This is a genomic window from Variovorax atrisoli 110B (assembly GCF_000382045.1).
In the GTDB taxonomy this organism is placed as follows: Bacteria; Pseudomonadota; Gammaproteobacteria; order Burkholderiales; family Burkholderiaceae_C; genus Variovorax; species Variovorax atrisoli.
On the sequence record NZ_KB907457.1, the window covers coordinates 279,203 to 335,307 of the forward strand.

51 protein-coding genes and 1 riboswitch (2 of these 52 running past the window's edge) are annotated in these 56,105 nt (G+C 68.8%); of the genes, 28 read left to right on the forward strand and 23 right to left on the reverse strand.

Annotated elements, in window-relative coordinates:
• The 7 genes in view from G369_RS0122710 to G369_RS0122740 are tightly spaced (at most 35 nt apart) and all read left to right on the forward strand, a layout consistent with a single transcriptional unit that may run on beyond the window.
• On the forward strand, positions 1-260 hold the 3' end of the coding sequence (locus G369_RS0122710; RefSeq protein ID WP_020723221.1) for a porin. The gene continues 805 nt to the left of window position 1, outside the view; only the last 260 of its 1,065 coding nucleotides appear in the window; its start codon lies beyond the left edge, outside the window; the stop codon is at positions 258-260.
• A gap of 23 nt (positions 261-283) precedes the next feature.
• Complete coding sequence (locus G369_RS0122715) at positions 284-2,395, forward strand: acetate--CoA ligase family protein (RefSeq protein ID WP_019656341.1); 2,112 nt, start codon at positions 284-286, stop codon at positions 2,393-2,395.
• Between the two features lie 22 nt (positions 2,396-2,417).
• A complete protein-coding gene (locus G369_RS0122720; RefSeq protein ID WP_026346554.1) occupies positions 2,418-3,401 on the forward strand; it encodes a Bug family tripartite tricarboxylate transporter substrate binding protein in 984 nt (327 codons plus the stop codon).
• 35 nt (positions 3,402-3,436) lie between these two features.
• Positions 3,437-4,825: a DUF1254 domain-containing protein gene (locus G369_RS0122725; protein WP_019656343.1), complete on the forward strand. Its 1,389-nt coding sequence runs from the start codon at positions 3,437-3,439 to the stop codon at positions 4,823-4,825.
• Between the two features lie 2 nt (positions 4,826-4,827).
• A complete protein-coding gene (locus G369_RS0122730) occupies positions 4,828-6,171 on the forward strand; it encodes a DUF1254 domain-containing protein (protein WP_019656344.1) in 1,344 nt (447 codons plus the stop codon).
• Positions 6,168-7,445, forward strand: a complete 1,278-nt coding sequence (locus G369_RS0122735) for an alkyl sulfatase dimerization domain-containing protein (protein ID WP_019656345.1) — start codon at positions 6,168-6,170, stop codon at positions 7,443-7,445. Before G369_RS0122730 ends, G369_RS0122735 begins: the two co-directional genes overlap by 4 nt.
• 24 nt (positions 7,446-7,469) lie before the next feature.
• Positions 7,470-8,468, forward strand: coding sequence for a Bug family tripartite tricarboxylate transporter substrate binding protein (locus tag G369_RS0122740; protein WP_019656346.1), 999 nt, complete (start codon positions 7,470-7,472; stop codon positions 8,466-8,468).
• 24 nt (positions 8,469-8,492) lie between these two features.
• On the opposite strand, the gene ruvA is transcribed toward G369_RS0122740, so the two are convergent.
• Entirely contained in the window at positions 8,493-9,065 is a 573-nt protein-coding gene (ruvA, locus tag G369_RS0122745) for a Holliday junction branch migration protein RuvA (RefSeq protein WP_019656347.1), read from the reverse strand.
• A 168-nt stretch (positions 9,066-9,233) separates the two neighbouring features.
• On the opposite strand from ruvA, the gene G369_RS0122750 reads away from it, so the two are divergent.
• On the forward strand, positions 9,234-10,181 hold the full coding sequence (locus G369_RS0122750) for a PhoH family protein (RefSeq protein WP_019656348.1): 948 nt from the start codon (positions 9,234-9,236) through the stop codon (positions 10,179-10,181).
• A gap of 1 nt (position 10,182) precedes the next feature.
• Positions 10,183-10,650, forward strand: a complete 468-nt coding sequence (gene ybeY / locus G369_RS0122755) for an rRNA maturation RNase YbeY (RefSeq protein ID WP_019656349.1) — start codon at positions 10,183-10,185, stop codon at positions 10,648-10,650.
• 18 nt (positions 10,651-10,668) lie between these two features.
• On the opposite strand, the gene dtd is transcribed toward ybeY, so the two are convergent.
• Positions 10,669-11,112 carry a D-aminoacyl-tRNA deacylase gene (dtd, locus tag G369_RS0122760; protein WP_019656350.1) on the reverse strand — a complete coding sequence of 148 codons (444 nt, stop codon included), beginning with the start codon at positions 11,110-11,112 and terminating at the stop codon, positions 10,669-10,671.
• Positions 11,109-12,026 carry a cation diffusion facilitator family transporter gene (locus G369_RS0122765; protein WP_019656351.1) on the reverse strand — a complete coding sequence of 306 codons (918 nt, stop codon included), beginning with the start codon at positions 12,024-12,026 and terminating at the stop codon, positions 11,109-11,111. The genes dtd and G369_RS0122765 overlap by 4 nt, the downstream gene beginning before the upstream one ends.
• Positions 12,027-12,181: 155 nt before the next feature.
• Here G369_RS0122765 and G369_RS0122770 point away from each other — a divergent pair, with 155 nt between their 5' ends.
• On the forward strand, positions 12,182-12,724 hold the full coding sequence (locus G369_RS0122770) for a FecR family protein (protein WP_240650067.1): 543 nt from the start codon (positions 12,182-12,184) through the stop codon (positions 12,722-12,724).
• Between the two features lie 5 nt (positions 12,725-12,729).
• A complete protein-coding gene (locus G369_RS0122775; protein ID WP_051127628.1) occupies positions 12,730-13,353 on the forward strand; it encodes an OmpA family protein in 624 nt (207 codons plus the stop codon).
• A 43-nt stretch (positions 13,354-13,396) separates the two neighbouring features.
• Here the strand turns inward: G369_RS0122775 and tyrS are convergent, their stop codons facing one another.
• Positions 13,397-14,605: a tyrosine--tRNA ligase gene (tyrS, locus tag G369_RS0122780; RefSeq protein WP_019656354.1), complete on the reverse strand. Its 1,209-nt coding sequence runs from the start codon at positions 14,603-14,605 to the stop codon at positions 13,397-13,399.
• Between the two features lie 185 nt (positions 14,606-14,790).
• On the opposite strand from tyrS, the gene G369_RS0122785 reads away from it, so the two are divergent.
• Positions 14,791-16,137 carry a M23 family metallopeptidase gene (locus G369_RS0122785; RefSeq protein WP_019656355.1) on the forward strand — a complete coding sequence of 449 codons (1,347 nt, stop codon included), beginning with the start codon at positions 14,791-14,793 and terminating at the stop codon, positions 16,135-16,137.
• A 10-nt stretch (positions 16,138-16,147) separates the two neighbouring features.
• Positions 16,148-17,275: an anhydro-N-acetylmuramic acid kinase gene (locus G369_RS0122790; protein WP_019656356.1), complete on the forward strand. Its 1,128-nt coding sequence runs from the start codon at positions 16,148-16,150 to the stop codon at positions 17,273-17,275.
• A 7-nt stretch (positions 17,276-17,282) separates the two neighbouring features.
• Here G369_RS0122790 and mdtD read toward each other — a convergent pair whose 3' ends face one another.
• The 4 genes from mdtD to rplM form a co-directional block, all read right to left on the reverse strand.
• Complete coding sequence (gene mdtD / locus G369_RS0122795) at positions 17,283-18,707, reverse strand: multidrug transporter subunit MdtD (protein ID WP_019656357.1); 1,425 nt, start codon at positions 18,705-18,707, stop codon at positions 17,283-17,285.
• A 100-nt stretch (positions 18,708-18,807) separates the two neighbouring features.
• The gene (gene erpA, locus G369_RS0122800) at positions 18,808-19,173 is read right to left on the reverse strand and encodes an iron-sulfur cluster insertion protein ErpA (RefSeq protein WP_019656358.1); all 366 of its coding nucleotides are present in this window, start codon (positions 19,171-19,173) and stop codon (positions 18,808-18,810) included.
• Positions 19,174-19,362: 189 nt separating this feature from the next.
• Complete coding sequence (gene rpsI / locus G369_RS0122805) at positions 19,363-19,755, reverse strand: 30S ribosomal protein S9 (protein WP_019656359.1); 393 nt, start codon at positions 19,753-19,755, stop codon at positions 19,363-19,365.
• Positions 19,756-19,767: 12 nt separating this feature from the next.
• Positions 19,768-20,199: a 50S ribosomal protein L13 gene (rplM, locus tag G369_RS0122810; RefSeq protein ID WP_019656360.1), complete on the reverse strand. Its 432-nt coding sequence runs from the start codon at positions 20,197-20,199 to the stop codon at positions 19,768-19,770.
• Positions 20,200-20,396: 197 nt separating this feature from the next.
• Here rplM and G369_RS0122815 point away from each other — a divergent pair, with 197 nt between their 5' ends.
• Positions 20,397-21,350 carry a 23S rRNA (adenine(2030)-N(6))-methyltransferase RlmJ gene (locus G369_RS0122815; RefSeq protein ID WP_019656361.1) on the forward strand — a complete coding sequence of 318 codons (954 nt, stop codon included), beginning with the start codon at positions 20,397-20,399 and terminating at the stop codon, positions 21,348-21,350.
• A 28-nt stretch (positions 21,351-21,378) separates the two neighbouring features.
• On the opposite strand, the gene G369_RS0122820 is transcribed toward G369_RS0122815, so the two are convergent.
• The 4 genes from G369_RS0122820 to ahcY all read right to left on the reverse strand — a co-directional run bounded on the left by G369_RS0122820 (position 21,379) and on the right by ahcY (position 25,153).
• On the reverse strand, positions 21,379-21,999 hold the full coding sequence (locus G369_RS0122820) for a septal ring lytic transglycosylase RlpA family protein (RefSeq protein ID WP_019656362.1): 621 nt from the start codon (positions 21,997-21,999) through the stop codon (positions 21,379-21,381).
• 62 nt (positions 22,000-22,061) lie between these two features.
• Positions 22,062-22,886 (reverse strand): methylenetetrahydrofolate reductase [NAD(P)H], encoded by an 825-nt coding sequence (gene metF, locus G369_RS0122825; RefSeq protein WP_019656363.1) that lies wholly within the window; start codon positions 22,884-22,886, stop codon positions 22,062-22,064.
• Between the two features lie 10 nt (positions 22,887-22,896).
• Positions 22,897-23,682 (reverse strand): TlyA family RNA methyltransferase, encoded by a 786-nt coding sequence (locus tag G369_RS0122830; protein ID WP_019656364.1) that lies wholly within the window; start codon positions 23,680-23,682, stop codon positions 22,897-22,899.
• Between the two features lie 31 nt (positions 23,683-23,713).
• Positions 23,714-25,153: an adenosylhomocysteinase gene (gene ahcY / locus G369_RS0122835; protein WP_019656365.1), complete on the reverse strand. Its 1,440-nt coding sequence runs from the start codon at positions 25,151-25,153 to the stop codon at positions 23,714-23,716.
• 66 nt (positions 25,154-25,219) lie between these two features.
• Positions 25,220-25,288: riboswitch (S-adenosyl-L-homocysteine riboswitch) on the reverse strand.
• 187 nt (positions 25,289-25,475) lie between these two features.
• Between ahcY and G369_RS0122840 the strand changes: the two genes are divergently transcribed.
• The 9 genes from G369_RS0122840 to G369_RS0122880 all read left to right on the forward strand — a co-directional run bounded on the left by G369_RS0122840 (position 25,476) and on the right by G369_RS0122880 (position 34,569).
• Complete coding sequence (locus G369_RS0122840; protein ID WP_167333973.1) at positions 25,476-27,554, forward strand: hypothetical protein; 2,079 nt, start codon at positions 25,476-25,478, stop codon at positions 27,552-27,554.
• Positions 27,555-27,709: 155 nt separating this feature from the next.
• Positions 27,710-28,360 (forward strand): single stranded DNA-binding domain-containing protein, encoded by a 651-nt coding sequence (locus G369_RS0122845; protein WP_019656367.1) that lies wholly within the window; start codon positions 27,710-27,712, stop codon positions 28,358-28,360.
• Positions 28,361-28,541: 181 nt separating this feature from the next.
• Complete coding sequence (gene phaP, locus G369_RS0122850; RefSeq protein WP_019656368.1) at positions 28,542-29,036, forward strand: TIGR01841 family phasin; 495 nt, start codon at positions 28,542-28,544, stop codon at positions 29,034-29,036.
• A gap of 43 nt (positions 29,037-29,079) precedes the next feature.
• Positions 29,080-30,000 carry an alpha/beta fold hydrolase gene (locus G369_RS0122855; protein WP_019656369.1) on the forward strand — a complete coding sequence of 307 codons (921 nt, stop codon included), beginning with the start codon at positions 29,080-29,082 and terminating at the stop codon, positions 29,998-30,000.
• 51 nt (positions 30,001-30,051) lie between these two features.
• Positions 30,052-30,495 (forward strand): hypothetical protein, encoded by a 444-nt coding sequence (locus G369_RS0122860; RefSeq protein ID WP_019656370.1) that lies wholly within the window; start codon positions 30,052-30,054, stop codon positions 30,493-30,495.
• On the forward strand, positions 30,492-31,580 hold the full coding sequence (locus tag G369_RS0122865) for an alpha/beta fold hydrolase (protein WP_019656371.1): 1,089 nt from the start codon (positions 30,492-30,494) through the stop codon (positions 31,578-31,580). The genes G369_RS0122860 and G369_RS0122865 overlap by 4 nt, the downstream gene beginning before the upstream one ends.
• Positions 31,577-32,191, forward strand: a complete 615-nt coding sequence (locus tag G369_RS0122870) for a GNAT family N-acetyltransferase (protein WP_019656372.1) — start codon at positions 31,577-31,579, stop codon at positions 32,189-32,191. Before G369_RS0122865 ends, G369_RS0122870 begins: the two co-directional genes overlap by 4 nt.
• A gap of 80 nt (positions 32,192-32,271) precedes the next feature.
• A complete protein-coding gene (locus tag G369_RS0122875) occupies positions 32,272-33,900 on the forward strand; it encodes a peptide chain release factor 3 (RefSeq protein WP_019656373.1) in 1,629 nt (542 codons plus the stop codon).
• 9 nt (positions 33,901-33,909) lie between these two features.
• Entirely contained in the window at positions 33,910-34,569 is a 660-nt protein-coding gene (locus G369_RS0122880) for an SIMPL domain-containing protein (RefSeq protein WP_080647885.1), read from the forward strand.
• 6 nt (positions 34,570-34,575) lie between these two features.
• On the opposite strand, the gene G369_RS0122885 is transcribed toward G369_RS0122880, so the two are convergent.
• From G369_RS0122885 to G369_RS0122895, 3 genes are read right to left on the reverse strand one after another with little or no spacing between them, the layout of a single operon-like run.
• Entirely contained in the window at positions 34,576-35,379 is an 804-nt protein-coding gene (locus G369_RS0122885; RefSeq protein WP_019656375.1) for an ABC transporter permease, read from the reverse strand.
• A gap of 5 nt (positions 35,380-35,384) precedes the next feature.
• The gene (locus G369_RS0122890) at positions 35,385-36,236 is read right to left on the reverse strand and encodes an ABC transporter permease (RefSeq protein WP_019656376.1); all 852 of its coding nucleotides are present in this window, start codon (positions 36,234-36,236) and stop codon (positions 35,385-35,387) included.
• On the reverse strand, positions 36,233-37,228 hold the full coding sequence (locus G369_RS0122895; protein WP_026346558.1) for an ABC transporter ATP-binding protein: 996 nt from the start codon (positions 37,226-37,228) through the stop codon (positions 36,233-36,235). The genes G369_RS0122890 and G369_RS0122895 overlap by 4 nt, the downstream gene beginning before the upstream one ends.
• A 95-nt stretch (positions 37,229-37,323) precedes the next feature.
• Here G369_RS0122895 and G369_RS0122900 point away from each other — a divergent pair, with 95 nt between their 5' ends.
• Positions 37,324-38,154: an HAD-IIB family hydrolase gene (locus tag G369_RS0122900; protein ID WP_019656378.1), complete on the forward strand. Its 831-nt coding sequence runs from the start codon at positions 37,324-37,326 to the stop codon at positions 38,152-38,154.
• 190 nt (positions 38,155-38,344) lie between these two features.
• Here G369_RS0122900 and G369_RS0122905 read toward each other — a convergent pair whose 3' ends face one another.
• Positions 38,345-39,610 (reverse strand): MFS transporter, encoded by a 1,266-nt coding sequence (locus G369_RS0122905; protein ID WP_019656380.1) that lies wholly within the window; start codon positions 39,608-39,610, stop codon positions 38,345-38,347.
• A 90-nt stretch (positions 39,611-39,700) separates the two neighbouring features.
• On the opposite strand from G369_RS0122905, the gene G369_RS0122910 reads away from it, so the two are divergent.
• Together G369_RS0122910 and G369_RS0122915 are read left to right on the forward strand one after the other, a co-directional pair.
• Positions 39,701-40,273: a TetR/AcrR family transcriptional regulator gene (locus G369_RS0122910; protein ID WP_019656381.1), complete on the forward strand. Its 573-nt coding sequence runs from the start codon at positions 39,701-39,703 to the stop codon at positions 40,271-40,273.
• A 106-nt stretch (positions 40,274-40,379) separates the two neighbouring features.
• A complete protein-coding gene (locus tag G369_RS0122915) occupies positions 40,380-41,444 on the forward strand; it encodes a Fic family protein (protein ID WP_026346559.1) in 1,065 nt (354 codons plus the stop codon).
• Positions 41,445-41,458: 14 nt separating this feature from the next.
• Here G369_RS0122915 and G369_RS0122920 read toward each other — a convergent pair whose 3' ends face one another.
• The 4 genes from G369_RS0122920 to uvrA all read right to left on the reverse strand — a co-directional run bounded on the left by G369_RS0122920 (position 41,459) and on the right by uvrA (position 50,735).
• Positions 41,459-42,436: a tripartite tricarboxylate transporter substrate binding protein gene (locus G369_RS0122920; protein WP_019656383.1), complete on the reverse strand. Its 978-nt coding sequence runs from the start codon at positions 42,434-42,436 to the stop codon at positions 41,459-41,461.
• A gap of 125 nt (positions 42,437-42,561) precedes the next feature.
• Positions 42,562-43,608: a histone deacetylase family protein gene (locus G369_RS0122925; protein WP_019656384.1), complete on the reverse strand. Its 1,047-nt coding sequence runs from the start codon at positions 43,606-43,608 to the stop codon at positions 42,562-42,564.
• A gap of 33 nt (positions 43,609-43,641) precedes the next feature.
• Entirely contained in the window at positions 43,642-44,691 is a 1,050-nt protein-coding gene (gene ocd / locus G369_RS0122930; protein WP_019656385.1) for an ornithine cyclodeaminase, read from the reverse strand.
• Between the two features lie 203 nt (positions 44,692-44,894).
• Positions 44,895-50,735 (reverse strand): excinuclease ABC subunit UvrA, encoded by a 5,841-nt coding sequence (uvrA, locus tag G369_RS0122935; RefSeq protein ID WP_019656386.1) that lies wholly within the window; start codon positions 50,733-50,735, stop codon positions 44,895-44,897.
• A gap of 186 nt (positions 50,736-50,921) precedes the next feature.
• Here uvrA and G369_RS0122940 point away from each other — a divergent pair, with 186 nt between their 5' ends.
• Positions 50,922-52,034, forward strand: coding sequence for an ABC transporter substrate-binding protein (locus G369_RS0122940; RefSeq protein ID WP_019656387.1), 1,113 nt, complete (start codon positions 50,922-50,924; stop codon positions 52,032-52,034).
• A 177-nt stretch (positions 52,035-52,211) separates the two neighbouring features.
• The gene (locus tag G369_RS0122945) at positions 52,212-53,324 is read left to right on the forward strand and encodes an ABC transporter substrate-binding protein (protein WP_019656388.1); all 1,113 of its coding nucleotides are present in this window, start codon (positions 52,212-52,214) and stop codon (positions 53,322-53,324) included.
• A gap of 114 nt (positions 53,325-53,438) precedes the next feature.
• Here G369_RS0122945 and G369_RS39140 read toward each other — a convergent pair whose 3' ends face one another.
• The 3 genes from G369_RS39140 to G369_RS0122960 all read right to left on the reverse strand — a co-directional run.
• Positions 53,439-53,588 (reverse strand): hypothetical protein, encoded by a 150-nt coding sequence (locus tag G369_RS39140; RefSeq protein WP_019656389.1) that lies wholly within the window; start codon positions 53,586-53,588, stop codon positions 53,439-53,441.
• 195 nt (positions 53,589-53,783) lie between these two features.
• Complete coding sequence (locus G369_RS0122955) at positions 53,784-55,478, reverse strand: MFS transporter (RefSeq protein ID WP_019656390.1); 1,695 nt, start codon at positions 55,476-55,478, stop codon at positions 53,784-53,786.
• Between the two features lie 189 nt (positions 55,479-55,667).
• Positions 55,668-56,105 carry the 3' portion of a 2-hydroxychromene-2-carboxylate isomerase gene (locus G369_RS0122960; RefSeq protein WP_019656391.1) on the reverse strand. The gene runs 210 nt beyond the window's last position, so 438 of the gene's 648 nt are visible here — the last part of the coding sequence; the start codon falls outside the window, past its right edge; it ends in the stop codon at positions 55,668-55,670.

Sequence of the window (56,105 nt, forward strand, 5' to 3'; positions counted from 1 at the left end):
GCGTCACCTACAACGTGACGCCCGCCTCGAACCTGATGTTCGAGGCCATGCAGCGCAAGGTGGACGACTCCAGCCGCTCGCAGCTGGCCTGGACGCTGGGCTACGACTACTACCTGAGCAAGCGCACCGTGCTCTACGCGCGCTGGCTGCGCCTGCTCAACCGCAACGGCGCCTCGGCCTCGCTCGCGACCATCACCGTCGCGCCCGACAGCGGCAACGGCGTGCGCGTGCTCGCCGCCGGCATCCGCCACAACTTCTGAACCCGCTCTTCCCGCATCGACCCATGGATTTCTTCAGCTCCCAGGCCGAATCGCTCTCGGCCCTGTTCGCGCCGCGCTCCATCGCGGTGGTCGGCGCCTCTTCCAGCCCGCAGAAGATCGGCGGCATACCGGTCGACTACCAGCGCCGCTTCGGCTTCGACGGCGCGCTCTATCCGGTCAACCCCAAGGCCGACCGCATCCAGGACCTGCAGGCCTGGCCCACCCTGAGCGCCATCGGCCGAGCGGTGGACCTGGCCATCCTCGCCGTGCCGGCCGCGCTGGTCGACGGCGCGCTCGACGATGCCATCGCCGCGAAGGTGAAGGGCGTGGTGCTGTTCTCTTCTGGCTTCGCCGAGACCGGCGCCGATGGCATGGCCGCGCAGGCCCGGCTCGGCGACAAGGCGCGCGCGGCCGGCGTGCGGCTCGTCGGCCCGAACTGCCTGGGCTTCATGAACATCGCGCGCAATGTCTACGCGACCTTCTCGCCGGCGCCCGGCGTGGGCCGCGTGAGCGCGGGGCGCATCGGGCTGGTGAGCCAGTCGGGCGCGTTCGGCGCGTACGCCTACTCGATGGCGCGGGCGCGCGGCGTGGGCCTGTCGCTGTGGGCCACCACCGGCAACGAGGCCGACGTGCAGTTCGCCGACTGCCTGGCCTGGCTCGCGCAGGACCCGGCCACCGACGTGATCATGGGCTACATGGAAGGCTGCCGCGACGGTCCGCGGCTGCGCGCCGCGCTGGCCCTCGCGCAGGCGAACGGCAAGCCGGTGGTGATGGTCAAGGTCGGCAGCACTGCGCTGGGCGCGCAGGCCGCGGCCTCGCACACCGCGGCACTGGCCGGCGACGACGCGGTGTACGACGCGGTGTTCCGGCAGTACGGCGTGCTGCGCGCGCGCAACCTCACCGAGTTCTTCGACCTGGCCCACAGCGCGGCCGTGGCCGGCCGCCCGCGCGACCGCACGATCGGCCTGTTCACGCTCTCGGGCGGCGTGGGCGCGCTGATGGCCGACGAGGCCTCGGCGCAGGGCCTGGACGTGCAGCCGCTGAGCGATGCCGCGCAGGACACGCTGCGCAGCTGGGTGCCTTTCGCGGCGCCGCGCAATCCGGTCGACATCACCGGCCAGGTCACGAACGACATGAGCCTGCTGGAGCGCAGCGCGCGCGTGATGCTCGACGACCGCGGCTTCGCGTCGTGGATGGGCTTCCTTGCGGCTGCCGGCGCGTCGGATGCGTTCTGGCCCGTGCTGCGCGAACTGGTGGGCTCGCTGCGCGCGGCCTATCCCGACACGCTGATCGCCATCAGCACGCTGCTGGCGCCGGAGCGCCGCGCCGAGCTGGAAGCGATGCGCTGCCTGGTGTTCGCCGATCCGTCGGACGGCATCCGCACCATCGCCGCGCTGGCCGGATTGAAGACCGGTGCGCCGCTTTCGACGGTCCCGGCTCTCGCCTCGAATCCGCTGCAGCTGTCCCCCGGCACCATGTCCGAGCCCGACGCGCTGGCGCTGCTCGCCGAAGCCGGCGTGCCTGTCGTCGAGCACCGCGTGGTGCGCAGCGCCGACGAGGCGGCAGCCGCCGCCGAGGCCATCGGCGACGCGGTGGTGGTGAAGATCGTGAGCGCGGACATCCCGCACAAGTCGGACGTCGGCGGGGTGGCGCTCGGGCTGCGCGGCGCGGCGCAGGCAAAGGCGGCCTTCGAGCGCACGCGCGATCGGGCACTCACCGCACGGCCCGACGCACGGCTCGACGGCGCACTGGTGGCGCGCATGCTGGCAGGCGGCGTCGAATGCATCGCGGGCGTGCACCGCGACCCGGTGTTCGGCCCGGTGCTGATGTTCGGCCTGGGCGGCATCCACGTCGAGACGCTGCGCGACGTGTCGCTGCGCGCGCTGCCGATCACGCGCGGCGACGCGCTGGCCATGGTGCGCGAGCTGCGCGCCTTCGCGATCCTCGACGGCGCGCGCGGCCGTGCTCCGGTGGATCTCGATTCGATCGCCGATGCGCTGTGCGCGCTGGCCGGCTTCGCGCTGCGCGCCGGCGACTCGCTCGACAGCGCCGAGATCAACCCGCTGATCGCGCGGCCGCGGGCCGATGGCGGCTGCGTGGCGGTCGATGCGCTGGTGGTCGGGCGCGCCGCATGAACAACAACGGGAGACACACCGCATGACGACATCGAAGAGACAACTTGCCATGCTCGGCGCAGCCATCGCGCTCGCGGCCGGCGGTGCGCAGGCCGAGGCGCCCTTTCCGTCGAAGCCGCTGCGCATCGTGGTGCAGTACCAGGCGGGCGGCTCCACCGACATCCTCGCGCGCATCGTGGCAGAGGGGCTGTCGAAGCGGCTGGGCCAGCCGGTGGTGGTCGAGAACCGTAGCGGCGCGGGCGGGATCATCGGCACCGACTACGTCGCCAAGAGCGCGCCCGACGGCTACACGCTGCTGCTGACGGTGCCGGGCCCCGTCACCGCGAACATGGTGCTCTACAGCAAGCTGCCCTACGACCCGCGCACCGACCTGCGCATGGTCTCGGACATCGCCACCACGCGCACCGTGCTGGCCGTGCACCCCTCGGTGCCGGCGAAGGACTTCAAGAGCCTGATCGCCGCGGTGAAGGCCGCGCCCGGCAAGTACACGATGGGCTCGTGGGGCCCGGGCACGCAGCCGCACCAGATCCAGGTCTACATGGACAAGACCTACGGCCTGCAGACGCTGCACGTGCCCTACAAGGGCGAGAGCCCGATGGCAGTGGACCTGATCAGCGGCGTCATCAACATGACCGTGGGCTCGGTCACCACGCTGCAGCCGTACATCGCGGCCGGCAAGCTGCGCGCACTGGCCGTTGCCGGACCGCGCCGCGCCAAGGCGCTGCCCGACGTGCCGACCTTCGCCGAGCAGGGCTACGCCGACGAGGTCTATGCGCTCACCGGCCCGACCTCGCTGATGGCGCCCGCGAAGACGCCCGATGCGATCGTCGAACGGCTGGGACGCGAAGTCAGCGCGGTGATCCGCCAGCCCGAGGTCAGCCGCCGCATCGAGGAGCTGGGCGCCGAACCGGTGGGCAACCTGCCGACCGAGGCCACCGCTACCTACAAGGCATTCCTCCCCGTGACGCTGCGCCTGACGCAGGCCACGGGCGTGAAGCTCGATTGAACCGATCCATGAACTGCAGCAAAGAGACATCCGACATGAACGCTCCCGATCCCAATCTCGCCGTTGTCCTCGCGCGCAAGGCGCTGGCCCGCTCCATCGGCCTGGCCGCCTTCGTCTACGGCTACCCGCTCACCGAGACCTACCGCACCTGCGCCATGCAGACCGCGCCCCGGGCCGAGCGCCGCGCCGGCGCCTCGCACGGCTCGGACGTGCGTGCGCCGCTGAACACGCTGCATCACGCGCCGCGCCCCTCCACCCATGAAGACCGCGACGTGGTGACGCCGGCCAACGACCTGCTCTACACCATCGCGTGGGTGCACCTGGCCCATGGGCCGATGCTGCTGACGGTGCCCGCATCGTCGCGCCATCCGGGCCGCTACTTCGTGCTGCCGCTGTACGACGCCTACACCGAGAACTTCGAGAACCTGGGGCCGCGCAACTGCAACCCGGAGGGCGAGACGGTGGTGCTCGTCGGGCCGCGCGGCACTGTGCCGGAATCGCTCGCGGGCCACCGCGTGGTGCGTTGCCCGACCGATCTCGTCTGGCTGATCGGCCGCATCCTCGTGGGCGACGAGAGCGACTGGCCCGCCGCACGCACGCTGCAGTCCGAGATCAGGCTGGCGCCCGCGCCCGGCACCGTGCTGCAGGGTCGGCCATCCGCAGTCGAGCACTGGGACGGCCCTGCGGTAGACGCGATGGCCGCGGCCTTCGAGAACAGCGAGCCGGCCGCGCAGGTGGCGCCGCGCTTCTTCACCAACATGTGCCGGGAGCTCGCCGAGGCGCCGGGCCGCGTGGAAGACCGCGCGCTGGTCGCGTGGTTCGGCCAGGCCGGGCTGCGGCCGGACGCCGCGTTCTCATGGGACACGCTGGACGAGCCCACGCGCGAAGGCCTGATCGAGGGCTTCGCCGAAGGCGTGCAGCTGGTCGGCGCCGTGGGCCGCAACCGGCGGCCCAAGCCCTGGTCGATGACGCCTTCCACCGGCCGCTACGGCAACGAGTTTCTCGGCCGCGCCCGCACCGCCTACCTGGGCCTGGGTGCGCTGGCCACCAGCGAGGCGGTGTACGCCGCCGCGCACTACGACGAGAGGCAGGAGCCGCTGGACGGCCAGCGCAGCTACACGATGCGCTTCGAGGCCGACGACATGCCGCCCGCGGACGCCTTCTGGTCGGTAACGCTCTACGACGCCGACCGCTTCCTCTATCCCAACGAGATCAGGCGCCACGCCATCGGCGACCGCACGCCCGGCCTGAAGCGCGCAGCCGACGGCAGCCTGGAGATCGAGTTCGGCCATGTGCGCCCGGCCGACGCGTCCAACTGGCTGCCCGCGCCGGCCGGCCGCTTCTATCTGATCCTTCGCATGTACTACCCGCGCGAGGGCGTGCAGAGCTGGCGCATTCCCGCCCTGCGGGCACGGGAGGCCTGAGGATGCAGGCCACGACCATCGACGACGGACTGCGCACGCTGGCCGAGGAGGCCGTCGTCTACGCCTTCCCGCTCTACGAGATGAGCCGCATGCGCGCGGCCACCTCGCCGCAGCGCACCGATACCGCGGGAGAAGCACCCAGGCCGCATCGCTGGTGCAACGTGTTCACGCACGCACGCCAGCTGCTGGGCGCAGGCAAGAGCCGCGTGGTGACGCCGAACAATGACACGCTCTACACCAACGCCTGGCTCGACCTGGGCGAAGGCCCGCTGGTGATCGACGTGCCCGACACGGCCGGGCGCTACTACGTGCTGGGCCTGCTGGACTTCTACACGAACCCCTTCGCGCACATCGGCCAGCGGCTCACCGGAACGGCAGCGCGCTCCTTCCTCGTCACGCCGCCGGGCTGGCGCGGGGAAGTGCCGGCCGCATTCGCGCAGCCCGGCTCGCACATCGAGGCGCCGACGCGCTGGCTGTGGGTGATCGGCCGCATCCTGGTCGACGGACCCGGCGACGTGCCGGCCGTGAATGCGCTGCAGGACGGCTTCGTCGTGCGCACGCTCGGCGACTGGCAGGCCGGCAAGGCCTCGTCGATGCCGAAGCATTTCGACCCGGCCTGCGATCCGAAGGCGCCGCTGAGCGCCGAACACTTCGCGGCGCAGGTGAACCGCGCGCTCCGCGAGAACCCGCCGCCGGCGCGCGATGCCGGGCTGCTGGCACGCTTCGCGCGGCTCGGGCTGGGCCTCGGTACCGGCGAACCCGACGAGGCGCAGCTCGCCGTTCTGCAGGACGCGCTCGATGCCGTGCTGCCGCGCCTGCGCCATGCGCAGTCGGGCGCCACCTCTTCCACCGGCTGGGTGCAGATGCCGCTGGTCGAAGGCAGCTTCGGCGACGACCACCCGGCGCGCGCGCTGGTGGCGCTCAAGTACATCGGCATGCTCGAGAGCCGCGAGGCGACCTACCCGCTGGCGTGGCACGACGCATCCGGGCGCAAGCTCGACGGCAGCGGCCGCTACACGCTGCGCTTCGCGCCCGGCGCGCTGCCGCCGGTCGATGCCTTCTGGTCGCTCACGATGTACGACAGCCGCGACTACATGCTGGTGGACAACCCCATCGACCGCTACGCCATCGGCGACCGCACGCCCGGGCTGCGCCGCGACCCGGACGGCGGGCTCACGCTGCACATCCAGCATGCGCGCCCGGACGACGAAGCCGCGCAGGCGAACTGGCTGCCGGCGCCCGCGGGCGACTTCTATCTGTGCCTGCGCGCCTACGTGCCGCGCGAGGAAATGCTGGACGGCCGCTATGCGCTGCCGGCGCTGGTGCGTACCGGGGAGGCCGCATGAACACGAACGACACGAACGACACGAACGGCGCCGGACAGGAGAAGCCTTTCCTCATCGTCGGCACCGGCACCGAGACGGTGGCGCCGGGCCTGCACATCCTGCGCGGCCAGGGGCAGTCCTTCGTGGCCGAAACGGACGCCGGCCTCGTGGTGATCGATGCCGGGCCTGGCGGCCCGGTGACGCAGGGAATGATCGACGCGGTGCGCAAGCTCAGCAACGCGCCGCTGCATGCGCTTTGCTACAGCCACGGGCACGTGGGCTACAACTCCGGCGTGCCGATGTGGCTCGCGCATGCCGAGCAGCGCGGTGATGCGCCGCCGCGCGTGATCGCGCACCGCAACGTGCTGCGGCGCCAGGCCCGCTACCGCGAGACCGAGGCGCTGCAGCACCGCATGGCGGAGATCCAGTTCAACCGGCCGGCGGGCTTCTTCGACCGCCGGCTCGCCATGCACGCGCCCACGGAGACCTTCGACGACCGGCTGCAGATCGGCCAGGGCGACAGCCATGTCGAGCTGCGCTGGGCGCCATCGGAAACCGACGACGCGATCGCGCTGTGGAGCCCGTCGCAGCGCGTGCTTTACGGCGGCGCGGCGCTGATCGATTCGATTCCCAACATCGGCACGCCCTTTCGCACGATGCGCGACACGGTGCGCTGGGCCGACACGCTCGAAGCGCTCGCGGCGCTCGGCGCGCGCAAGGCGGTGCGCGAGTTCGGCGCCACGCTCGAAGGCGAGGAGCAGGTGCGGCACGTGCTCACCCACACCGCGCGTGCGCTGCGCTGGCTGCGCGCCGAGGTCGTGCGGCTGATGAACGAGGGGCACAACGAGCGCGGCGTGCTCGCGCGCATCCGCTTTCCCGACGAGCTGTTCGGCGTCGAGTGGATGAAGCCGACGTACGGCGACCCCGGCTACATCGTGCGCGACATCTACCGCTCGGAGAACGGCTGGTGGGACCGCAACCCGACCTCGCTGCATCCCGAGGCGCCCGAGGCCGTCGGCCGGGCCGTGGCCGAGGCCATCACCGACAAGCGCGGCGTGATCGCGCGTGCATGCGCCCTCGCAAAGGAAGGCCGCTGGCAGCTCGCGCTGCACGTCATCGACCTGCTGGCCATCGCCGAGGGCGACGCGCCCGAGATCGTGGAGGCGCGCTCGCTGAAGGCCGAATGGCTGCGCGAGCGTGCACGGCAGGTGCCGAGTTACGTCTCGCGCAACCTGTATCGCGTGGGCGCGGACATGATCGAGCAGGGAACGCAGGCGCGCTTCGGCATCCACTGAAAAACAGACGACAGGAGACAACACATGACAACCACACTCCTCCGGCACCGCCTGCGCTCGCTGGCCGTGGGCGCGCTCGCGGCCTGGGCGGCGATGGCCGTCCATGCACAGGGCAATGCCGATGCCTATCCCGACAAGCCGGTGACACTGATCGTTCCCACGGCGGCGGCAGGCGGCACCGACACCATCTCGCGGCTGATCGCCGACGCGCTCTCCAAATCGATGAAGCAGCCCTTCATCATCGACAACCGCCCGGGCGCCAACGGCATCCTCGGCACCGAGCTCGCGGCGCGCGCCGCGCCCGACGGCTACAAGCTGCTGTTCACCTACGCCGCGGCGATGGTGGTGAACCCCAGCCTCTACAGGAAGCTGCCCTACGACCCGGTGAAGGACTTCGCGCCCGTGGCGCAGATCGGGCGCGGCGGCAACCTGCTGCTGGTGCGGCCGGACCTGCCGGTGAAGACGCTCAAGGAATTCGTCGCCTACGCCAAGGCGCGCCCCGGCAAGCTCAACTACTGCTCGTGGGGCAACGGCTCGGGCGGCCACCTCGCGATGGAGAGCCTCAGGAAGCAGGCGGGCCTGTCGATGACGCACGTGCCCTACAAGGGCAGCGGTCCGTGCGTGCAGGACCTGATGGGCGGGCAGGTGGATGCGGCCTTCGCCGACATGTCGTCCACGGTGGAGCTGGTGCGCGCGGGCCGGCTGAAGGCGCTGGCCAACAGCGGCCCCTCGCGCATCCCGATGCTGCCCGACGTGCCGACGATGACGGAGGCCGGCTACCCCTTCGCGAACTATTCGTGGTACGGCCTGCTGGCGCCCGCGAAGACGCCACCGGCCATCGTCAAGAAGCTCAACCTCGCCGTGAACCAGCTGCTGAAGGACCCGGCGGTGGTGCAGCGCCTGCGCGAACTCAACTTCACCGACCTGCCGCAGAACACGCCCGAGCAGTTCGCCGCCACCATCCAGAAGGACCTGCACGACTGGAACGTGCTGGTGAAGGACATCGGACTGACGCTGGAGTGAAGAGAAGCGCCGGCGCCGCCGGCCTCACTTGGCCAGCGACTTCAGCGCCAGCTTGATGCCTTCGCTCACCGCCACGTCCTTGGGCAGCGCCTTGAGCGCGAGCGCGGCTTCCTTGTCGCTGTAGCCCAGGGCGACCAGCGCCTGCAGGATGTCGGCCTGCGCGTCGGAGGCGGCGTGCGCCGGCAGGCCGATGTCGGCGCCGAGCTTGCCCTTGAGCTCCAGCAGCAGCCGCTCGGCCGTCTTCTTGCCGATGCCGGGGATCTTCACCAGCCGGCCCAGCTCCTGCGTGGTGATCGCCTGCGAGAGCTCGCCCACGCTCATGCCCGAAAGCAGGCCCAGCGCGGTGCGCGGACCCACGCCGGTGATCTTGATGAGCTGGCGGAAGGCCGCGCGCTCCTCGGCAGTGCCGAAGCCGTAGAGAATCTGCGCGTCCTCGCGCACGACGAAGTGCGTGAGCAGCGACACCTTGGTGCCGACGTTCGGCAGGTTGTAGAACGTGCTCATCGGCACGTCGACCTCGTAGCCAACGCCGTTGCAGTCGACAACGACCTGCGGCGGATTGCGCTCGGCCAGGGTGCCGGTCAGTTTGCCTATCATTGGCTTCCCCCCGTTGCTTGCTCACTCCGTGTAGCCGCTTTCCCCCTCAAGAGGGCAACACCGGCGGACCGGCAAAGCCGGTTCCGCGGTGTTTCCCGCCCTGGATTGCGTTTTTTCGAGCGTGGCTGGTCTTGCATGGGCTGCCGATTAGATGGAAATGGATACCGCGTGATTCTGCGACACACCTTCACCCCACTGAACAACTCGCGCCTGAGCCACCTGTGCGGCCCGCTGGACGCCCACCTGCGCCGCATCGAGGAGGCGCTGGACGTGAAGATCGCGCACCGCCACGAGCAGTTCAAGGTCGAGGGCCACAAGGCCCCCGCGCAGCGCGCCATGGACGTTCTGCAGGCGCTCTACGAGATCGCGCAGCGGCCGATCGACGCGGCCGTGGTGCAGCTCACGCTGGCCGGCGACGGCGGGATGCTCGACGGCGACGACGATGCGGCGATGCTCGTCACCCGCCGCGGCGACCTGCGGCCGCGCACGCCCACGCAGGCGATCTATCTCGACAACATCGCGAAGCACGACATCACCTTCGGCATCGGCCCGGCCGGCACCGGCAAGACGTATCTGGCAGTGGCCTGCGCGGTAGACGCGCTGGAGCGCGCCGCGGTGCAGCGCATCGTGCTGACGCGCCCGGCGGTGGAAGCAGGCGAGCGGCTGGGCTTCCTGCCCGGCGACCTGACGCAGAAGGTCGACCCGTACCTGCGCCCGCTGTACGACGCGCTCTACGACCTGATGGGCTTCGAGAAGGTGCAGAAGGCCTTCGAGCGCAACGCGCTGGAGATCGCGCCGCTGGCCTTCATGCGCGGGCGCACGCTGAACAACGCCTTCGTGATCCTCGACGAGGCGCAGAACACCACGCCGGAGCAGATGAAGATGTTCCTCACGCGCATCGGCTTCGGCGCGCGCGCGGTGGTGACGGGCGACGTGAGCCAGATCGACCTGCCCAAGAACCAGCTGAGCGGCCTGATCGACGCCGAGCGCGTGCTCAAGCGCGTGAACGGCATCGCCATGACGCACTTCACGAGCGCGGACGTGGTGCGCCACCCGCTGGTGGCGAAGATCGTCGATGCCTACGACGGCCAGCGCAAGCGCGCGGGGAGCCACTGAGATGGCGGCATCGAAGCTCCCGGCGCTTTCGCTGTCGCTGCAGTTCGGCCGCTTCAAGGGCGTGGAGCGCCACCGCGCCGCGCTGCCGCGCCACAGCGTGACGCGCTGGATACGCCATGCGCTCGACATCGACGGCGAGATCACGGTGCGCATCGTCGATGCCGACGAAGGCCAGCGCCTGAACCGCGAGTTCCGCGGCAAGGACTATGCGACCAACGTGCTCACCTTCGACTATGCGCAGGGCCCCGTCGTGATGGCCGACCTGGTGCTGTGCGCGCCGGTGGTCGCGCGCGAGGCGAAGGAAAACCGCAAGACGCTGGCCGACCACTACGCGCACCTGCTGGTGCACGGCACGCTGCACGCCCAGGGCTGGGACCACGAGACCAGCGAGGCCGACGCCGACGAGATGGAGGCGTACGAGATAGAGATCCTCGCGGGGCTGGGCGTGCGCAACCCCTACGGCAAATAGCCGGGTGGCCGGCCGCCGCTACGCCGTCATCTGCAGCGGGATCGTGACCGGCCCGTCGTTGAGCAGGTGCACCTGCATGTCGGCGCCGAACTCGCCGGTGGCCACCACCGGATGCGCGGCGCGGGCCTGCGCCACGAAGTATTCGTAGAGGCGCCGCCCTTCGTCGGGCGGCGCGGCCTGGGTGAAGCTGGGGCGGTTGCCTGCGCTCGCATCGGCCGCCAGCGTGAACTGGCTCACCACGAGCAGGCCGCCGCCGATGTCCTGCACGCTGCGGTTCATCTTGCCGGCATCGTCGGCGAAGATGCGCAGCTTGAGGATCTTGGCGAGCATGCGGTCGGCGAGCGCGTCGACGTCGCCGCGCTCGGCGCACAGCAGCACGAGCAGGCCTGCATCGATGGCGCCGACGGTGCGGCCGGAAATGTCGACGCGGGCATTCGCGACGCGCTGGAGAACGGCTTTCATAGGGGGTGATGTTCGCCGGCCTGGGTGGCGCGGGCTTCCATGGTCAAGGGCAACAGCTGGATGGTGACGCGCAGGCCGGGCACGGCGTCCATGAGCGCCTGCTCGAGCTCGTCGCGCATGCCGGCGGCGTGCTGCAGCGTCCAGTCGCCGGGCACGTGCATGTGCAGGTCGGCGAAGCGGCGCTGGCCGGCGCTGCGCGTGACCATGTCGTCGAAGCGCAGCCGCCGGCCTTCAGGCACGCGGGCGGCGAAGGCATCGATGGTGGCGCGCACGGTGCCGAGGGTTTCGGAGTCGACCGCCTCGTCCATCAGCCCCTGCGAGGAGCGCCACACCAGCTTGACGCCCTCGCGCGCGATGTTCAGCGCGACGCCGATGGCCAGGATCGGATCGAGCCAGAGCCAGCCGGTGACCATCACGCCGACGATGCCGATCAGCACGGCGGCCGACGTCCAGACGTCGGCCATCAGGTGGCGGCCGTCGGCCTCCAGCGCGATCGAGCGGTGGGCGCGCGCCGCGCGGAACAGCAGCAGGGCCAGCCCCGCGTTGAAGCCCGAGCTGATCACCGACAGCGCCAGGCCCCAGCCCAGCTGCTCCAGCGGCTGGGGCGACAGCAGCCGCTGCACCGAGACCCATACGATGGCGATGGCCGCCCCGACGATCAGGATGCCCTCGAAACCCGAGGAGAAGTACTCGGCCTTGTGGTGGCCGTAGGGGTGGTCGTCGTCGGCCGGCCGCTCGGCGATGGTCACCATCGCGAGCGCGAAGACGGCGCTCGCGAGATTCACGAAGGACTCCATGGCGTCCGAGATCAGGCCCATGGAATTCGTCATGTAGCCGGCCAGTCCCTTGAGCACGATCGTGATCAAAGCCACGACAACCGACGCGCGAAGCAGCGCCTTAGGGGAAAACATCATTCGAAAACCACCGTGAACAGTGCAGGAAGCAGGGCGAAAAGCGGTAAAAGGGCGCAGAAACAGCCTGAATTATCGGCCTCGTGTCCATATGTAACGCCTTCGCATTAATAATGTTTGACTAACGTTGCGCAACTCTTAGCACAGAGAGCCAGATGATGAAAAACCTCGTGACCGTCCTCGGCGGCATCGCCATCGCGGGATACGCCGCGCTGGCGCAGGCCCAGACGCCGCCGGCCGCTCCTGCGACCGCTCCAGCACCCGCGCCGGCAGCTGCGGAAGCGGCTCCCGCGCCAGTGCCTGCCGCCAAGCCCGATCTCCAGGCCGGCTTCGTGAAGTCGGTGCGCGGCAGCGTCCAGCTGCTCAACGGCGCCGGCGCAGCCCGCACGGCCAGCGCAGGCGACGCGGTGGGCGCGGTGGACCGCATCGTGACCGGCCCCGACTCCTCGGCCTCCCTGGTGCTGCGCGACGACACGACGCTGGTGGTCGGGCCCTCCACGCGCCTTGATCTCAAGGAATTCCATTTCGACGGCACCACGCGCGACGGCGGCATCCTGCTCTCGCTGCTGCGCGGCTCCATGCGCATGATCACCGGCCTCATCGGCAAGACCAACCCCGACGCGGTGCGGGTCGAGACGCAGACTGCCACCATCGGCATCCGCGGCACCGACTTCATCGTGCAAGCCGACGGCCAGCCATGATCAAGATGCCGAAGAAACTCCCATCCTCCCGTTTCCCCTCCCTTCTCGCAGCCACTTTGGCCGCCGCCCTGCTGGCCGCTTGCTCCACGCCCGGCACGCGGGTGGTGCTGCTGCCGCAGGCCGACGGCAAGCCCTCGGCGGTAGTGGTCCGCGCCAAGGACGGCGAGGAAGTGCTCTCCACGCCCTACCAGCGCGCCACGGCCGCGGTCGGCGCCAAGGGCGCCCCGGTGGTCGACAACGTCGATCCGGCCAAGGTGCAGGCGGAGAACAAGCCGCTTTTCGACATGCGCCCGCCTCCTCCGCAGCGCTACACGGTCTACTTCGAGCTCGGCGGAACCACGCTGACGCCGGCGTCGCAGCAGATCATGAGCGAGGCGCTGGCGGCAGCGCTGGCGCGCAGCGGCGGCGACATCGTGGTCACCGGCCACACCGACACCAAGGGAAGCGGTCCGCAGAACGACGAGCTCTCGCGCCGCCGGGCGCAGGAAGTGGCCCAGCTCTTCGTCGAGCGCCAGTTCCCGGCCAACCGCATCGAGGCCGTGGGCCGCGGCGAACGCGACCTGGCCGTCCAGACCGCCGACGAGGTGGACGAGCCGCGCAACCGGCGCGTGACCATCGAGGTCCGGTAGATAAATAAGGATGCGGAGCAGGCCCCGCGGGGCCCGTTCCGGTTCAGCTCAGCGTCACGCGCGCGAACTTGCGCTTGCCGACCTGCACCACGTAGCTGCCCGCGGGCAGCTTCAGCGCCTTGTCGCTGACCACGGCGGAATCGATCCGCACGCCGCCGCCGTCGATCAGGCGGTTGCCTTCTCCAGCCGAAGCCGCCAGGTTCGCCTGCTTGAGCACCTGGGCGATGCCCAGCGGCGCACCCGACAGCGACACCTCCGGAATCTCGTCCGGCACGCCGCCCTTGCTGCGGTTGATGAAGTCCTGCTCGGCCGCATCGGCCGCCGCTGCGCTGTGGAAGCGGGTGGTGATTTCCTTGGCCAGCGCAACCTTGGCGTCCTTCGGGTTGCGCCCGCCCTCCACCTCGGCCTTCAGCGCCGCGATCTGCTCGAGCGATTGGAAGCTCAGCAGCGTGTACCAGCGCCACATCAGGTCGTCGGAGATCGACAGCACCTTGGCGAACATGGTGTTGGCGTCTTCGCTGATGCCGATGTAGTTGTTCTTGCTCTTGGACATCTTCTCGACGCCGTCGAGCCCTTCCAGCAGCGGCATGGTGAGGATGCACTGCGGTTCCTGGCCGTATTCCTGCTGGAGATGGCGGCCGACGAGCAGGTTGAACTTCTGGTCGGTGCCGCCCAGTTCCAGGTCGCTCTTGAGGGCGACCGAGTCGTAGCCCTGCATCAGCGGGTAGAGGAATTCGTGCACCGAGATCGACTGGCCGGCCTTGAAGCGCTTGTTGAAGTCGTCGCGCTCCATCATCCGGGCGACCGTGTACTTGGCGGCCAGCTGGATCATGCCGCGGGCGCCCAGGGGGTCGCTCCATTCGGAGTTGTAGCGGACCTCGGCAATATCGACGTTCAGCACCAGGCGCAACTGGTCGAAGTAGGTCTTCGCGTTGTCCTCGATCTGCTCGCGGGTCAGCGGCGGCCGGGTGCTGTTGCGGCCGGAGGGGTCGCCGATGGTGGTGGTGAAGTCTCCGATCAGCGGGATCACCGTATGCCCCAAGTCCTGCAACTGGCGCATTTTGTTGAAAACCACTGTGTGACCCAGATGAATATCCGGCGCGGTCGGGTCGAGGCCGAATTTGATTCGCAGGGGTGTTCCGGTGGCTTCGGAGCGCTGGAGCTTGCGCACCCATTCGTCCTGCGGCAGCAGCTCGTCGGCGCCCCGGAGGGAGATTTCGAGCGCGCGTCCTACACTATTCGAGAGGCTCATGGATGTAACAGAATCGGCCTTTACGGGCTTTTTTTGCTGATTTTCGGGGGGCCGAAGCTATACTCAGCCCGACTTTTCAAGCGCCGGATTCTAAGCGGCGCTTCTTTCCGCACCGTCTCCTGCCGCCCTGAACGTGACTGGGCCTTGCAGCACGGACCTGCAGAACCTGAGCTGGAATTCATAGTTTGATCAACGGCATTCTTGCCGCCGAGGAGCTTCTCGCTTCTCGCGTGGCCTATACATTCCGGACGTACCCAAGGCAGATCACCGCGGCCATCGCCACCGTGCTGCTGAGCGCCGGCACCCTCGCGGTGGCATCGCTCGGTCCGGACGCATCCGACCTCCCCGTCCACCAGATTCTTGAAGCCACGGCGCCGGTCTCGTTCGCCGACCAGAGCGAATCGCTCGAGAACTTCAGCTTCACCCTCTTTCGCACCGACGTCACCCGCTCCAGCGACACCGCCGATGCGCTCCTGAAGCGCCTGGGCATCTCCGACCCGGCCGCCACCGCCTTCGTGCGCGGCAGCGTCGAGGCCCGCAACGCGCTCTTCTCGCGCGCCGGCCGCACCGTGACGGCCGAGGCCACGCAGGAGAACCAGCTCAAGAAGCTCAGCGCGCGCTGGATTCCCGACGGCGACGGCGGCTTCAAGCGCTTCGTCATCGAGCGCACGCCCACCGGCTTCTCCGGCGTGACCGAGCGCGACTCGCTGACCCCGGGCACGCGCCTGGCCAGCGGCACCATCCGCACTTCGCTGTTCGCCGCCACCGACGACTCGCGCATTCCCGACGCCGTGGCCAGCCAGCTCGCGGACATCTTCGCGGGCGACGTCGACGTGCGCAACCTGCGCAAGGGCGACCGCTTCGCCGTGGTGTACGAGACCTTCGAGGCCGACGGGCAGGCGCTGCGCAGCGGCCGCGTGCTTTCGGCCGAGTTCGAGAACAACGGCAAGATCCACCAGGCCGTCTGGTTCCAGCCCCCGGGCGCGGGCCAGAAGGGCAGCTACTACCGCCCGAACGGCGACAGCCTGCGCAAGGCCTACCTGGCGACGCCGGTCGAGTTCTCGCGCGTGTCCAGCGGCTTCGCGATGCGCATGCACCCGATCCTGAACAGCTGGCGCCAGCACAACGGCATCGACTACGCAGCGCCCACCGGCACCTCGGTGCGCACCGTCGGCGACGGCACGGTCGATTTCGCGGGTACGCAGAACGGCTACGGCAACATCGTCATCATCAACCACCGCAACAACCAGCAGACGGCGTATGCGCACCTGAGCCGCATCGACGTCAAGGCCGGCCAGGCGGTGAGCCAGGGCCAGGCCATCGGCGCGGTGGGCTCCACCGGCTGGGCGACCGGCCCGCACCTGCACTTCGAATTCCGCGTGGGCGGCGTCTACCAGGACCCGACCTCCATCGCACAGGAAGGCGGCGCGCCGATCACCGCCGCCATGCGTCCGGCCTTCGAACGCGTTGCTTCCGGCGCGCGCACCGAACTGGCTGCGGCCTTCTCCGTCATCCAGGCCGGCGCCGACTGATTCCGCGGCGATGGCGGCCGAGCTTTTCATCGGCCTCATGTCGGGCACCTCTCTCGACGGCGTCGATGGCGTGCTCGCCGACTTTTCAGGCGGACGCATCGCGGTGCGGTCCTACGCGACCGCCCCGTTTCCGGTGGCACTGCGCGCCGAGCTGCTCGCGCTGAACACACCGGGCGACAACGAACTCCACCGCGCCGCACTGGCCGGAAACGGGCTGGCCCGCGCCTACGCGGGTGTCGTCGCCCAGTTGCTGGCCGACAGCGGCACCGACGCCGGTGCAGTCACCGCCATCGGCGCGCACGGCCAGACCGTGCGGCACCGGCCGCTCGAGTTCGACGAGGTCGGCTACACGCTCCAGATCAACAACCCCTCGCTGCTGGCCGAGCTGACCGGCATCGACGTGGTGGCCGACTTCCGCAGCCGCGACCTCGCGGCCGGCGGCCAGGGCGCGCCGCTGGTGCCGGCCTTCCACCGCGCGCTGTTCGCCAGGCCCGACGAGACGGTCGCGGTACTGAACATTGGCGGCATCTCCAACCTGAGCCTGCTGCCGGCCACCAACAGGCCGGAGGGTACCGTCAGCGTCCTGGGCTTCGACTGCGGCCCCGGCAACGCGCTGATGGACCACTGGTGCCAGGCTCATCAAGGGCAGCCTTTCGACAGCGGCGGCCAGTGGGCGGCCAGCGGAAAGGTGCTGCCCGAGCTGCTCGCGCAGCTTCTGGCGGATCCGTATTTCGCCCGGACGCCACCCAAGAGCACCGGCCGCGACCTGTTCAACCCCGCCTGGCTGGCGGCGCAGCTCGGCACCACCGCCATGGCCCCGGAAGACGTCCAGGCGACCCTGGCCGAGCTGACCGCACACGCCTGCGCAGCGGACCTCAAGAGCTACGGAAAAGATAGCAGGCTGCTGATCGTCTGCGGCGGCGGCGCACTGAACGGCCACCTGCTCGACCGGCTGCGCGCCCTGCTGCCGGGCGTTGTGGTCGAGGCATCCACAGACCACGGCCTGCCGCCGCTGCAGGTTGAGGCCGCCGCCTTCGCCTGGCTTGCCCGCGCCACCGTGCGTCGCGAGCCCGGCAATCTCGCCAGCGTGACCGGCGCGCGCGGCGCGCGGGTGCTGGGCGCGATCTACCCGGCCTGAGGCCCGGTCAGCCCTGGCCGGAAACCTCCGGCTGTGCCGGGTGCGGCGCGCGCACTTCCGACGGCAGATGCCAGAAGATCAAGGCAGAAGCGATCGTGATGAGCCCCATGGTCGCAAAGGTCGCTTGGAAGGCGTCCAGCGTGTGGGCCGGCGTGTCGGTGCCGAAGACGCCGTTGTAGCCCGCCAGCACCGCACCGGCGGCTGCCACGCCCATGCTCATCGCCAGCATCTGCACCATCGACAGCAGGCTGTTGCCGCTGCTGGCCATGCTGCCGTCCATGTCCTTCAGCGTGATGGTGTTCATGGCCGTGAACTGCAGCGAATTGACCGCCCCGAATGCCAGCAGCTGCAGCACGTGCAGCGCCATCGGCTGGCCCGGCGCCGTGAGCCCGAAGCTGGCCATGGTGCAGCCCACGAGGATGGTGTTGATCACCAGCACCTTGCGGTAGCCGTTGCGCCTGATCAGCGGGGTGGCGACGCGCTTCATGGCCATGCCGGCTAGGGCGATCGGCAGCATCATCAGCCCGGCGTGCACGGGCGAGTAGCCCATCGACACCTGCAGCAGCAGCGGCACCAGGAAGGGCATGCAGCTGCTGCCCAGCCGCGAGAACAGATTGCCGATCAGCCCGATGCTGAGCGTGGGCACGCGGAAGAGCGAGGGCGCGAAGAGCGGCTCGGGCGTGCGCGAGGCCCGCAGCCAGTAGCCGGCAATGCTCGCGAAGCCGAAGATCAGCACGACCAGCACGCCGCCCTGGCGCAGGCCCACGCCGTCCAGCGCGAGCGAGATCGCCACCATGCCGAAGGCCAGCATCGCGTAGCCCACGCTGTCGAAGCGCTTGAGCGTCACGCCGCGCAGATCGGGCATGTATTTGAGGGTGGCGATGCACCCGAGCAGGCCCACGGGCACGTTGATCAGGAAGATCCAGTGCCAGGAGGCGTACTGCACCAGCCACCCGCCCAGCGTCGGCCCCAGCAGCGGCCCGATGAGCCCCGGGATGGCCACGAAGCTCATCGCCTGGAGGAATTCCCCTCGCGGCACCGTCCGCAGCAGGGACAGCCGGCCCACCGGCAGCAGCAGCGCCCCGCCCAGGCCCTGCAGCACGCGCGCCGCCACCAGCTGGCCCAGGCTGTGCGAAAGCGCGCACAGCACCGAACCCAGCGCGAACAGCACGATGGCCGAGAAGAACACCCGCCGCGTGCCGAAGCGGTCGGCGATCCAGCCCGAGGCGGGGATCAGCATCGCCATGGTGAGCGCATAGGCCACCACCACCGACTGCATGCGCAGCGGGCTTTCGCCGAGGCTCGCGGCCATCGCCGGCAGCGCCGTGTTGATGATGGTGGCGTCGAGCGTCTGCATGAAGAAGCCGACGGCGACGAGCCACAGCAGGCTCTTGCGGACGGGATGTTCGGTGGCTTCGGCCTCGGAAGTCATGGGGGGCGGGCTGGGCAGAAAGAAGGGACGGGAACGAAAAAGCCGCCCGGAGGCGGCTTTCTTCTTCAGGCGGGCTGGGGGTTCAACGGCATCCGGCGGATCAGGCCGAGAAGCTCGAGCCGCAGCCGCAGGTGCTGGTGGCGTTCGGGTTCTTGATCACGAACTGGGCGCCCTGCAGGTCTTCCTTGTAGTCGATCTCGGCGCCGACCAGGTACTGGTAGCTCATCGCGTCGATCAGCAGCGACACACCGTTCTTGGTCATGGTGGTGTCGTCTTCGTTGGTGATCTCGTCGAAGGTGAAGCCGTACTGGAAGCCGGAGCAGCCGCCGCCCTGCACGAACACGCGCAGCTTGAGGTCGGGGTTGCCTTCTTCGGCGATCAGGTCGGCCACCTTGGCTGCCGCGCTGTCGGTGAAGATGATCGGCTCGGGCATCTGGGTCTGGATGTTTTCGGCTACGGCGCTCATGGACTGATAACTCCTTGGGAGGGGGCCGGATGTGCGGCCAATGGGACGAATCCTACTGCAATGAGGCGATCTCGGCAGGCCATGGCCGGCTCGCACCCCATTGCAAGTGGGGTCGGAGCAACCTGGCACCAGGGCCTCCAATGAAAAAGCCGCCCGAAGGCGGCTTCTTGTTCGCTTGCAGGAAGCGGATCAGCGCTTGCTGAACTGCTTGCGGCGACGGGCGGAGTGCAGACCGACCTTCTTACGCTCGACTTCACGAGCGTCGCGCGTCACGTAGCCAGCCTGGCTCAGCACCGACTTCAGACCTGCGTCGTAGTCGATCAGCGCGCGGGTGATGCCGTGGCGGGTCGCGCCGGCCTGACCGGATTCGCCGCCGCCGTGCACGTTGACCATCACGTCGAAGGTTTCGAGGTTGTTGGTCAGCGCGAGGGGTTGCTTCGCGATCATGATCGAGGTTTCACGGCCGAAGAAATCCTGGATGTCCTTGCCGTTGACCGTGATCTTGCCCGAGCCCTTTTTCAGAAACACGCGGGCGACGCTCGATTTGCGACGGCCGGTGCCGTTGTTCCATTCACCAATCATTCTCAAGGCTCCTTAGATTTCCAGCGTCTTGGGCTGCTGGGCGGCGTGCGGGTGCTCAGCACCACCGTACACCTTGAGTTTCTTGATCATCGCGTAACCGAGCGGACCCTTGGGCAGCATGCCCTTGACGGCCTTTTCCAGGGCGCGGCCCGGATGCTTGGATTGCATGTCGCGGAAGTTGGTCGCCGTGATACCGCCCGGGTAGCCCGAGTGACGGTAGTACACCTTGTCGATCGACTTGGCGCCGGTGACGCGCAGTTGCGATGCGTTGATGATGACGATGAAGTCACCGGTGTCGACGTGAGGCGTATAAATGGCCTTGTGTTTGCCGCGCAGACGGAGAGCAACTTCGCTGGCTACTCGTCCGAGGACCTTGTCGGTCGCGTCAATCACAAACCACTCGTGCGTCACGTCAGCGGGCTTGGCGCTGAACGTTTTGGTCATGAGTTTTCTCTTGCAAGAAGGTTTGGCGGGCCCTTTTCCACGGTCGGCGTTCCTCTGACGGGAATCTCTTAGGTGGGTTTCGAAGTCTTCGCCGCGGGGCCACAAAAACGCTGCGAAGCCGACGATTATACGAAGAATGGCCCCGCGCAGGCAAATTCATGCCTTGGCGGCCCCAACACCGTTACCATCCTCCCCCTATGTTCAGCTACCGCCACGCCTTCCATGCCGGCAACCACGCCGACGTGCTCAAGCACACGGTGCTGATTGCCACGCTCGACCACCTGCTCGAAAAAGAGGCAGCTCTGACGGTCGTCGACACCCATGCCGGAGCCGGCCTCTACCGTTTGGACGGCGACTACGCCGGCACTAGCGGTGAGGCTGCCGACGGCGTGCTGCGCCTCCTTTCCGACAGCAAAACGTCCGACAGCCCCGCCACCCCGGCGAAGCCTGCTATCAAAAAAGCAGCAACCGAGGCCGATGCCCCCTTGGCTGACGCCATCGCCCGCTACCTGGGCGTGATCGGCGACTTCAACCCCAAGGGCGGCGCGCGCGTCTACCCCGGCTCGCCCTTCATCGTGCAGCACCTGCTGCGCGACCACGACAAGCTCAAGCTCTTCGAGCTGCACCCCACCGACGCGCGCACGCTGGACGCCAACATCGCCCAGCTCGAGGCCGGCCGCCAGATCGCGGTGCTGCGCGAGGACGGTTTCGGCAGTGCCACCAAGTTCCTGCCGCCGCCGTCGCGCCGCGCGCTGGTGCTCATGGACCCCAGCTACGAGATGAAGACCGACTACGGCCGCGTGCTCGACTTCATGGCAGAGGCGCTCAAGCGATTCGCCACGGGCACCTACGCGGTCTGGTATCCGATCATTCCGCGGCCCGAGGCGCACGACCTGCCGCGCCGGCTCAAGACGATGGCGACCAAGGCCGGCAAGTCGTGGCTCCACGCCACGCTGACGGTCAAGTCCAGCAAGATCACGAAAGACGCCGCATCGGGCGCGACGCACCGGCCGGGCCTGCCGGCCAGCGGCATGTTCCTGATCAACCCGCCCTACACGCTGAAGCCGCTGCTGGCGGCCGCGCTGCCGCAGCTGGTGCAGCGCCTGGGCCAGGACCGCAACGCCGCCTTCTCGCTCGATTCGGACGGCTGAGCAAGCCGCCCTTGTCGCATCTGCCTGCCTACTTGCGGCGGCGGGGCGGCACCACGGCCTTGCGCCGCGCCGGAGCCGGCGCGCGCGCCCGCTGCTGCGGTTCGCTCGAAGCGACGGGCGCCGCCGCATCGCCGGCCTCGACCGGCAGGCCGCCGCAGCGCATGCCGTCGCGGTCGATCACCGTCAGCGCCACCTGCTTGATGCCCAGCCCCGTCAGGCCGATCCGGTCGGCCGCCGCGCGGCTCAGGTCGATGACGCGTCCCGCCGAATAGGGGCCGCGGTCGTTGATGCGCACCAGCACCTCGCTGCCGTTGACGAGGCTGCGCACGCACACGCGCGTGTTGAATGGAAGCGTCTTGTGGGCCGCCGTCATGGCGCTCATGTCGAAGCGTTCGCCGCTGGCGGTCTTGCGCTGGTGGAACTGGATGCCGTACCACGAGGCGCCGCCGCGCTCGAAAATTTCGCGCGGCCCGTCGTCGGGAATACCGTCGTCCGGGGCCTGCTCGCCCATGCCGGAGACGGCGAGGTCATAGCGCACCGCGGGTACGCTGGAGCGCGCGGCCGCGCCCGGAGGTACCGCGATGGCGCGGGGCAGGGGCAGCAGCTTCGTCCCGTCACCGCCGCCTTCGGCGTCGGTGGCAGGCGGCATGGCGCATCCCGCAAGAACGCAGGTCGCCGCGACAAGCGCCGCCCGGAACCCCGCGCGCCCTCTCAATCGAGGCGCTCCAGCACAGCCAGCGTGGCCGCCGACTGGTTCATCGTGTAGAAGTGCAGCGCCGGCGCGCCGCCTTCCTGCAGGCGCGCGCACAGGTCGGTGACCACATCGAGACCGAAGGCCTTGATCGACGCCGTGTCGTCGCCGAAGCTCTGCAGCCGCAGGCGGATCCAGCGCGGGATCTCTGCGCCGCAGGCGTCCGAGAAGCGCATGAGCTGCGTCGAACTCGTGATCGGCATGATGCCCGGCACGATCGGCGTGTCGAGCCCCAGCTTGCGCACGTCGTCGACGAAGCGGAAATACGCCTCGGGGCTGAAGAAGTACTGCGTGATCGCCGAGTCGGCGCCCGCCTTCACCTTGGCGGCGAAGGCCTGCAGATCGGCCTCGGGCGAGCGGGCCTGCGGGTGGATCTCGGGGTAGCAGGCCACCTCGATGTGGAAGTCGCGGCCGGTCTCCTCGCGGATGAAGCCCACGAGGTCGCTCGCATACTGGAACTCGCCGCCGATGCCGTAGCCGCTGGGCAGGTCGCCGCGCAGCGCCACCAGGCGCTTGACGCCCATCGCCTTCAACTCGGCGAGCTGCTCGCGCACGGTGGCGCGCGTGGCGCCGATGCACGAGAAGTGGCTCGCGGCGTCCACGCCTTCGGACAGGATCTCCTGCACCGCACCGAAGGTGCCCTGGTGCGTGGAACCGCCCGCGCCGTAGGTGACCGAGCAGAACTGCGGCTTGCGCGCATACAGCTGCTGGCGCACCGCGCGCAGCTTGACCGCGCCTTCGGGCGTCTTGGTCGGGAAGAATTCGAAACTCAACGGAAGGCGCACCTGCGTCTCCTTAGGAACCGTTCGCCTGAACAGCGCGAACGGCGTGAATGAAAAACTCGCGGTTGCCGTCGCCCCCGGCGATCGGGCTGTCGAACCACTGCAGCACCCGCAGGCCGAGCGCCTCGCAGGCATCGCGCAGGCGCTTCTCGACCACCGCGTACAGCGCGTCGTCGCGCACGATGCCGCCCTTGCCGATTTGGCCCGGTTGCAGCTCGAACTGGGGCTTGACCAGCATCAGCAGGCGCCCTTCATCGGCCATGAATCCGACGACCGCCGGCAGCACCAGCGTGAGCGAGATGAACGACAGGTCGCCCACGATCAGGTCGAAGCGTGGCCCGCCTTCATCGGCTTCTTCGCCGAGATCGTCGGCCGACAGCGCACGCGCATTGACGCCCTCGATGGCCACCACGCGCTCGTCCTCGCGCAGCCGCGCATGCAGCTGTCCGTGGCCGACGTCGACGCCCACCACACGGGCGGCGCCGCGCTGCAGCAGGCAGTCGGTGAAGCCGCCGGTCGACTGGCCCACGTCGAGGCACAGCCAGCCGGCCGGGTCGATGCCGCTCGCCGCCAGCGCGCCCTCGAGCTTGAGCCCGCCGCGCGAAACATAGCGCGCTTCCGCCGCATCGACCAGCTCGAGCTCGGCAGACTCCGGCACGTCGTCCTTGTTCTTGACGACATTGCGCCAGGCGTCGCCCGAGCCCGCGTCACGCCAGCGCAAGCCGCCGGCGATGAGCCGCACGGCCTGCGAACGCGACGCGGCCAGGCCGCGCTCCACCAGCAACTGATCGGCGCGCATGCGCTGCTGCGGCTGTCGCTGCCACCCCCGCTCAGTAGCGGTAGGTGTCCGGCTTGTAGGGGCCGTTCTTGTCGACGCCGATGTAGGCGGCCTGCACGTCGGTCAGCTCGGTCAGCATGGCACCGACCTTCTTCAGGTGCAGGCGCGCGACCTTCTCGTCGAGGTGCTTCGGGAGCACGTAGACCTTGCCGGCCTGGTAGGCGTCGGGCTTGGTGAACAGCTCGATCTGCGCGATGGTCTGGTTCGCGAACGACGACGACATCACGAAGCTCGGGTGGCCCGTGCCGCAGCCCAGGTTCACGAGACGGCCCTTGGCCAGCAGGATGATCTTCTTGCCGTCGGGGAACTTGATGTGGTCGACCTGCGGCTTGATCTCTTCCCACTCGTACTTCTCGATCGAAGCGACGTCGATCTCGTTGTCGAAGTGGCCGATGTTGCAGACGATGGCCTGGTCCTTCATGGCGGCCATGTGCTCGTGGCGGATCACGTCGCGGTTGCCGGTGGTGGTCACGAAGATGTCGGCCTTGTCGGCGGCGTATTCCATCGTCACGACCTTGTAGCCTTCCATGGCGGCCTGCAGGGCGTTGATCGGGTCGATCTCGGTCACCCACACCTGCGCCGACAGCGCGCGCAGCGCCTGGGCCGAGCCCTTGCCCACGTCGCCGTAGCCGGCCACGCAGGCGACCTTGCCGGCGATCATCACGTCGGTGGCGCGCTTGATGCCGTCCACCAGCGATTCGCGGCAGCCGTACAGGTTGTCGAACTTGCTCTTGGTGACGGAGTCGTTCACGTTGATCGCGCGGAACAGCAGCGTGCCCTTGGCGGACATCTCGTTCAGGCGGTGCACGCCGGTGGTGGTTTCTTCCGTCACGCCGATGATCTCGGCCGACTTGCGGGTGTACCAGGTGCCGTCGACGGCCAGCTTGGCCTTGATGGCGGCGTAGAGGATGCGCTCTTCCTCGCTGGTCGGGTTGGCGAGCACGCTCTGGTCCTTCTCGGCGCGCTGGCCCAGGTGCATCAGCAGCGTGGCGTCGCCGCCGTCGTCCAGGATCATGTTCGGGCCTTCGCCCTTCGAGCCCTTGGGGCCGAAGTCGAAGATGGCGTGGGTGTAGTCCCAGTAGTCCTTCAGCGACTCGCCCTTGATCGCGAACACCGGCGTGCCCTTCTCGGCGATGGCGGCGGCGGCGTGGTCCTGCGTCGAGAAGATGTTGCACGAGGCCCAGCGCACCTGTGCGCCGAGTGCCTGCAGCGTCTCGATCAGCACGGCCGTCTGGATCGTCATGTGCAGCGAGCCGGTGATGCGCGCGCCCTTCAGCGGCTGCGACTTCGCGAACTCCTCGCGGATGGCCATCAGGCCGGGCATCTCGGTTTCCGCGATGCGGATTTCCTTGCGGCCCCAGGCGGCCAGGGACAGGTCGGCGATCGCCTGGTCGGCGGTCGAAACGGGGGTGGGCTTGAGAACAGCGCTCATGGGAACTCCAACAAAACTGGTTTGAAAGATGCCGCCGGATACGGGAAATGGGCTCACCGCAAGAACAGCGGGTGAGCGTCGTTGCGATATGTGGTCCGAGCCTCACGCCTGACGGCGCTGCAACGCTCCTCGGAGGGGCGGATTGTAGACGGGGCGACCGGGCGCGCCAATGCCGCGGGATTTGGCCGCGCCGCAGCTGCCGGGGGGCTGACATCCGGCGTCCCCGGCCCCGTGTTGACCTTTGGTTACGATTCTCCCGGGCTCGGTCCAGGAGCCGGCCGGCGCCCTGCCGGGCCCATTCAAAAAGAGAGGGAAGCGTCACATGAGGATGGAAAAAAGACATCTCGCAAGCCTGGGCCTCGTCGCCCTGCTGACAGCTTGCGGAGGGGGCGGCGGAGGCTCCGGCGGCGGGCTTTCGCTGGGAACCGGCGGCAACACGAAGCCGGAAACGCCCGCGGCGGCGGCCAAGACCACGGCCGATGCGCGCAGCGGCAGCTACCGCGTCTACGCGGCCAACGGCACGCAGCAGCAGCTCTCGGTCGACTTCGACGCCGGCAGCTACACCATGACGGACAACCTCGGCGTGGCCGAATCCGGCACCTTCGCCGAGGACTTCACCGAGCCGGGCACCTACGTGTTCGCGAGCAGCCGCATCGCCACCGCGGCCAACACCTCGCGCTTCCGCGTGACGAGCGACACCATCGTGGGCGCGTTCCCGTTCCAGACCGCGTACTCGAGCCCCGCTGCCTACGCCGCACAGCCGTTCGTGGCGGCGCGCGACTTCGTCACCACCGCGGCGCTGATCGACGGCACCTACAACCGCTTCAGCGTCACGCGCAGCCCCGGCGGCGCGCAGGACTCGACGATCCTGTCGATGCGCCTGTCGGGCAGCGGCACGGTGCTGGAGTTCTGCAACGACGCCATCATCTACAGGATCGACCTCTGCCCCGCCGCCTCGAAGCGCACCTACGCGGTCACGCCGGGGGTCGACGACGCCTGGGTCGCGACCAACGTGGCCAACAGCAGCGACGTCGCCAACTTCCGCGTGGCGCGCATCGGCGGCCAGAACGTGTACCTCGGCGCAGGCCTCAGCGTCTCGCCGGCCCAGCAGTTCTTGCGCATCGCCCTGCCCGAGTCGTCGAGCTGGCCCACCACGCGCGGCATCGGCTCGTCGACCACGGGCAGCTGGGGCACGAACCTGATCAGCACGACCAGCACGGTGCGCACCTCCACCGGCACCGACGATACCTACGGCACCCTGACGATGCCGGTGGACAGCACCGCCTACGCGAACCAGCCCCTGGGCATCCGCGGCGTCAACTTCACCGGGGCGAACAAGTACTTCGCGATGCAGGCCGGCGAGCTTTCGGTGCTGGTGGGCGCGCGCAGCAACACCGCCACGCAGGGCTATATCCAGCTCAACCTGATCGACAACGGCGCCACGCCCGACGCACGCAACGGGCGCTACAAGGTCTACGCCACCAACGGCTCGCGGCAGACGCTGGCGCTGAACGTCGACAGCAAGCGCTACGAGATGACCGATGCCGCCGGCACCGTCGCCTCGGGCAGCTTCGCCGAGGACACGGCCGAGCCGGGCAGCTTCATCTTCGCGAGCAGCCGCATCACGGGCGCCGCCAATACGGCGAGCTTCCGCTTCACGACGGATACGGTGGTCGGCGCGTTCCCGTTCGCGGTCGCGCAGGTCACGCCCGAGAGCTACGCCGTGCGGCCCTTCGTGGCATCGCGCGCGCTGCTGAAGACGCAGGCTGCGCTCGACGGCACCTACAACCGGCTGGGCATCAACATGACGGCCACCGGCGGCGATTCGTCGATCACCCAGATCCAGATCGCCAACGGCGGCACCGTGCTCTACCTGTGCAACGACAACGTGATCTACCGGATCGACAACTGTCCTTCCGCATCCGTGCTGACGTACACCGTGTCGGCTGGCACCACCGTGGACACCTGGCGCATCGTGAACGTGGCCAATCCGTCGGACAACGGCACCTTCGCGGTCGCGCGCGTCGGAGGCGAGAACATCTACCTCTCGGCCGGCAACGTGGCGTCCACGCCCCCGAGGTCGGTGTTCCGCATCGGCCTGCCCGAACGCGCCACATGGCCCACCGTCATCGCGCGCGGCGGAGCCACCAGCGGCGGCTGGGGCAGCACCGGCCTCGACGCGTCTTACTACACGCGCACCCAGACGCTGCCCGACGGCACCAGCGCCACGCTCAACGCGTCGCTGGCTCCGATGGGCACGAACGGCCCGCTCAACATGCGCGCGGCGACCTTCATCGGCCCGAACTACCACTTCGCGAGCCAGAGCAGCAAGCTCTTCGCGATGGTCGGCTCGCGCAACCCGGCCACGGCCGGCGCGATGGAGATCGGCCTGATCGACTGACGCCGCGGGCGCTTCGCCCTGAAAGCCAGGAAGGCCGCATGCCGCATCGCGTGGCATGCGGCCTTTTTTCGTTGCTCATTCAGGCCTAAGACGGCCGCCTGCACGTTTCGCCTGCGCGACGTACATTGGCCGGCCCACAGCCCCTGAAAGCCAACATGCAGATCCACTCCTCCAGCACGCCCAGGACCTTGCTCGCAGCCCTTGCTGCCGCCGTCGGCCTGGCCGCCGCCCTGCTTCCGGCGGGCGCGTCCGCCCAGAACGCCGACACCGTCCGCATCCGCGGCACCCTCGTGCGCGTCGATGCGAACACCCTGGTCGTGCAGGACCGCAGCGGCGAGGTCGTCTCGCTCGCCCGGCCCGCCGGCCTGCCCGTGTCGGAGGTCTACCCGATCAAGCTCTCGGACATCAAGCGCGGCAGCTTCATCGGCACCGCCGCCATGCCGCAGCCCGACGGCACGCAGAAGGCGCTCGAAGTCGTCGTGTTCCCCGAGGCTGCGCGCGGCACGGGCGAGGGCCATCGTCCCTGGGACCTGCTGCCCGAAAGCACCATGACCAACGCCACGGTCGCAGACCTGGCCGCGGCGCCGAAGTCGGTGCGCGGCGGCCAGCAGCTGCACCTGACCTACAAGGGCGGCGAGAAGACCGTCGTGGTGCCGCCCGACGTTCCGGTGGTCACCTTCCGGCCCGGTACCGACGCACTGCTGGTGCCGGGCGCACGGGTGCTGGTGAATGCGCAGGAGAAGAACGGCACGCCCACCGCGCTGCGCGTGACAGCCGGGCGCAACGGCTTCGCGCCGCCGATGTAGGAGCGAAGGCGGGCAGCGAAGGCGGGCAGCGAAGGCGGCACGCACCCAAGGGAAATCCCGCAGGCATTTTTGCGGCCGCGGTGAGCTCCGGCGCGCCGGCGCGGCGTATCGTGGCGAGGGTTTCCGGCCGCCGGGCCGGTCCCTCCCTACCAACGTCCACCGTCACAGGAGATTCCGCACCATGGCCACTGCCAAGAAAGCCGCCGCCAAGAAGACCACTGCCAGCAGCAGCACCGCCAGCGCGAAGAAGGCGGCGCCCGACGTCGCGGACATGCTCAATCCGCTGAAGGGCATGGCCGACCGGCTGCAGGGCCTGAACCTGACCGGCGGCGCCGGCAAGCTGCTGGAAGCGGGACGCAAGGACCTCGCGGCGCTGATGGAGGCCAACGAGAAGTCCTACCAGGGCCTGCAGACCGTCGTGCAGCGCCAGACCGAGATGATCAAGAGCGCCATCTCCGAGTGGCAGGCCGCCGCCAAGGAGATGCCGGGCAAGGACCCGAAGGAGAACCTCGCCAAGCTCGACGAACTGGGCCGTCAGTCGTTCCAGCGCGCCATCGACGACATCAAGGAGCTGGCCAACCTGGCGGCCAAGTCGCAGGCCGATGCCTTCGACGTGGTGCGCCAGCGCATCCAGGCGAACGTCGACGAAGTGACGAAGATGCTGCAGCGCAAGTGAGCCGGCAAGAGACAGCTCCGACGGACGACCTCCGCGCGCAGCCATGACTTCAGTTCCACCGCGCATCGAGCACCGCACGCGCGCCAACGGCATCGAGCTGGCCTGGGACAGCTTCGGCGACCCGGCCGCCGAGCCGCTGCTGCTGGTGATGGGCCTCGGCGCGCAGATGGTGGCCTGGGACGACGCCTTCTGCGCCCGGCTCGCCGAGGCTGGCAGGCACCGCGTGATCCGCTTCGACAACCGCGACATCGGCCATTCGACGCACCTCACGCTGCTGGGCGTGCCCGACATCCAGGCGCTGATGGCGCAGGCGGTGGCCGGGCTTCCGCTGCGGACGCCTTACGACCTGCGCGACATGGCGGCCGACTGCGTCGGGCTGCTCGATGCGCTGGGCATAGAGCGGGCCCACGTCGTGGGCGCCTCGATGGGCGGCGCCATCGGCCAAGAACTGTGCATCCACCATCCGCAGCGGATGCTGTCGTTCACCAGCATCATGTCGAGCACCGGCGCGCCGGGCCTGCCGCCGCCCACGCCCGAGGCGATGGCGGTGCTGTTCTCGCCCGCGCCGACCACCTTCGCGGCCTACCAGGCGCACTACGCGAAGGTGTGGCGCGTGCTGCGCGGGCCCGGGAGCTTCCCGCTCGACGAAGCGCGCGACGCCGAGAAGGCGCAGCTCGTCTTCCTGCGCGGGCTCAACCCGGCCGGCGTGGCGCGGCAGCTCGCGGCCATCCTCGCCTCCGGCAACCGCAAGCCCGCGCTGCGCAAGGTGCGCGTGCCCACGCTGGTGGTCCACGGCGACGACGACCCGCTGGTTCCGGTGGCCTGCGGCATCGACGTGGCCGATGCGATCGCAGGCGCGCAGCTGCTGCGCATTCCGGGCATGGGGCACGCCCTGCCGATCCCGATGTGGCCGCAGATCATCGACGCCATCGCGGCGCACACGGCGAGACACGCCGGCACCTGAAACGGCTGGGACACGAGCGACGAGGCGACAGACAAGAAGGGAGCATCCGCCATGACGAACAAGTTCTCCCCCCTCGACCCGATGGCCATGTGGCGCGAGCTCACCGCCCAGTGGGAGAAGAGCACCAACGAGTTCGCCAACGAGACCATGGCCTCGGACCCGTTCCGACAGGGCATGCACGGCGGCATGAACGCCTCGCTCACCGCGCAGAAGGCACTGGGCGACCTGATGGCGCGCTACCTCGCGATGCTGAACCTGCCCACGCGCGCCGACCTGCAGGTGCTGGGCGAGCAGCTGCAGCGCATCGACGACCACCTGGCGCGCATCGCCCGTGCGGTGGAAGCCGGCCCCTCTGCGGCCGCTGCATCCGCCAAGGCTGCGCCGGGACCGCGCCGTACCCGGCAGCCGCCTGCGGCCTCCATGACCCCGACATCGCCGCCAGTGCCGAAGGCGCCGGCCCGCACACGCAAGCCCGCAGGAAAGCGCTCGCCATGACCGCCGGGGAAGACAACACCTTCGCCCTGCCCGACATCGCGGTCGACATGGCCGCCGAGATCGAGCGCACGATCCAGCGCAACATCAAGGGCCTGGATTTCCTCACCACCGCCGCGCCCGCCGTGGGGCAGACGCCCAAGGACGAGATCCACCGTCGCGGCACGCTGAGCCTGTACCACTACCGGCCGATGGCCGACGAAATCTACCGCGTGCCGCTGCTGATCGTGATGGCGACCACCAACCGCGGCTACATCCTCGACCTCGCGCCGGGCCAGAGCATGGTCGAGCACCTGCTCCTGCGCGGCTACGACGTCTACATGATGGACTGGAACGCGCCGCGCCCGCAGGAGAAGTACCTGCGCATCGAGGACTACGTGCTCGACTTCATCCCCGACTCGATCCGCCGCGTGCAGGAGCGCTCGGGCGAGGCAGACGTCACGCTCGTGGGCTACTGCATGGGCGGCGTGCTCTCCACGCTCTATGCCGCGCTGCACCCCGGCGGGCCGATGAAGAACCTCGCGCTCTTCACCACGCCCGTCGACTTCAGCCGCATGAAGCTGTTCCATGCGTGGTCGGACCGCCGCTACTTCGACGTCGACCGCCTCGTCGACACCGTGGGCAACGTGCCGCCCGAGATGCTTTTCACCTCCTTCGACATGCTGCGCCCCGCCGGCCGAAGCGCGGGCATGGTGCAGCTGTGGGACAACATGGACAACGACGAATTCGTCAAGTCGTACCGCATGTTCGACCGCTGGGGCAACGAGATGCTGCCGCTGGCCGGCGAGTACTTCCGCCAGACCGTCAAGGAACTCATGTGGGGCAACAAGCTGCACAAGGGCGAGCTGGTGATCGGCGGACAGAAGGTGCGGCTGAAGAACATCCGGGTGCCGGTGCTGCATGCGCTCGCGCAGCACGACCACATCGTTCCGTACGAGGCCGGGCAGCCGCTGGTGGCCGGCATCGGCTCCACCGACAAGGAGGAAGTGGTGCTCAAGGGCGGCCACGTCAGCCTCGCCGCCGGGCCCAACGCGGTGCGCCGGCTGTGGCCCAGACTCGACGAATGGCTTGGAGTGCGATCGACATGAGCATCACCACCGTGACCGACTCCTTCTCGCGGACCTACCCGCGCACCGTGACCAGCAGCGAGGGCAGCATCGTCCTGCGCCTGATGGCCGCCGAAGACGCCGATGCCGTGCTCGCCTTCGCACAGGCGTTGCCGGCGCACGACCTGCTCTTTCTGCCGCGCGACATCACCCAGCCCAAGGTGATGAACGCCTGGGTGCGCGCCATCGAGCGCGGCGACATCGACAGCGTGCTCGCGGTGCGCGAGAAGGCCGTGCTCGGCTGCGCGGCGGTGATCCGCGATCCGCACTCCTGGTCGAGCCACGTCGCCGAGCTGCGCGTGCTCGCCGCACCCGAGCTGCGCGGCAGCGGCCTGGGCCACAAGCTCGCACGCGAAGCCTGCGCGCTGGCCATCGAGCGCGGGGCCGAAAAGCTCGTCGCCCGCATGACCGTCGACCAGCGCGGCGCCATCGCCGTCTTCCAGGCCCTGGGCTTCAAGCCCGAGGCGCTCCTGAACAAGCACGTGAAGGATCGCCAGGGGCTGGCGCACGACCTCGTGGTGCTGAGCCAGGACGTGGCGCGGTTCGAGGCACAGATGCGGGCGTATGGGATGGGCGAGGCGCTGGGGAGCTGAAGCGCCCCTGGCACGGGGGCGGAGGGGCCGCAAGCCGCCAGCCTTTTAAAATCGCGGATTCCCCCCGCAGATTGCCCACCTTGTCTTTCGTAGCCGAAACCCGCCGCCGCCGCACCTTTGCGATCATTTCCCACCCTGACGCCGGCAAGACCACGCTGACCGAAAAGCTGCTGCTTTTCTCCGGCGCGATCCAGATCGCCGGCTCGGTGAAGGCGCGCAAGGCCTCGCGCCATGCCACATCCGACTGGATGGAGATCGAGAAGCAGCGCGGCATTTCCGTAGCCTCGTCGGTGATGCAGATGGTCTACCGCGACCACGTCATCAACCTGCTCGACACGCCCGGCCACAAGGACTTCTCGGAAGACACCTACCGCGTGCTCACCGCCGTCGACTCGGCGCTGATGGTGATCGACGCGGCCAACGGCGTGGAAGCGCAGACGCGGCGGCTGATCGAGGTCTGCCGCCAGCGCGACACGCCCATCATCACCTTCGTCAACAAGATGGACCGCGAAGTGCGCGAGCCGCTGGACATCCTCGACGAGGTGGAGCGCGAGCTGGGCATGCCGTGCGTGCCCATGACCTGGCCCGTGGGCCAGGGCAAGAGCTTCCGGGGGATCATGAACCTGCGCACGCAGGCGATGACGGTGTTCGAGTCGGGCAGCGAGCGCCTGCCGCAGGACTTCGAGACCATCCCGCTTGCCGAGCGCGACACGCTGGTCAAGCGCTTCGGCGCCGACTTCGAGACCGCCATGGAGAGCATGGAGCTCGCCACCGGCGCATCGCCCGCCTGGGACCGCGAGGCCTTCCTGGCCGGCAAGCAGACCCCCGTGTTCTTCGGCTCCGGCGTGAACAACTTCGGCGTGATGGAGGTGCTCGACGCGCTGGTCGACCTGGCGCCCTCGCCGCGCTCGCGCATCAGCACCACGCTGGTCAACCGCCAGCCGGTGACCAAGGAGATCCAGCCCGAGGACAAGGACTTCGCGGGCGTGGTCTTCAAGGTGCAGGCCAACATGGACGCCAACCACCGCGACCGCATCGCCTTCGTGCGCATGGCCTCGGGCAAGTACACGCCGGGCATGAAGCTGAAGGTGCAGCGCACCGCCAAGGAACTGCGCCCCACCAGTGTCGTGACCTTCATGAGCCAGCGCCGCGAGGCGGTGGAAGAGGCCTACGCGGGCGACATCGTGGGCTTCACCACCCACGGCGGCGTGCAGCTGGGCGACACCATCACCGATGGCGCCAGCCTGCAGTTCACCGGCCTGCCCTTCTTCGCGCCCGAGCTCTTCATGACCGTGATCCTGAAGAACCCGCTGCGTACCAAGCAGCTGCAGCAGGGCCTGGCCCAGCTCGGCGAGGAAGGCGCGATCCAGGTGTTCCGCCCCGAGATCGGCGGCCCGATGCTGCTGGGCGCGGTCGGCCAGCTGCAGTTCGAAGTGGTGCAGCACCGCCTGAAGGCCGAGTACGACGCCGACGTGCGGCTCGAAGGCTGCCAGTACACCGGCGCGCGCTGGATCACGGCCGACACGCCGGCCGAGCTGCGCGAGTTCGTCAATGCCTATCCGCAGCGCATGGCGAAGGACGCGGCGGATACGCTGGCCTTTTTGTGCACGTCGCCCTACGACGTGCGGCTGGCGCAGGAGCGGTTTCCGAAGATCCACTTCCATCCGCTGCGCGAGCATGCGGGGCTGGCGCTGCAGAGCGCGGGCTAGAGAGCCGTCATGGAAACCTTTATCCAGGTCGCAGGGCTCGGTGATTTGATCGAACGGGTCACCGAGCAGCGAGCCACATTGACGATCACAGTCAAGGCCTCGAAGACCGAGGTGGCGTTGGCCGAAGCGACGAGCCTTCGCAATGACACGATCCGGACGCTGAAAGAGGCGGGCCTCACGTCCGACGAGATCACGGAAGGCGGGCGCGACGCCTGGCAACCTTGGTATCTCAAGCGCAGCGTGGGCCAGGAAGTGGCGCACCGCGTGCTGATCGCCTGCAAGGAGACGCGTCGGCTCTATCAGGCACTCGACGCGCTCGAACCGCTGTTCACGAACTCCCGCTACACCATGGGCGTCGACATGCAGCAGCCCCGCTTCGAAGCACAGGAAGGCGCGGAAGCCGAGGCACGGATGGCCGCCATCCGGCATGCGCGCGGCAAGGCGCTGATCCTTGCGAAGGAAGCGGGCGTCACGCTGGGTGCAGTCGCACAGGTGGAAGAACTCGGTTCGCAGGCGGACAACTCGGGTGCCTATGGCGACCACACATGGGCGTACGCCGGAGGCGCTGCGGCGTCGGCTTCCGGCAGCCCAGAAAGCGACTTAGAGGAACTGGCCGGAGCAAAGCGGACCCGCACCCTGCGCTACCGCGTGCGCTTCCTGATCGGCTGAAGCTCCTCAGCTCCCCGTCGACGCATAGCGGCGCAACCCGAAGCGCCACACCCCGAACGCCGCCGCCAGGAACACGAACCCCGCGAGCGGCGACGCCAGCCGCACCCACGCCGGCGCCCCCAGCGGATCGGTCTTCCCCAGGATCGCCAGCACGGGGTAGTACGCCACGCAGGCCAGCGGCACGATGAAGGTCAGCACGCGCCGGAACCAGCGCGCATAGAGCGCCAGCGGGTACTGCGCGGCCTGCACGCCCCCGTAGGTCAGCACGTTTGCGATCTCGAGGCTCTCGACGGTCCAGAAGGCCAGGGTGCCCTGCAGCACCAGGATGCCGAGGAACAGCGCCACGCCGCCCGCGATGGCAAGCAGCGCGATGGCGATGGCGCCCGGCGTCCACGCGATGCCCGTCTGCTGCGTCGCGAAAGCCACCATCGCCAGCCCCTGCAGCAGCCGGCCCAGTCGGCTGATGCGGAAGTCGTTGCCCATCAGCTGCAGCGCGAGCGGACGCGGGCGCAGCAGCAGGCGGTCGAAGGCGCCGGTGCGCAAAAACTCGGTGCCGAGCACGTCGAAACCGCGGCCCAGCGCATCGGCCAGCGCAAACATGCAGTTCACCAGGCCGTAGAACAGGGCCACCTCGCCGATGCGCCAGCCCTGCACGTCGCCGAAGCGGTGGAACAGCGCCCACACGGCGATCACCTCGATACCAGTGCCGAGGAACTGGCCGACGGTCAGCATCAGCGCCGAGGCGGGGTAGCGCGCCTGGCCGCCGAGGGAAGCGCCCACCAGCCGGAAGAAGAGCGGAATCGATCCCATCGCCCTCACCCGCCCTGCACCTGGAGACTGCGCATGGTGCGGCCCATCGCTAGGTGCCCCAGCGCCACGAGCACCGTGATCCAGAAGACCTGCAGCCCTAGCCCGCCGATGGCCTGCCAGCCCTGCAGCTGCCCGAAGTACAGCCGCGCCGGAATGTCCATCAGCCCGGCCAGGGGCTGCAGCAGCAGCGCGGTCTGCCAGCCGTCGGGCAGCATCGCGAGCGGCAGCAGGTTGCCCGAGAACACGATGACCACCGGCGTGGCGACTGCACTGATGCCGCGTTCGTTGAGCGCGGCGGTGGCCGCCACGTTCAGCAACATCACCATCGACGTCGACAGCAGCAGCGCCAGCACGGCCGACAGCACGAACGCGAGCCCCGCCGCCACGCCCGCCGGGAGCTGCCAGGCCCACTCGCCCAGGCCGAGCAGCGGCAGCGCGACCATCGCGAAGGCCGCCATCAGCGCCACGCGCGGCAGCACACGCGCGGCGATCCAGCCGGCGCTGCGCGCGAACCACAGCGCGTAGGCGTCGACGGGCCGCAGCCGATCGTAGGCGACTGCGCCGGTGCGAACGGCCTGCGCCACTTCCGGATCGCCCAGCCAGGGCAGCAGCACGAGCAGCCCCTGGGCGAGCCAGGTGTAGGTGATGGCCTGGGCGAGCGACATCGAGCTGCTCGCACTCGTGACTGCCGCATGGCCGTAGAAGGCCGCGAACACCATCACCTTGATGCCGCCCCACCAGCACTGCGTGGCGAAGCCGGCGAGCGCGGCGGTGCGGTACTGCAGCATCTGCAGGAAGCGCGATGCGAAGGCCGCGAGGTACGGGCGCGCAAGATCGCGCGGGCTGGCCGCCGTCATGCCTCTGCCGCCCCGTGCATGGCGTAGAAGCGCGCGATGACGGCTTCGATCGCCAGCCCTTCGAGGCGGATGTCCTCCACCGGGTGCGCGGCGGCGATGCGCGCTATGAGCGCTGGCGCCGGGGTCTGCGATGGATCGAAGTCGAGCACCAGCGTCTGGCCGTCGCGCGAATGCACCCTGGCGCCGGCCACTTCCACAGGCAGTTCGGCACCCTGCGCGAAATCGACGACGAGGCGGCGCTCGGCCATCACCTGCGCGCGCAGCGCCTCGACCGGACTGTCGGCCAGCACGCGGCCGTGGCCGATGATGATCACGCGCCGGGCCAGCGCCTCGATGTCGTGCATGTCGTGCGTGGTCAGCAGCACGGTGGTGCCGCGCTCGCGGTTGGCGCGGCGCACGAAGTCGCGCACTGCGAGTTTCGAGGGTGCGTCGAGGCCGATGGTGGGCTCGTCGAGAAAGAGGATGTCGGGCTCGTGCAGCAGCGCCGCCGCGATCTCCGCGCGCATGCGCTGGCCCAGCGAGAGCTGCCGCACCGGCTGCGCGAGCACGCGCTCCAGGTTCAGCAGCGCCACCAGTTCGTCGCGCGTGCGGCGGTAGCGCGCGGGCTCCACGCGGTAGATGTCGCGCAGCAGGTCGAAGCCGTCGCCCACGGGCAGGTCCCACCACAGCTGCGTGCGCTGGCCGAAGACCACGCCGATGCGCGCCACGTGGCGCTCGCGGTCGGCGAAGGGGTCGCGCCCGTCGATCTCCACGCGCCCGCCGTCGGGCCGCAGGATGCCCGAGAGGATCTTGATGGTGGTCGACTTGCCCGCGCCATTCGGCCCGATGAAGCCCAGCAGCTCGCCGCGCTCCAGCGCGAACGACACGCCCGACAGCGCCTCCACCGTGCGATGGCGGCGCTGCACGAGGCCGCGCAGCGCACCGATCACGCCAGGGTCGCGTTCGGAGATGCGGTAGGTCTTGCGGAGGTCGTCGACGAGGATGTGGAGCATGGAGGGCGCCGCACCGGCCTCCATGGCACGGCGGGGGCGGGATGCTACACGAAAGCGCCGGTACGATCGCCGCTCCTTTTCGCATTCTTTCCGCCATGCCTTCGCAGCCGCCTTCCCTGCCCTCCCCGCCCCATCATCTGCTGCCGCTGGCCGACTGGCCCGAGACTGCGCGCGCCGGGCTCATCGGCGTGTTCACCGACATCGACGACACGCTCACGCACGAGGGCGCGATCACGCCAGATGCATTGCAGGCGCTGGGCGATCTCAAGGCGGCAGGCCTCTCGGTGGTGGCGATCACGGGCCGGCCGGTGGGCTGGAGCCTTCCTTTCGTCAACGCCTGGCCTGTCGATGCCATGGTGGCAGAGAACGGTGCAGTGGCGCTGCTGCCGTCTGCCGATGGCAAGGTCGAGAAACGCTACCAGCAGGACGAGCCCACGCGCGCGGCCAACTTCGCGCGCATGCAGTCGGTGCTGGAGCGCATCGAGCGCGAGCTGCCGGGCGTGGGCCGCGCCACCGACTCGCCGGGGCGCGAGACCGACATCGCCATCGACCACAGCGAGTTCGTGCAATTGAGCGAAGCCACCATCGCGCAGGTGGTTGCGCTGATGCGCGGCGAGGGCATGCACGCCACCGTCAGCAGCATCCACGTCAACGGCTGGTACGGCGACAACGACAAGCTTGAGGGCGCGCGCTGGATCGTGCGCGAGCTGTGGGGCCGCCGGCTCGACGACGAGATGGACCGCTGGGCCTACGTGGGCGACTCCACCAACGACCAGCTGATGTTCCGCACCTTCGCGCACAGCATCGGCGTGGCGAACGTCGCGCGCTTCGTGCCGCAGCTCGAGCATCTGCCGCGCTACGTGACGCAGGGCGAACGCGGTACCGGCTTCGCCGAGGCGGCGCGCGCGGTTCTGTCGGCACGCTGAGGCCGGGCTCGCGGTAGGGCGTCAACTGAAGCCGGAGAAGCCGGAGATGCCGGTGGCGCCCTCGTCGTGGGTGATTAGCGCTTCGAGTCGGAAGCCGGCCCACAGGTAGCTGCCGATATCCGTCACGCCGCGGGAGCCGAGACGGCTGGAACCAGGGCGTGGAAGGCCTGACCCGAGCAACTCCCTTCGCTCACCCGCGCAAGGGCAGCTCGCGCCGCATCCGGCGCAGCAAGGCCCATTGGCTCCAGGTGCCGAAGGCCGCGATCAGCAGCAGCACCGCTGCATAGCCTTCGGTGGTGTTCAGCAAGCCCAGCGGCGCGACCAGGAAGCCCGCAAGCATCGCAGGCAGGCTGAACGCGAGGTAGCTCACCACGAAGATCGCCGCGAACAGCTCGCCGCGCTCGTGCGATTGCGCCATGGGCGCCAGCGTCTGCACCAGCGCCGAGAAGGCGCCGCCGAAGCCGATGCCCGCCACCGCCGTGCCGACGAAGAAGAGCGCGAGCGAGCGCGTCGCGAGCGAAGCCAGCAGCAGCAGCAGCCCGAGCGCGATGCTGGCCATGCCGGCGATGGCCGGGCGCGGTGCCGCGAGGCGGCCCAGCAGCGTCGGCGCGATCGCTCCCGTGCCCGAGAGCACTGCCACGGTCAGGCCGTTGACCACGCCGTTGTCGATGCCGAACACGTGCAGCATCAGCGAAGGCGCCAGCGACAGGTAAAGCCCGCCGAGCGCCCAAACCACGACGAACACCGGCAGCCCGCGCGCGAACTCGGCGCGCGCCTTGGCGGGAATGGACACGCGCGGCACCAGCGAGGCCAGCGCGCCAGCGCGCGGCGTGACCGTCTCTGGCATCCACAGCACCACTGCCGCCCCGAGTGCGAACACGGCGGCCAGCACGCCGAACACCAGCATCACCGGCTGCACCGAGAACTTCACCGCCACGCCCGTGAGCAACGCACCGGCGGCAAGGCCGGCAAGCGGCGACACGCTCGTGATCATCGCCCCCAGCCGCTTGCGCGAAGCCGGTGCGGCCTCGACCACCGCCGCGCTCAGCGCGCCACTCGCCACGCCCGTGGCGATGCCCTGCACCACGCGCGCGACGATCAGCCCGCCAATGCCGTTCGCGAGCAGGAAGAGCCCCATCGCCACCGCCTGCAGCACCAGCGCAGCCAGCACGACGGGACGCCGCCCGATGTGGTCCGACAGCGACCCCGCCACCAGCAGCGAGACCAGCAGCGCGATCGCGTAGACCGCGAAAGCCACCGTGAGCAGCGAGGACGAGAAGTGCCAGGCATGCTGGAACACCACGAAGAGAGGCGAAGGCGCCGCCGCCGCGAAGAAGAAGGCGAACAGCACCGTCGCCAGCAGCGCGAAGGCGGCGCGCTGCGGCAGGCGCCAAGGCCTGGAGCGGGCAGCGATCTCGGCGGTGGCGGAGGCGAGTTCGGGGCAGGAGGACGGCATGGCGAATCCTTAACGCAACTTTTTTTGCTTTTGCGATTCTAGAACTGTGAGTCCACTAAAGCAAATATCTTTGCGTTAAAGTCCATCGCCATGACCGACACCGCCCTCCCCAACAAGCGCCCCGGCGGCCGCAGCGCCCAGGTGCAGGCGCTCGTGCGCACCGCCCTCGAGGAACTCGTGGCCGAACAGGGACGGGAGCGCGTCACGGTGCCGGCCGTGGCCGAGCGGGCGGGCGTCAGCGCATCGAGCATCTACCGCCGCTGGGGCGACCTGCAGGGCCTGCTGGCCGAAACCGCCACCCACCGGCTCGACCCCAACCGCCCGCTGCCGGACACCGGCACCCTGCGCGCCGACCTCGAAGCCTGGGCGCGCGAACTCATCGAGCACCTGTCCAGGCCGTGCAACACCTCGCTGCTGAAAGCCGCGGCCGCGCTGGCCAACGGCAACTCCGACACCGACTGCCTGCGCAACCGCCGCAGGGAAGCGCTCACCCTGGTCGAGCAGGCCCACGCCCGCGGCGAGCGCGCCCCCGAACCGCAGCAGGTGATCGACCACCTGATCGCGCCGATCGTGTTCCGGCTGGTGTTCGGCGGGGACGGGGTGCAGCCGGAGCTGGCGGGCCGGCTGGTGGACGAGCTGTTTGCAATCCATCCGCATCGATGATCTGTGCAGTTTTCTGGTTTTTGCGGACTTGAGTCTGCCTTCATGTATAGAAATTTGGGATTTCTATACATGTCGGGCCTAACATGTATGGAAACCCTTGATTTCCATGCATATCCTTCCGTCGCTCGACCAACTGAACCCCACGCGGTTCGACACCTCCGCAATACTGAAGAAGCTCGCCAGCGCCAGCCGCAGGTTGGCTGAACTCAAGGGAATTGCTGCCGCAATACCCAATCAGGGAATATTGATCAACACGCTGGCCCTGCAGGAAGCCAAGGACAGCTCGGAAATCGAGAACATCGTCACGACACACGACGAGTTGTTCAAGGACGATGTCTTGCCGGAGGCCTTCGCGAATCCCTCAGCCAAGGAAGTGCTGCGCTACCGGCAGGCCTTGCGTGTGGGCTTCGAGCAAGTCCGCGAGAGCGGATTGATCACGTCGAACCACATCATCCGGATCCAGTCCGAGCTCGAACGCAACAACGCGGGCTTTCGCAAGCTGCCAGGGACCGCCCTGAAGGACGCGGCTGGCCGCATCGTCTACACGCCGCCGCAGGATCCGGGCGAGATCGAGGCGCTGATGCGCGCATTGGAGCGCTTCGTCAACGAGACAGATTCGTTCGCCGCCGATCCCTTGATCAAGATGGCGCTGATCCATCATCAATTCGAGAGCATTCACCCGTTCTACGACGGCAACGGCCGTACCGGTCGAATTCTCAATGTGCTCTACCTGGTGAAGGAACGGCTGCTCGATATTCCGGTGCTCTACCTGAGCAGTCACATAGTGCGGACGAAAGCCGACTATTACCGACTACTGCAGGCGGTGCGGGACCAGGACGCATGGGAAGAGTGGGTGCTGTACCTGCTCGAGGCGGTGGAGCAGACCGCCAGCCAGACCATCGAGACGATCAATGCGATCAAGTCGGCGTTGTTCGACTACAAGCACCGCATTCGCGAGAAGTACAAGTTCTACAGCCAGGACCTGATCAACAACCTCTTCATGCACCCTTACACGAAAATCGAATTCGTGCAGCAGGACCTGCAGGTCTCGCGCCTCACCGCAACCAAGTATCTGGAGGCACTGGTCGAAGGCGGCTTCGTCCAGAAACACAGGATGGGACGGAGCAACTACTACATCAACATCGCGCTCGCATCCATCCTGAGGGGGTGACACCTAAGGTCGGCTCACTTTTCCTTCGCCAACCCCAGCTTCTCGATGATCGCCTTCTCCTTCACCACCGTGTCCTGCGCGAACTTGGTGTAGGTGGCCGAGCTCATGTAGTTCGGCAGCATGTCGTAGCGGCCCAGCGCGGCTACGTAGCTGGGTTCTTCCATCGCCTGCTTGAAGGCGTCGTGCAGCTTCTTCACCACCTCGGGCGGCGTGCCCTTGGGTGCGCCGATGCCGAAGGGCGAGTTCTGCACCACGTCGTAGCCCAGTTCCTTCAGCGTGGGGGCGTCGGGGAACTTGGCCAGGCGCTTCTCGCCCCAGGTGTTGAGCACGCGCAGCTTGCCGGCCTCGACCTGCGGTGCGAAGCCGGTGCTGTCGGCCGCGGCCATCAGCTGGCCGCTGACCACCGCGAGCATCAGGTCGGCGCTGCCCTTGTAGGGCACGTGCTGCAGCTGGATGCCGGCCTTCTGCGCGACGATCTCCGTGGTCAGGTGAGGGCTGGTCAGCGTGCCCGTGGAGCCGTAGGTCAGCTTGCCGGGGTTGGCCTTGGCGTAGGCGACGAAGTCGGCCCAGGTCTTGAACGGGCTGTCGGCCGGCACGACGATGCCGAAGGCGTAGCCGGTGACGTTGATGACGTAGGTGATGTCCTTGAGCGGATCCCAGTTGATCTTGGTCGTGTAGCCCAGGCGGAACACGCCCAGCGGGATCTGCGCGACGGTGTAGCCGTCGGGCTGCGCGGTCTGCAGCGCCTGCGCGGGCAGCGTGCCGCCGGCGCCGGGCTTGTTGTCGATGATGACCGGCTGGCCGAGGATCTTGCTCGCGTTCTCCGCGAGCTGGCGCATGGTGATGTCGGTCGGGCCGCCCGCCGGGAAGGCGATCACCAGCTTGACGGGCTTGGCGGGAAAGGCCTGCGCGAGCGCTGCCATCGGAAGGGCGAGGCCGCCGGCTGCGGCGATGGCGGCGGCGGTACGGAGAAAGGTGGAGCGGCGGAGCATGGCTGACTGGATCCTGACGAGAGAAAAGCGCCGATTGGGCCCCGCCGCATCGGCGAAGGCAATCGGGGCTGCCCTGATTTCCGTGGGAAAACAGGGCGAATTCCGGCGTCCGAGTCGCCTGTGCGTCAGCCGCCGGCCTGCGCGAACCCTTCGATCACGTTCACCGCATTGACGCCCACCTCCGCCACTGCATAGCCGCCCTCGAAGACGAACACCGTCGGCAATCCGGCCCGCGCAAGGTCTTCGCCCATGCGCAGGTAGTCGTCGCTCCTGAGCCTGAAGCCGGAGATCGGGTCGCCCTCGAAGGTGTCGACGCCCAGCGAGACCACCAGCGCACCGGCCTTCACTTCGGCGATGCGGGCCAGCGCGGCCTTCAGTGCGGCTCGCCATGCGGTGAAGTCGGTGCCGCGGGGCAGCGGCAGGTTGTGGTTGAAGCCCTCGCCGCGTCCGGCGCCGCGCTCGTCGGCATGGCCGAGGTAGTAGGGGTAGTCGGTCAGCGGATCGCCGTGCAGGCTTGCGAAGTGCACGTCGTCGCGCTCGTAGAAGATGGCCTGGGTGCCGTTGCCGTGGTGGTAGTCGACGTCGAGCACCGCGACGCGTTCGACACCCGCGTCGCGCAGCGCCTGCGCCGCCACGGCAGCGTTGTTGAGGAAGCAGTAGCCGCCGAAGAAATCGGCGCCCGCGTGGTGGCCCGGCGGGCGCGTCAGCGCGAAGGAAGCGCGCTCGCCGCCGACGACGCGCTGGGCCGCGGTCCAGGCGCAGGCCGCGCCGTGTCGCGCCGCCGCCCAGCTGCCGGCCATCAGCGGCGTGCCCGCATCGAAGGAGAAGAGCCCCAGGCGCGCGGGAAAGCTCTTCGGCAGCACGTCGCTGCGCATGCCGCGCGTGGGCCAGTACGAGGGCAGCGCATCGCGCGTCGCGTTGGACGGGTCCAGCGCCACCCACTCGTCCCATGCGTGCGCGATGAAATCCAGGTAGCGCGGCGCATGCACCTTCGCGAGCAGCGCTTCGTCGAAGGCATCGGGCGCCTGCAGCGCGCCGATGCGCCTGCGCTCCAGCTCATGCCTCACATGGTCGACGCGGGCAGGCACCTCGAAGCACGGCACGAGCTCGCCGCGGAACATCTCGACTTTGCCCTGGTGGAGAGCGTGCTGGTCGTTGTAGATGGTGAGCATGAAGACGGAAGGCGGCAGTGGCGAAGCCGCCCATCATGCCGCACGCCGCAGCACCGCCCGGCGCCTACCGGAGGCCGTGAGCCCGAACAGGTCCTTCGGGTCGTCGAGCTCGGGCACCAGCGCGATCTGCCGGCCGATGCCGCGCTCCGTGGCGATGCGCTGGATGTAGCGCAGCGCCGTGTAGTCCTCCAGCGCGAAGCCCACCGAGTCGAACAGCGTGACCTGCGCTGAGCTCTCGCGCCCGGGCACTTCGCCCAGCAGCACGCGCCAGAGTTCGCTCACCGGGAAGTCGGCGGCCACCTGCTGGATCTCGCCCTCGACGCGGGTCTGCGGCTCGTACTCGACGAACACGCGGGCCTTGCCGAGCACGCCGGGATGCAGCTCGGTCTTGCCGGGCGAATCGCCGCCCACCGCGTTGATGTGCATGCCCGGCTCGATCATGTCGGGCGTGAGCACCGTCGCACGCCCCTGGTAGGCGGTGACGGTGGTGACGATGTCCGCGCCGCGCACCGCCTCGGCCACAGAGCGGGCGCGCACGATCTCCAGCGGCGTGCAGGCCGACAGGTGGCGCACCAGCTTGTCAGTGGCGTGCGGATCGATGTCGTACACGCGCACTTCCTCGATGCCCAGCAGCGCATGGAAGGCCAGCGCCTGGAATTCGCTCTGCGAGCCGTTGCCGATCAGCGCGAGGCTGCGCGAATCGGGCCGCGCCAGCGCCTTCGCGGCCATCGCCGAGGTGGCGGCCGTGCGCAGCGCGGTGGTGAGCGTGAGTTCGGAAAGCAGCACGGGGTAGCCCGTGTCGACCTCGGCCAGCACACCGAAGGCCATGACGGTCGGCAGCCCGACCGCGGTGTTGTGCGGATGTCCGTTGACGTACTTGAAGGCGTAGGCGCCGTCGTCGGCCACCGGCATCAGCTCGATCACGCCGAGGTGCGAATGGCTGGCCACGCGCGCCTTCTTGTCGAACTCCCGCCACCGCATGAAGTCGTCGCGCAGCGCGTCGGCCAGCGCGGTCAGGAACTGCGGGACACCGGTCTCGTCGACCAGGCGGACCAGGCTGTGAACATCGATGAAGCGGGTCATGACATGGCTCCTTGCGTAGCCCCGCCGCGGCGCTTCATCCCTCGCATGTTCACTCCACCATGGCTGATTCAGGATGCGCCTGCGCCAAGGGTTGGAAGCCATTGTGCGCCGCTTTGCATGACCTTGGCGATACCCTCGAAAGGCCTATGCGCCGAGGTGAAGAGGCTCGCCGGCGACCTGCACCGGCGAGGCCCTTTTCGCACTCAGCGCGCCAGCACCGGCTTCAGCGCCACGCCGGTGTGCGTGCCCAGCCGCACCACCTCTTCCGGCGGCGCCGCCGCGACGATGCGCCCGCCGGCGCTGCCGCCCTCGGGGCCGAGGTCGAGGATCCAGTCGGCCTCGGCGATCAGGTCGAGGTCGTGCTCGATCACCACCACGCTGTGGCCGCCGTTCACCAGCCGGTGCAGCACGTGGATCAGCTTCTCGACGTCGGCCATGTGCAGCCCCACGGTCGGCTCGTCGAGCACGTACAGCGTGTGCGGTGCCTTCTGGCCGCGGCGGGTGATGTCGTCGCGCACCTTGCTCAGCTCGGTGACCAGCTTGATGCGCTGCGCCTCGCCGCCCGAGAGCGTGGGCGAGGGCTGCCCCAGCGTGAGATAGCCCAGGCCCACGTCCTTCAGCAGCTGCAGCGGGTGGCTGATGTTGGGCATGCTCGCGAAGAACTCGACGGCCTCGTCGACTTCCATCTTCAGCACGTCGCCGATGCTCTTGCCGCGCCAGCTCACGGCCAGCGTCTCCGGGTTGAAGCGTGCGCCGTGGCACACCTCGCAGGGCACCTTCACGTCGGGCAGGAAGCTCATCTCGATGGTGCGCACGCCCGCGCCCTCGCAGCCCGGGCAGCGGCCTTCGCCGGTGTTGAAGCTGAAGCGCGCCGGGCCGTAGCCGCGCGCCTTGGCCTCCAGCGTGTCGGCGAAGAGCTTGCGGATGGTGTCCCAGAAGCCAATGTAGGTGGCCGGGCAGCTGCGCGGCGTCTTGCCGATGGGCGTCTGGTCGACCTCGAGCACGCGGTCGACGGTCTCGTAGCCCTCGACCTTGCGGCAGCCCGCCCACGCGGGGCGCTTGCCGGCGGCGTCGGCATCGCGGCCCGCCTTGGTCGAGCGCTGCGTCACGATGGCCTGCACGTTGGCCAGCAGCACGTCGCGCGCGAGCGTCGACTTGCCCGAGCCGCTGACGCCGGTGACCACCACCAGGCGGCGCAGCGGCAGCGTGGCCGTCACGTCCTGCAGGTTGTGCAGGTCGGCGCCGTGCACCGTGAGCCACTCGCCGCTTTCCTCGGCCTTCGGGTCGGGCGACGGGATCAGCCGGCGCGCCTGCAGCGGGTGCCGGATGGCGTCGCGCAGGTAGCGGCCGGTCTGCGAGTCGTCGGCCTTCTGGATGTCGGCGACCGTGCCCTCGGCCACCAGGCGGCCGCCGCGCTTGCCGGCGCTCGGGCCGATGTCGATGATGTGGTCGGCGCGGCGGATGGTGTCTTCGTCGTGCTCCACCACCACCAGCGTGTTGCCCTTGTCGCCGAGCTTGTGCAGCGCGTCGAGCAGGATCTGGTTGTCGCGCGCGTGCAGGCCGATGGTCGGCTCGTCGAGCACGTAGCACACGCCCTGGAGGTTGCTGCCGAGCTGCGCCGCCAGGCGGATGCGCTGCGCCTCGCCGCCCGAGAGCGTGGGCGCGCCGCGGTCCAGCGTGAGGTAGCCCAGGCCCACTTCTTCCAGGAACTCGAGACGGCTCCTGATTTCCGGCACCAGGTCGCGCGCGATCTCGGCTTCGCGGCCGGTGAGCGCGAGGCCCTCGAACCACTGGCGCACCTCGGTCACGCTCATGCGCGCGAGCTCGGTGATGCCGATGCCGCCCGTGCCGTCGGCCGCGGTGCCGAAGCTCACGGCGCGCGCGGTGGCATTCAGGCGCGTGCCCTCGCAGGTCGGGCAGGCCACGTCGGCCAGGTCTTCCACCTCGGGCTCGGCGAAGGTCTGCTCGCGGCCCTTGTCGTCGCCGGCCAGCACGGAGTCGTCGAACACCTTGCGCTGGTCCTTGCTGAGCTTGACGCCGGTGCCCACGCAGTCGGGGCACCAGCCGTGCTTGCTGTTGTAGCTGAAGAGGCGCGGATCGAGCTCGGCGTAGCTGGTGCTGCACACCGGGCAGGCGCGCAGCGTGGAGAACACGTTCACGCGGCCGATGCCCGCGGTGGACACGCCGGCCATCATCGCGGCGCGCAGTCCGTCGAGATCGCTGAGCACGTGCACCACGCCCTTGCCGTGCTCCAGCGCCTTGGCCAGCGCCGCGCGCAGCTCGTTCTCGTTCGAGGGCAGCACGTCGAGGCTGGCCACCGGCAGCTCGATGCTGTGCTCCTTGAAGCGGTCGATGCGCGGGAAGCCGGTGGTCGGCAGGAACTCGCCGTCCACGCGCAGGTGCGTGAAGCCGCGCGGCCGCGCCCAGTCGGCCAGCTCGGTGTAGACGCCCTTGCGGTTGGTCACCAGCGGCGCGAGCAGTCCGATGTGCTGGCCCTTGAAGTTGCGCATCAGCTGTGCGGCGATGCTGTCGGGCGTCTGCGGCTGCACGGCCGCGCCGTCGTGGATGCAGTGCTGGATGCCCAGCTTCACGTACAGCAGGCGCAGGAAGTGCCACACCTCGGTGGTGGTGCCCACCGTGCTCTTGCGGCCGCCGCGCGACAGGCGCTGCTCGATGGCCACCGTCGGCGGAATGCCGTACACCGCGTCCACCTCGGGCCGGCCCGCCGGCTGCACGATGCTGCGCGCATAGGCGTTGAGCGATTCGAGGTAGCGGCGCTGCCCCTCGTTGAAGAGGATGTCGAAGGCCAGCGTCGACTTGCCCGATCCGCTCACGCCCGTCACCACGCTGAACTTGCCGCGCGGGATGTCCACGCTCAGGTTCTTCAGGTTGTGCTCGCGCGCGTTGACGATCTGCACCGCATCGGCGCCCGGCGCCGTCTTGGCGTTGGCGACGTAGCGGCGCGCTGCGCGCTCGGCCACCTTGTAGGCCTCGGGGCCGATGGCGAGTTCGTAGTCGGCCAGCGCGGCGCCGGTGAGCGAGGCGCGGTTCTCGCGCAGCTGCTCGGGCGTGCCCTCGGCCACCACCTGGCCGCCGCCCTCGCCGCCCTCGGGGCCGAGGTCGATCAGCCAGTCGCTCGCGCGGATCACGTCGAGGTTGTGCTCGATCACGATCAGCGAGTGCCCGGCATCGAGCAGCTTGCGCAGCGCGCGCATGAGCCGCGCGATGTCGTCGAAGTGCAGGCCGGTGGTGGGCTCGTCGAACAGGAAGAGCGTGCCCTTGCGCGCCACCGACTGCTTGCTGGCGGTGGCGTTCTTCGCGGCCTCGGCCAGGAAGCCGGCGAGCTTCAGGCGCTGCGCCTCGCCGCCGGAGAGCGTGGGCACGGGCTGGCCGAGCTTGACGTAGTCCAGGCCCACGTCGGAGATCGGCTGCAGCACGCGCAGCACGTCGCGGTCGGCCTCGAACACGGCCGCGGCCTCGGCCACGGTGAGTTCGAGCACGTCGGCGACGTTGTAGCTCTTGCCCTTGCGCTCCACGCGTACTTCGAGGATCTCGGGGCGGTAGCGCTTGCCGTCGCAGTCGGGGCAGCGCAGGTACACGTCGGACAGGAACTGCATCTCGACGTGCTCGAAGCCCGAACCGCCGCAGGTCGGGCAGCGGCCGTCGCCGGAGTTGAAGCTGAACTTGCTCGCGGTGTAGCCGCGCTGGCGCGACAGCGTCGCCGTGGCGAAGATCTCGCGGATGGCGTCCCAGGCGCCCACGTAGCTCGCGGGATTGGAGCGCGCGGTCTTGCCGATGGGCGACTGGTCGACGAACACCACGTCGCCCAGGTGGTCTGCGCCGAGCAGGCGGTCGTGCGCGCCCGGGCTTTCGGTGGCCTTGCCGAAGTGGCGCATGAGCGCCGGAGCCAGCACGTCCTGGATCAGCGTGGACTTGCCCGAGCCGCTCACGCCGGTGACGCACACCAGGCGCGCCAGCGGGAACTCGACCGTCACGTTCTTCAGGTTGTGCTCGCGCACGCCCTCGAGGATGAGCCGGTGCGTGTTCTCGCTCACCAGCCGCTTGAAGCCCATGCCGATCTTCTTGCGCCCGCCCAGGTACTGGCCGGTGAGCGTGTCGGCATCGCGCAGCTGGTCGGTGGTGCCGTCGAACACCACCTGTCCGCCGCGTGCGCCGGGGCCCGGGCCCATGTCGATCACGCGGTCGGCGGCCAGCATCACGGCCGGGTCGTGCTCGACCACCACCAGCGTGTTGCCCGCGTCGCGCAGGCGCAGCATGGCCTCGGTAATGCGGTTCATGTCGCGCGGATGCAGGCCGATGCTGGGCTCGTCGAGCACGAACAGCGTGTTGACCAGCGAGGTGCCGAGCGCGGTGGTGAGGTTGATGCGCTGCACCTCGCCGCCGCTGAGCGTGCGGCTCTGGCGGTCCAGCGTGAGGTAGCCGATGCCGACGTCGTGGAGGTAGCGCAGGCGGGTGGTGATTTCCTCGAACAGCAGTTTCAGCGCCTGCGCCTCGCCCTGTCTTGCTCCTTCCCCCGCTGGGGGAAGGTTGGGATGGGGGCTCTCGGCCTCCACCACGGCCACGGCTTTTGCGGAGGCCGCCTGCCCTCCCCCGGAGGGGGACGGAGCCATTCCCTGGCCCATGCGGTCGAAAAACTGCCGCAGCCTCTCGATGGGCAGCAGCATCAGGTCATGCAGGCACAGCCCCGGCAGCGCCTCCAGCTGCGCGCGGGTCCACTTCGCGCCGGTCGGCATGAAGCGTTTCTCGGGCGGCAGCACCGCATCGGCGTCTTCCTTGCTGCCGATGCGCCACAGCAGGCTCTCGAGCTTCAGGCGCGCGCCGCTGCAGGTGGGACACGGCGTGTAGCTGCGGTACTTGGACAAGAGCACGCGGATGTGCATCTTGTAGGCCTTGCTCTCCAGGTAGGCGAAGAAGCGGCGCACGCCGTACCACTGCTTGTTCCAGTTGCCTTCCTTGTAGTTGGGCGTGCCCTCGATCACCCAGTGCTTCTGCTCGTCGGTGAGCTTGTTCCATGGCGTATCGCGCGGAATGCCGGCCGTTTCGGCATGGCGCATGAGGTCGTCCTGCGCTTCCTTCCAGGCGGGCGTCTGGATGGTCTTGATGGCGCCGGCGCGCAGCGTGAGCTTGTCGTTCGGAATGACCAGGCCCAGGTCGACGCCGATCACGCGGCCGAAGCCGCGGCAGGTGTCGCAGGCGCCCACGGCCGAGTTGAACGAGAACATCGACGGGATCGGGTCTGCGTAGCGGATGTCGCTCTCGGGGCAGTGCAGGCCGGTGGAGAACTTCCAGACATCGGTCGGCGCGTTTTCCTCGGCCCCCGTGGCATGCACCGTGACGCGCCCGCTGCCGCGCCTGAGCGCGACCTCGATGGCCTCCACCACGCGCGAGCGCTCGGCGCTCGATGCGCGGAAGCGGTCTGCCACCACGTCGAGCACCTTGCGCGGGCCCGTGGGCGTGGCCACTTCGCGCTCGGCCTGCACGCGCGTGAAGCCGCTGGCCGACAGCCACTGCTGCACCTCGTCGGCCGTGGTGCTCGCGGGCAGCTCGACCGGGAAGGTGACGACCAGCCGCGGATCGCCTGCCGCAGCCGCTCGCTCGACGATCTGCGCGTAGATGCTGTCGGGCGAATCGTGGCGCACCGGCAGCGCGGTCTCGCGGTCGAACAGGTTGGCTGCGCGCGCAAAGAGCAGCTTCAGGTGGTCGTTCAGCTCGGTCATCGTGCCGACCGTGGAGCGCGAGGAGCGCACCGGGTTGGTCTGGTCGATGGCGATGGCGGGCGGCACGCCTTCGACCTTGTCGACGGCCGGCTTGTCCATGCGGTCCAGGAACTGGCGCGCGTAGGCGGAGAAGGTCTCCACGTAGCGCCGCTGGCCTTCGGCATAGAGGGTGTCGAAAACGAGGCTCGACTTGCCCGAGCCGCTGGGCCCGGTGACCACCGTCATTTCGCCGGTGCGAATGTCGAGATCGAGGTTCTGGAGGTTGTGCTGGCGCGCGCCGCGAATCCGGATGGAGCCCTGTGTCATGAGTGCCTTGGGGGGTGGGGCAAACATTCTAGGGAGTGGTCCGTGACGGGTTTGCGCACTAGGTCACAAGGGCGATGGCCACGCAGGGGTTTGTCCTGATGGCATTCAGGACACTTTCAGAAACAAATACCACATTTGTTTGCATCGTTGCCCGACAGCGCGACTGCATTGCCTCGAAAAGACTCCATGAAGAGAACACGCACGCTCTGCGCCGCAGCCCTGCTGGCCTTCAGCGCGCTCGGCGCGTCGGCCCAGATCCTGATCGGCCAGACCGCCGGCATGACCGGCTCGGTGGCCGCGAGCGTGAACGAGACCATCGGCGGCGCGCAGCTCGTGATCGACGCGGCCAACGCGCAGGGCGGCATCCACGGCGAGAAGATCGAGGTGCTGCGCATGGACGACGGCTTCGACGTGAAGCGCGCCAGCGAGAACGCGCGCGTGCTGATCGAGGACAAGAAGGTGCTGGCACTCTTCATGAGCCGCGGCACGCCGCACTCGCAGGCGATCATTCCCTGGCTCGACAAGTACGACGTGGCGCTCATCGGCCCCTCCACCGGCGCGATGGTGCTGCACAAGCCGCTGCAGAAGCACGTCTTCAACGTGCGCGCCACCTACCAGCGCGAGGCCGAGAAGGCGGTGCAGCACCTGCTGACCATCGGCCTCACGCGCATCGCGGTCGTGCACGTGACCGACTCCTTCGGCGCCGACGCGCTCGAAGGCGCGATGACCGGCTTCGCCAAGGGCAAGGCGAAACCCACCGTGACCATTCCGGCCGACCGCGACAAGCCCGACTACAAGACCATCGTGCCCGCCATCAAGGGCGCAGACGCGCAGGCGGTGGTGTGGATCGGCTCCGGCGTGGCCGTGGTGGACGGCATCAAGGCGCTGCGCGCCGCGGGTTCGGCCGCGCAGGTGGTCACGCTGTCGAACAACGCCTCGTCGGGCTTCATCAAGCAGCTGGGCGATGCGAGCAAGGGCGTCATCGTGACGCAGGTGTTTCCCAACGAGCGCTCGCTGGGCCATCCGATGGTGAAGGAAGCCCTGGCGCTCGCACAGGCCAAGGGCCAGTCGGAGCTGTCGCCGGCCGCGCTCGAAGGCTTCGCATCGGCCAAGGTGCTGGTGGAGGCGCTGCGCCGCGCCGGGCCCAAGCCCACGCGGGCCAGGATGGTGGCCGCCCTCGACGGCCTGCGCGGCTACGACCTCGGCGGCGGGCTCGAAGTGAGCTACTCGCCCACAGATCACAGCGGCATCGATTTCGCGGACCTGTCGATCATCAGCGACGGTCGCTTCAAGCGTTGAGTCCCCGCCCCGGAAGGGGCGAGTTTGAACGGCCCGCCGGCGCACCGGCGGGCCGCTTTTTTCCGGGCGCTGGAAACCTTGGTTTGACAGGGTTTGCGTCAACTGGCGACAAGTGACGTTCAGCAACACATTACACAGTTTCTGACACAGGCACCCGCCCCGGAAAGGCTTCGCTCGATGAAGAAGACGCTCACGTCCTGCGCCGCTGCGCTGTTGTTCGCCCTGGCGGCGCCGGGTGCGGCGGCCCAGATCCTGATCGGCCAGTCGGCCGACCTCTCAGGCCCGGTGGCCGCCAGCGTGAAGGAAACCATCCTGGGCTCGCAACTGGTCATCGACCAGGTCAACGCTCAGGGCGGCATCAACGGCGAGCAGATCGAGGTGATCCGCATGGACGACGGCCTCGACGCGAAGCGTTCGCTGGAGAACACGCGCGTGCTCATCGAGGACAGGAAGGTGCTCGCGCTGCTGCTGAACCGCGGCACGCCGAACACGCTCGCGGTGATCCCGCTGCTCGACAAGCACGGCGTGCCGCTGGTCGGCCCCTCCACCGGCGCGATGGCGCTGCACAAGCCGGTGCAGAAGAACATCTTCAACGTGCGCTCGACCTACCAGCGCGAGGCGGAGAAGGCGGTGCAGCACCTGCAGACCACCGGCATCCAGCGCATCGCCGTCGTGCAGGCCGACGACTCCTTCGGCAAGGACGCGATGGAAGGCGCGAGCAAGGGCTTCGAGAAGGCCAACCTGAAGCCGGCCGTGGTGGCGCTGGCCGACCGCAGCAAGCCCGACTACGCGGCCATCGTGCCGCAGCTCACCAAGGCCAACGCGCAGGCGGTGCTGTGGATCGGCTCCGGCACCGCCGTGACCGACGGCATCAAGGCGCTGCGCGCGGCGGGCTCGGCGGCGCAGATCATCACGCTGTCGAACAACGCGGCCTCGGGCTTCATCAAGGAACTGGGCTCGGCCAGTGCGGGCGTGATCGTCACGCAGGTGCTGCCCTACGAGCGCGCCTTCGGCCATCCGCTCATCAAGGAAGCGCTGGCGCTGGCCAAGGCCAAGGGCCAGAACGAGCTCTCGCCTGCACTGCTCGAAGGCTTCGTCGCCACGAAGGTGATGGTGGAGGCGCTGCGCCGCACGGGCCCGAAGCCCACGCGCGCGAAGCTGATCGCCACGCTCAACAGCTTCCAGTACGACGTGGGCGGCGGGCTCGACATCAGCTACTCGCCGACCGACCACACGGGGATCGACTACGTCGACCTCTCGATCGTGAGCGACGGCCGATTCAAGCGATAGGCTCGCCCCCAGGCTTCGCGCACTTCGTGTCGCTTCTCCACCCCCCACCGGGGGCAACACCTGCGGCACGGCAAAGCCGGTTCCGCGGTGTTCCGGCCTGAAGAATCCTCGGGCCTACTTCGGCGCAGCGGCGGGCGCGGGCTCGTGCGTGGTGGTGTCGCCACCATGCTTCTCGCCCGACATGTCGACCTTGTCACCGGCCTTCGAGATCACGTACAGGGCAATGGCGGCGAAGATGACGAAGCCGACGACGAGTTTCCACATGGGTTTTGTCTCCTGGATGGTTCAAGAAAAAGGCCTCATGCGGTCGGCATGAAGCCTCTTTGTTGAACAGGCAGAAAAGGCGGTCTCGGTATTTCGCAAGGAACACCGCGGAACCGGCTTTGCCGGGCCGCTGGTGTCGCCCCCTCGGAGAGGGGGTTGGCGAAGCACACGAAGTGCGCGAAGCCTGGGGGTCAATCAATCGTTGGCGTAGATGTCCACGTCCTTGGTTTCGCGGATGAACAGCGTGCCCACCACCAGCGTGATGCCGGCGATGATGATCGGATACCACAGGCCGTTGAACATGTTGCCGGTCGAGGCCACGATGGCGAAGGCGGTGGTCGGCAGCAGGCCGCCGAACCAGCCGTTGCCGATGTGGTACGGCAGGCTCATCGAGGTGTAGCGGATGCGCGTGGGGAAGAGCTCGACCAGCATCGCGGCGATCGGACCGTAGACCATGGTCACCAGCAGCACCAGCCAGAACAGCAGCACCACCGTCAGCACCTTGTTCATCTTCGCGGGGTCGGCCTTGGCGGGGTAGCCGGCGACCTTCAGGTCCTCGGCCACGCCCTTCTTGAAGGCGGCGATCTCCTTGGTGGAGTTCTCGTCGAACTTGGAATTGACGACGTTGCCGATGGGCGCCTCGATCGACTTGTCGCCGATCTTCACGATGGCCTTCGAGCCCGGCGCGCCGGCCACGTTCTCATAGCTCACCGAGTTCTGCACCAGGTAGCGCTTGGCGATGTCGCAGGAGCTCTTGAAGTCGATCTCGCGTGCCACCGGGTTGCCCTGGAAGGAGCAGGTCGCGGGGTCGGCCGTCACCGTCACGCCGGCGGTGGCCTGGGCGCGGGCCAGGTCGGGGTTGGCGGCTTCGGTCAGCATCTTGAAGACCGGGAAGTAGGTGACCACGGCCAGCAAGCAGCCGGCCATGATGATCGGCTTGCGGCCGATCTTGTCCGACAGCGTGCCGAACACCACGAAGAAGGGCGTGCCCAGCAGCAGCGCGGCGGCGATCATCAGGTTGGCCGTGGTCGCATCGACCTTCAGCTGCGCGGTCAGGAAGAAGAGCGCGTAGAACTGGCCCGAATACCAGACCACCGCCTGGCCGGCCGTCAGGCCCACCAGCGCCAGGATCACGATCTTCAGGTTCTTCCACTGGCCGAAGGATTCGGCCAGCGGCGCCTTCGAGGTCTTGCCCTCGGCCTTCATCTTCTGGAAGGCGGGCGACTCCGACAGCGTCAGCCGGATCCACACAGAGATGCCCAGCAGCAGGATCGACACCAGGAACGGCACGCGCCAGCCCCAGTCGTTGAACGCGGCCTCGCCCATGAACTCGCGCACGCCCAGGATCACCAGCAGGCTCAGGAACAGGCCGAGCGTGGCGGTGGTCTGGATCCACGAGGTGTAGGCGCCGCGCTTGCCGTGCGGCGCGTGCTCGGCCACGTAGGTGGCGGCACCGCCGTACTCGCCGCCGAGCGCGAGGCCCTGCAGCATGCGCAGCGCGATCAGGATCACCGGCGCCGCGACGCCGATGGTCGCGTAGCTCGGCAGCAGGCCGACGATGAAGGTCGACAGGCCCATGATCAGGATGGTCACCAGGAAGGTGTACTTGCGACCGATCATGTCGCCCAGCCGGCCGAACACGATCGCGCCGAACGGACGCACCAGGAAGCCCGCCGCGAAGGCCAGCAGCGCGAAGATGAAGGCAGCGCCCGCATCGAGGCCGCTGAAGAACTGCTTCGCGATGATCGCGGCCAGCGAGCCGTAGAGGTAGAAGTCGTACCACTCGAACACGGTGCCGAGCGAGGAGGCAAAGATGACTTTCTTCTCCTCCGAGGACATGGGCCGGGGGGCCGGGTGCGGCACTCCCCTCGAATCTAGTGTGGCTGCCATTGGTCGTCTCCTGTGTTTGCGTTCATTGCGGCACCCGGCATCCGGGACCGTGAAGGCATTCTTGGAGACGCGACTGACCCGATCCTTTCGCGAAACTGAACCGGCGCTTACGTTCTAGGGTGAAACCCGCGCGGCTCGTTTCAGCCTGTAGGAAATCGGGGCGCTTTCCCGCGTACCGCGGGTTTGTCCTCAGGCGGCCTTGCTGCTGCGCAGCAAGGCCGGGCGCTGGTCGGCCGAAGCCCAGTCCGGGCCGTCGAACCACGCGTCGCCAGCGAGGTAGGCGCGCAGCATCTGCAGGCCGTCGAAGCCCCAGAACAGGCGCCCGTCGACCACGTAGGTCGGCGTGCCGAAGACGCCCTGCTGCAGGGCCTCGTCCGTGTTGCGCTTGAGCAGGGCCTTGCTCTCGTCGCTGTTCGCGTCGCGCTTGGGCTTGAGCTGCCCGCTGAGCGCGGCAAGGCGTGCCGGGTCCGCGGCTTCCTCGCCGCCGCGCCAGACGTGGCGGAAGATGGTCTCGGCCACAAGGCGGCTGATGGTGCCGTCGTCGCTCGTGGCGACCGCCAGCCGCAGGTGCGCCAGCGGGTTGTAGGGATGCGAGGCCGGCATGCGGATCTCGATGCCGTGGGTGTG

Excerpts from the sequence above, each read along its gene's own strand:
- G369_RS0122715 (WP_019656341.1), top strand. The coding sequence starts at position 284 with ATGGATTTCTTCAGCTCCCAGGCCGAATCGCTCTCGGCCCTGTTCGCG.
- G369_RS0122720 (WP_026346554.1), top strand. The coding sequence starts at position 2,418 with ATGACGACATCGAAGAGACAACTTGCCATGCTCGGCGCAGCCATCGCG.
- G369_RS0122725 (WP_019656343.1), top strand. The coding sequence starts at position 3,437 with ATGAACGCTCCCGATCCCAATCTCGCCGTTGTCCTCGCGCGCAAGGCG.
- G369_RS0122730 (WP_019656344.1), top strand. The coding sequence starts at position 4,828 with ATGCAGGCCACGACCATCGACGACGGACTGCGCACGCTGGCCGAGGAG.
- G369_RS0122735 (WP_019656345.1), top strand. The coding sequence starts at position 6,168 with ATGAACACGAACGACACGAACGACACGAACGGCGCCGGACAGGAGAAG.
- G369_RS0122740 (WP_019656346.1), top strand. The coding sequence starts at position 7,470 with ATGACAACCACACTCCTCCGGCACCGCCTGCGCTCGCTGGCCGTGGGC.
- ruvA (WP_019656347.1), bottom strand. The coding sequence starts at position 9,065 with ATGATAGGCAAACTGACCGGCACCCTGGCCGAGCGCAATCCGCCGCAG.
- ybeY (WP_019656349.1), top strand. The coding sequence starts at position 10,183 with ATGGCGGCATCGAAGCTCCCGGCGCTTTCGCTGTCGCTGCAGTTCGGC.
- dtd (WP_019656350.1), bottom strand. The coding sequence starts at position 11,112 with ATGAAAGCCGTTCTCCAGCGCGTCGCGAATGCCCGCGTCGACATTTCC.
- G369_RS0122765 (WP_019656351.1), bottom strand. The coding sequence starts at position 12,026 with ATGATGTTTTCCCCTAAGGCGCTGCTTCGCGCGTCGGTTGTCGTGGCT.
- G369_RS0122770 (WP_240650067.1), top strand. The coding sequence starts at position 12,182 with ATGAAAAACCTCGTGACCGTCCTCGGCGGCATCGCCATCGCGGGATAC.
- G369_RS0122775 (WP_051127628.1), top strand. The coding sequence starts at position 12,730 with ATGCCGAAGAAACTCCCATCCTCCCGTTTCCCCTCCCTTCTCGCAGCC.
- tyrS (WP_019656354.1), bottom strand. The coding sequence starts at position 14,605 with ATGAGCCTCTCGAATAGTGTAGGACGCGCGCTCGAAATCTCCCTCCGG.
- G369_RS0122790 (WP_019656356.1), top strand. The coding sequence starts at position 16,148 with ATGGCGGCCGAGCTTTTCATCGGCCTCATGTCGGGCACCTCTCTCGAC.
- mdtD (WP_019656357.1), bottom strand. The coding sequence starts at position 18,707 with ATGACTTCCGAGGCCGAAGCCACCGAACATCCCGTCCGCAAGAGCCTG.
- erpA (WP_019656358.1), bottom strand. The coding sequence starts at position 19,173 with ATGAGCGCCGTAGCCGAAAACATCCAGACCCAGATGCCCGAGCCGATC.
- rpsI (WP_019656359.1), bottom strand. The coding sequence starts at position 19,755 with ATGATTGGTGAATGGAACAACGGCACCGGCCGTCGCAAATCGAGCGTC.
- rplM (WP_019656360.1), bottom strand. The coding sequence starts at position 20,199 with ATGACCAAAACGTTCAGCGCCAAGCCCGCTGACGTGACGCACGAGTGG.
- G369_RS0122815 (WP_019656361.1), top strand. The coding sequence starts at position 20,397 with ATGTTCAGCTACCGCCACGCCTTCCATGCCGGCAACCACGCCGACGTG.
- G369_RS0122820 (WP_019656362.1), bottom strand. The coding sequence starts at position 21,999 with ATGCCGCCTGCCACCGACGCCGAAGGCGGCGGTGACGGGACGAAGCTG.
- G369_RS0122830 (WP_019656364.1), bottom strand. The coding sequence starts at position 23,682 with ATGCGCGCCGATCAGTTGCTGGTGGAGCGCGGCCTGGCCGCGTCGCGT.
- ahcY (WP_019656365.1), bottom strand. The coding sequence starts at position 25,153 with ATGAGCGCTGTTCTCAAGCCCACCCCCGTTTCGACCGCCGACCAGGCG.
- G369_RS0122840 (WP_167333973.1), top strand. The coding sequence starts at position 25,476 with ATGAGGATGGAAAAAAGACATCTCGCAAGCCTGGGCCTCGTCGCCCTG.
- G369_RS0122845 (WP_019656367.1), top strand. The coding sequence starts at position 27,710 with ATGCAGATCCACTCCTCCAGCACGCCCAGGACCTTGCTCGCAGCCCTT.
- phaP (WP_019656368.1), top strand. The coding sequence starts at position 28,542 with ATGGCCACTGCCAAGAAAGCCGCCGCCAAGAAGACCACTGCCAGCAGC.
- G369_RS0122855 (WP_019656369.1), top strand. The coding sequence starts at position 29,080 with ATGACTTCAGTTCCACCGCGCATCGAGCACCGCACGCGCGCCAACGGC.
- G369_RS0122860 (WP_019656370.1), top strand. The coding sequence starts at position 30,052 with ATGACGAACAAGTTCTCCCCCCTCGACCCGATGGCCATGTGGCGCGAG.
- G369_RS0122865 (WP_019656371.1), top strand. The coding sequence starts at position 30,492 with ATGACCGCCGGGGAAGACAACACCTTCGCCCTGCCCGACATCGCGGTC.
- G369_RS0122870 (WP_019656372.1), top strand. The coding sequence starts at position 31,577 with ATGAGCATCACCACCGTGACCGACTCCTTCTCGCGGACCTACCCGCGC.
- G369_RS0122880 (WP_080647885.1), top strand. The coding sequence starts at position 33,910 with ATGGAAACCTTTATCCAGGTCGCAGGGCTCGGTGATTTGATCGAACGG.
- G369_RS0122885 (WP_019656375.1), bottom strand. The coding sequence starts at position 35,379 with ATGGGATCGATTCCGCTCTTCTTCCGGCTGGTGGGCGCTTCCCTCGGC.
- G369_RS0122890 (WP_019656376.1), bottom strand. The coding sequence starts at position 36,236 with ATGACGGCGGCCAGCCCGCGCGATCTTGCGCGCCCGTACCTCGCGGCC.
- G369_RS0122895 (WP_026346558.1), bottom strand. The coding sequence starts at position 37,228 with ATGCTCCACATCCTCGTCGACGACCTCCGCAAGACCTACCGCATCTCC.
- G369_RS0122900 (WP_019656378.1), top strand. The coding sequence starts at position 37,324 with ATGCCTTCGCAGCCGCCTTCCCTGCCCTCCCCGCCCCATCATCTGCTG.
- G369_RS0122905 (WP_019656380.1), bottom strand. The coding sequence starts at position 39,610 with ATGCCGTCCTCCTGCCCCGAACTCGCCTCCGCCACCGCCGAGATCGCT.
- G369_RS0122910 (WP_019656381.1), top strand. The coding sequence starts at position 39,701 with ATGACCGACACCGCCCTCCCCAACAAGCGCCCCGGCGGCCGCAGCGCC.
- G369_RS0122915 (WP_026346559.1), top strand. The coding sequence starts at position 40,380 with ATGCATATCCTTCCGTCGCTCGACCAACTGAACCCCACGCGGTTCGAC.
- G369_RS0122920 (WP_019656383.1), bottom strand. The coding sequence starts at position 42,436 with ATGCTCCGCCGCTCCACCTTTCTCCGTACCGCCGCCGCCATCGCCGCA.
- G369_RS0122925 (WP_019656384.1), bottom strand. The coding sequence starts at position 43,608 with ATGCTCACCATCTACAACGACCAGCACGCTCTCCACCAGGGCAAAGTC.
- ocd (WP_019656385.1), bottom strand. The coding sequence starts at position 44,691 with ATGACCCGCTTCATCGATGTTCACAGCCTGGTCCGCCTGGTCGACGAG.
- uvrA (WP_019656386.1), bottom strand. The coding sequence starts at position 50,735 with ATGACACAGGGCTCCATCCGGATTCGCGGCGCGCGCCAGCACAACCTC.
- G369_RS0122940 (WP_019656387.1), top strand. The coding sequence starts at position 50,922 with ATGAAGAGAACACGCACGCTCTGCGCCGCAGCCCTGCTGGCCTTCAGC.
- G369_RS0122945 (WP_019656388.1), top strand. The coding sequence starts at position 52,212 with ATGAAGAAGACGCTCACGTCCTGCGCCGCTGCGCTGTTGTTCGCCCTG.
- G369_RS39140 (WP_019656389.1), bottom strand. The coding sequence starts at position 53,588 with ATGTGGAAACTCGTCGTCGGCTTCGTCATCTTCGCCGCCATTGCCCTG.
- G369_RS0122955 (WP_019656390.1), bottom strand. The coding sequence starts at position 55,478 with ATGGCAGCCACACTAGATTCGAGGGGAGTGCCGCACCCGGCCCCCCGG.